Here is a 56396-nt window from a genome sequence, read left to right as displayed (position 1 = left end):
CCCTCGGGCGCGCCACCGCCTTCCGTCTCGGGACAATGCTGCAACAGGTAGCCGATGATGCGCTGGGTGCTGGAGCGCAGGGAGAAGGATTCCACGTCCATCAACAGGGAATGCATGCGCATGGATAAGCCGGCCAGCATGCGGCGGGCAAAGGAAGGGTCGGAGTCGAGCAGGGAAAAGACGATGTCCCGGGGCACGTGGAGCAGCAGGGTATCGGTCATGACCTCCGCCGACACCGGGTAGGGCCGGTCGAGGAACATCACCGCCTCGCCGAAACTTTGTTGGGGGCCGATCACTTCCACCACCTTTTCGTTGCCCTGGGCGGTGGACAGGAACAGCTTCACCTGGCCGTAGGCGACGATGTGGAAGCCCAGAACGGGATCCCCCTTGGCGAACACCTGGCGGCCTTTCTCAAGACGGACCTCCCGCACGGCGGCGGCGACCTTGGCCTGCTGTTCGGCGGACAGCTCGCGGAACAGGGGCAGGAAGGAAATGAATTGGGGAATGTTGGCGCGTTGAATGGCGAATCTCCGGTCGGGATGGGAATGTAACGGTTTTATTTGCGTCCTGGCCGGGGCTGGATGCTCATTCCCGCGTTGGGCCGAAAGTATTACCGATTTTCTTCACGGAGATCAATTTTTTGCTGCGGTGCCCGCGCCTATGATCCGCCCCATCGATAACCCTGGTCTGAAACATGGACATCGCCCGCCGCGGTTTTCTCCGCGGACAACGCCCTGGCAGCGCCCGACCCCAGCCCCGCCCCCCCTGGAGCGTGACGGAAGCGGATTTTCTGCGTCGCTGCAATCGCTGCGATGAATGTATCGCCCACTGCCCTCAGGGCATCCTGCTCAAGGGCGACGGCGGTTTTCCCACGGTGAACTTCGCCGCGGCCGGCTGCACCTTCTGTGGCGATTGCCTGCGGTCCTGCACCAGCGGCGCGCTGATCGACCAGGGCGCCGCCCCCTGGACCTGGCATGCGGTCATGGGCGAGGCATGTCTGGCCCGCCAGCAGGTGGTCTGCCGCAGTTGCGGCGAGGCCTGCGACGCCGGCGCCATCCATTTCCCGCCCCGCCTCGGCGGCGTTGCCCAGCCCGTGCTGGACATCGCCCTGTGCACCGGCTGCGGCGCCTGCGTCGCCCCTTGCCCGAGCCAGGCCATTTCCCTGATCCCTCCCGTTTCCGAGGCCCAGCCATGAGCATCGTCAGTCTCGTTCTGCGCATCCATCCCCACACCCGCGCCGCGGCGGAAGCCCACCTGTTGGCCTTCCCCGGCGTCGAATGCCACGGCATGTCCGCCGACGGCAAGCTGGTCGTGACCGTCGAGGACACGCCCCATGCCGCCATGTCCGACACCCTGATCGCCATCCACCGGGTTCCCGAGGTCCTGGCCGCCACCCTGGCCTACGAACACAGCAACACGGTGTACACGCCCCTTTCCGCAAGTGCTCTCAGCGAGGAGACTCAATCATGACCATGAACCGACGCGATTTCATCAAGACCCAGGCCATCGCCGCCGCCGCGGCGACCGCCGGCGTCTCCCTGCCTGGGCTGGCCGCCGAGGACAAGGCAGCCAAGGCCGGCGACAGCAACATCCGCTGGGACAAGGCCGCCTGCCGTTTCTGCGGCACCGGCTGCTCGGTGCTGGTGGGGGTGCAGAACGGCCGCGTGGTGGCTACCCAGGGTGATCCGGACGCACCGGTGAACCGGGGCCTCAATTGCATCAAGGGCTACTTCCTGTCCAAGATCATGTACGGTGCCGACCGCCTGACCAAGCCCATGCTGCGCATGAAGAACGGCAAGTACGACAAGGAAGGCGAGTTCACGCCCATCAGTTGGAACCAGGCCTTCGACATCATGGCCGAAAAATGGAAAACCGCCCTCAAGGCCGAAGGCCCAGGCGCCATCGGCATGTTCGGCTCCGGCCAATGGACCATCTGGGAAGGCTACGCCGCCAGCAAGCTGATGAAGGCCGGCTTCCGCTCCAACAACCTGGACCCCAACGCCCGCCACTGCATGGCCTCCGCCGTGACCGGCTTCATGCGCACCTTTGGCATCGACGAGCCCATGGGCTGCTACGACGATATCGAGCAGGCCGACGCCTTCGTGCTGTGGGGTTCCAACATGGCGGAAATGCACCCCATCCTGTGGACCCGCATCACCGACCGCCGCCTGACCAAGACCGACGTGCAGGTGCACGTGCTGTCCACCTTCGAGCATCGCAGCTTCGAACTGGCCGACAACGGCATGATCTTCACGCCGCAAACCGACCTGGCCATCCTCAACTACATCTGCAACTACATCATCCAGAACGGCAAGGTGAACGAGGCCTTCGTCAAGGCCCACGTGAACTTCAAGGCCGGCGAAACCGACATCGGCTACGGCCTGCGCCCCGGCCATGCCCTGGAAAAGGACGCCAAGTTCAACGGCTATCCCGGCGCCGACGGCAAGCCCAAGAACAACCCCAACGACGCCAAGCCCATCAGCTTCGACGAGTTCAAGAAATTCGTTTCCGAATACACCGTGGAAAAGGTCAGCAAGCTCTCCGGCGTACCCGCCGAGCGTCTGAAGAAGCTGGCCGAGCTGTATGCCGACCCGAAGAAAAAAGTGGTCAGCTTCTGGACCATGGGCTTCAACCAGCACACCCGGGGCACCTGGGTGAACAACATGATCTACAACGTCCATCTGCTGGTGGGCAAGATCTCCGAACCGGGCAGCGGCCCCTTCTCCCTCACCGGCCAGCCCTCCGCCTGCGGCACGGCACGGGAAGTGGGCACCTTCGCCCATCGCCTGCCGGCCGATATGGTGGTGACCAATCCCGACCACCGCAAGCACACCGAGGAAATCTGGCAACTGCCGGAGGGCACCATCAACGACAAGATCGGCTTCCACGCCGTGGCCCAGAGCCGCGCCCTGAAGGACGGCAAGCTCAAGTGCTACTGGACCAGCACCACCAACAACATGCAGGCCGGTCCCAACATCAACCAGGAAATCTATCCGGGCTGGCGCAACCCCGCCGCCTTCGTGGTGGTATCCGACGTCTATCCCACCGTCTCGGCCCTGGCCGCCGACCTGATCCTGCCCTCCGCCATGTGGACCGAGAAGGAAGGTGCCTTCGGCAACGCCGAGCGACGCACCCAGTTCTGGCGCCAGCAGGTGAAGGCGCCGGGCGAGGCTCGCTCCGATCTGTGGCAGTACATGGAATTCGCCAAGCGCTTCAAGGTGGAGGAAGTCTGGCCCGCCGAACTGATCGCCAAGAAACCCGAGTACAAGGGCAAGACCCTGTACGACGTGCTCTACGCCAACAAGGTGGTGAACAAGTTCACCAAGGGCGAGCTGGTCAAGGTGAACGACCACGCCATCAAGAACTACAGCAACGACGAATCCGAGCATTTCGGCTTCTACGTGCAGAAGGGCCTGTTCGAGGAATACGCCCTGTTCGGCCGCGGCCACGGCCACGACCTGGCCCTGTTCGACACCTATCACAAGGCCCGCGGCCTGCGCTGGCCGGTGGTGGACGGCAAGGAAACCCTGTGGCGCTTCCGCGAGGGTTACGACCCTTACGTCAAGGCCGGCGAGGGCATCAAGTTCTACGGCCACAAGGACGGCAAGGCCGTGATCTTCGCCCTGCCCTACCAGGACCCGCCCGAGAAGCCCGACGCCGAGTTCGACATGTGGTTGTGTACCGGCCGCGTGCTGGAACACTGGCACACCGGCTCCATGACCCGGCGCGTGCCCGAGCTGCACAAGGCCGTGCCCGAGGCCCAGGTCTTCATGCATCCGGACGACGCCAAGAAGCGCGGCCTGCAACGGGGCATGCTGGTCAAGGTGCAATCCCGCCGCGGCGAGATGCAGGCCCGGCTGGAAACCAAGGGCCGCAACAAGCCGCCGGTGGGGCTGATCTTCGTGCCCTTCTTCGACGAGTCGCGCCTGGTGAACAAGCTGACCCTGGACGCCACCTGCCCGATCTCGAAGGAAACGGACTTCAAGAAGTGCGCCGTCAAAGTGCTGCGTGCCTGATTCCGTCTAATGCCGCCTGAACGAGCCGCCACGCCATGAGCGATCCCGATCTCGCCCCCCAGGAAACGCCGCCGGTCCCCGGCCGCCGGCGCTTCCTCAACACCGTCGCTGCGGCGGCGGGGGGCGGCTGTTTGCTCGCCCTGGGCGCGGGGCTCTACGCCCGTCAGGCTTCGGCCCTGCCGGCCCAGGCCCTGCGTCCACCGGGCGCCCTGGCGGAAGCGGATTTCCTCGCCGCCTGCGTCCGCTGCGGCCTGTGCGTGCGCGACTGTCCCTACAAGACCCTCAAGCTGGCGGACCTGGGCGACCCCGTCGCCAGCGGCACGCCCTATTTCACCGCCCGCGACGTTCCCTGCGAGATGTGCGAGGACATCCCTTGCGTCAAGGCCTGTCCCAGCGGCGCCCTCGACCATGGCCTGACGGAGATCGGCAAGGCGCGCATGGGTTTGGCGGTGCTGGCGGACCATGAGTCCTGCCTCAACTTCCTCGGCCTGCGCTGCGACGTCTGCTACCGGGTCTGCCCGGTGATCGACAAGGCCATCACCCTGGAAACCCAGCACAACCCGCGCTCGGACCGGCACGCCATGCTGCTGCCCACGGTCCATGCCGACGCCTGCACCGGTTGCGGCAAGTGCGAGAAATCCTGCGTACTGCCCGTGGCGGCGATCAAGGTGATGCCGCGCAAGCTGGCCCAGGGTACCCTGCCCGCCCACTACCGCAAGGGCTGGGAGGAAAAGGCCCGTCACGGTGGTTCCCTGATCGGCGACCAGGTGGAACTGCCGGTGCGCGGACTCGATGCGCCCCTGACCAGCCGGGTACCGGTGGAAAGCGCCGCGCCGCAGGCCGCGGCGAATCCGGCTGCCGCCCCCATCACGCCCGTCACGCCGCCGACCGCGCCGGCGAAAACGACCGGCATCAACTCCCACTGGAAGCCATGAGCCCGACCGCCACCATCGCCGCGAGAAAAACCCGCGCCGTGCCGGGCGCGGAGGCCGTCGCCGTCAAGGGCTCCATCGTCGCCCGGCGCTGGCTGCTACTGCGCCGGACCAGCCAATTGGCCGTGATCGCGCTATTCCTGCTCGGCCCCCTGGCCGGGCTATGGATCGTCAAGGGCAACCTGTCCTCGTCCCTGACCCTGGGTCTGCTGCCCCTGACCGATCCCTATCTGCTGCTGCAAACCCTGGCCAGCGGCCATCTGCCCTACCAGACCGCCTGGCTCGGCGCCGCCATCGTCGTGGTCTTTTATCTGCTGGTGGGCGGACGGGTGTTCTGTTCCTGGGTCTGCCCGGTGAACCTGGTGACCGATGCCGCCGCCTGGCTGCGCCGCCGCCTGGGCATCAAGAGCGGCCGCGTGCCCGACGCCGCCACCCGCTACTGGTTGTTGGCGGGCACCTTCCTCGCCGCGGCGGCCACCGGCAGCCTGGCCTGGGAATGGGTCAATCCGGTGTCCATGGTCCAGCGCAGCCTGATCTTTGGCTTGAGCGGCGGCCTCTGGCTGGCGGCGGCGATTTTCGCCTACGACCTGCTGATCGCCCAACGCGGCTGGTGCGGCCACCTGTGTCCCATGGGCGCCTTTTACAGCCTGCTGGGGCGCTTCTCCCTGCTGCGGATATCGGCCCGGCAACGGGACGCCTGCAACGACTGCATGGATTGTTTCCAGGTCTGCCCCGAACCCCAGGTCATCCGCCCCGCCCTCAAGCAAGCGGGCCAGACCAGTCCCATCATCGCCGCCGCTGCCTGTACCAACTGCGGCCGTTGCATCGACGTGTGCAGCAAGAACGTTTTCAACATCACCCATCGGTTCGATCAAAGGAGTGTCCCATGAAGAATCCGACCCGTTTGTCCCGCTCGCGCCTGCTGGCCGCCCTCTTCGTCGTCGTCCTCGGCGCTCCTGCGACTCTGCCTGCTGTTGCCGCCAGCGAGACGGCACCGGCCAAGCTGCAAACCCTGCGCGGCACCGACATCCCCAACCTGGACCCCGAAGGGGAAGGCAGCCGCAACGACAAGGACCGGGCGCCCCTGCCCCGGGACTTCGTCCAGCAGCCACCGCTGATTCCCCACGGCATCAAGAACTACAACATCACCAAGAACTTCAACAAGTGCCTGGATTGCCACTCCTGGAGCCGCTACAAGGAAACCGGCGCGACCAAGGTGTCCATCACCCACTTCAAGGACCGCAGCGGCCAGGAGCTAGCCAATATTTCGCCTCGCCGCTATTTCTGCAACCAGTGCCACGTTCCCCAGAGCGATGCCAAGCCCCTAGTGAACAACACCTTCCGCCGCGCCGACGGCCTGGGCAAATAACAAAGGAGATTGCCGATCATGACCCAATTCTTCAACGACGGAAACGGGAAGCTCGCCCGTCTCAAGGACCGCATCCGGCGTGCCGGCGTCGGCCTGCTGGGCATGGCCTTCGTCACCGGCATCGTGCTCTGGGGCGGTTTCAACACGGTGCTGGAATGGACCAACCGGGAGGAGTTCTGCATTTCCTGCCACGAGATGAACGACAACGTGTTCCAGGAATACCGCAATACCATCCACTACTCCAATCGCTCCGGGGTGCGCGCCACCTGCCCCGACTGCCACGTGCCCAAGGACTGGACGCACAAGATGATCCGCAAGATCCAGGCGTCCAACGAGGTGCTGCACAAGATCCTCGGTTCCATCGACACGCCGGAGAAGTTCAACGCCAAGCGTCTGGAACTGGCCGAGCATGAGTGGGCGCGGATGAAGAAGACCGATTCCCGTGAATGCCGCAACTGCCACAACTTCGAATACTTCGATTATTCCGAGCAAGGCCGCCGTTCCGCCAAGATGCACCAGACCGGCCTCAACGAGGGCAAGACCTGCATCGACTGCCACAAGGGCATTGCCCACACCCTGCCGGCGGTGGAACAGGGCGTCGGCGCCGCCAAGAACGGTGCCTCCCAGGAAATCTTCCACCCGGACGCGAAGCCCGCCGAGGAGAACGCCAAGGCCGAGGAAAAATCCGGCAAATAAGCCGACAAGCAAGCATCACGGCAAGCCACTTTGTCGCCAGGCCGGTCATGGTTTTCATGGCCGGCCTTTTTCTTGGGGAATTACTTACCCTGCCCGGAGCCCCCTCGCCTCGGCCCTCTCTCACAAGGGGAGAGGGGGGAGTTCTTGCAACGATCTTCGTAGCAGCTTCCCTCGCCTCTTTGGGGACATATGCCCTCAGGGTAATAGGACAGGGTGAGGGGAGAGTTCCTGGCTATTAAGCAGGCAGCTCCCCTGCTATTGGACAAAAAACCGCACGAGCAGCAAAAAATCCTATTTTTTAAAGGGTAATGTTTTGCTTTTGTCTTAAAGAATGCCTAAGATTTTGCGTTGCACAAATCCATTCGTTCAGGGAGATTCCATGTTCAGTTTGAAGGGCAAAAAGGGACTGGTTGTCGGCGTTGCCAACGACCAAAGCATCGCCTACGGTTGCGCCAAGGCCTTCGTCAATTGCGGCGCCGAGGTGGCCATCACCTACCTGAACGCCAAGGCCGAGCCCTATGTGCGGCCCCTGGCGGAAAAGCTCCAGGCACCGATCATCATGCCCCTGGACGTGGAAAAAGCCGGTGAGCTGGAGGCGGTCTACGCCGCCATCACCGAACAGTGGGGCAAGCTCGACTTCCTGGTCCATTCCATCGCCTTCGCCCCGATCCAGGACCTGCACGGCCGGGTGGTGGATTCCAGCGCCGAGGGCTTTGCCCGGGCCATGAACATTTCCTGCCATTCCTTCATCCGCATGGCCAAGCTGGCGGAACCCCTGATGAAAAACGGTGGCTCCCTGCTCACCATGAGCTACCACGGCGCCGACGAGGTGATCCACAACTACGGCATCATGGGTCCGGTAAAGGCGGCGCTCCAGTCAGCATCCCGCTATCTGGCCTCCGAGCTGGGCCCCAAGGGCATCCGCGTCCATGCCATCTCCCCCGGCCCCTTGCTGACCCGGGCGGCGTCGGGTATTTCCGAATTCGACCATCTGATGGAAGAAGCCATGCTGCGGGCGCCCCTGCACCGGCTGGTATCCATCGACGACGTGGGCGCCCTGGCGGCCTATCTGGTCAGCGACGTCTCCAAATCCATCACCGGCGGCACCATCTATGTGGACGGCGGCTTCAACATCACCGGCGACTGAACGGAGCGGGCATGAACGACAGCGTTGAATACATCGAGAACCGCGTCTTCGATGAAATCCGCGTGGGGGAGTCCGCCTCCCTCACCCGCACCCTCAACAACGAGGACATCCAGGCCTTCGCCATCATGTCGGGCGACATCAGCCCCACCCACCTGGATCCGGAATACGCCAAGTCCTTCGCCTTCCGCGAGATCATCGCCCACGGCATGTGGCCCGGCGTGCTGATCACCACGGTGCTGGGCACCGAGCTGCCCGGACCGGGCACCATTTTCATCGACCAGAGCATTCACTTCAGCCGCCCGGTGCGTCTGGGCGACACGGTGACGGTCACCGTCACCGTCAAGCAGAAGTTCGATCACACCCACCACCTCCTGTTCGATTGCCGCTGCACCAACCAGGAAGGCGCGGAAGTCATCAGCGGCGTGGCCGAGGTGAAGGCCCCCACCGAAAAAGTGCGGCGGCCCAAGATGGTGTTGCCGGAAATCAAGCTGACCCAGACCAAGAAGGCCCGTTACGAGCACCTGCTGGAAATCACCCAGGGCCTGGCGCCCATTCCCATGGCCGTGGTCCATCCCTGCGACAAGGAATCCCTCGGCGGCGCCCTGATGGCGCGGGATACGGGGCTGATCGTGCCGACGTTAGTGGGGCCCGAAGCCAAGATCCGCGCCCTCGCCGAACAAAACGGACTGGACCTGAACGGCTGCGTACTGGTGGACGTGCCCCATAGCCACGCCGCCGCCGAGCTGGCCGTGGCCATGGCCCGGGACGGTCGGGTCGAAGCCTTGATGAAGGGCTCCCTGCACACCGACGAACTGATGGCCGAGGTGGTGTCCCGCAACGGCCTGCGCACCGAGCGTCGCATCAGCCATGTGTTCCTGATGGATGTGCCGACCTATCCGCGTCCGCTGATGATCACCGACGCGGCGGTCAACGTGGCCCCCACCCTGGAAGACAAGGCCGATATCTGCCAAAACGCCATCGACTTGGCCCTGATGCTGAAAATCGACCAACCCAAGGTGGCGATCCTGGCGGCAGTGGAAACCGTCAATCCCAAGATGCAGGCCACCCTGGACGCCGCCGCCCTGTGCAAGATGGCCGACCGGGGCCAGATCAAGGGCGGGCTGCTGGACGGCCCCCTGGCCTTCGACAACGCGGTCTCCCTGGTGGCGGCCAAGACCAAGGGCATCAAGTCGCCCGTGGCCGGCCAAGCCGACATCCTGCTGATGCCGGACATCGAGTCGGGCAATATGGTGGCCAAACAGTTGGAGTACTTGGCTGACGCGCTGGCTGCCGGCATCGTCCTCGGCGCCCGGGTGCCCATCGTACTCACCAGCCGTGCCGATACGGCCCGTACCCGCACCGCGTCCACCGCCGTGGCCATGGTCATGGCCCACGCCCGCCGCAAGGCCCTGGGAGCCGCCTGATGGCCGACGCGATCCTCACCCTCAACGCCGGCTCCTCGTCCATCAAGTTCGCCCTCTACGCCAAGACCCTGCCGATTTCCCAACAGGCCGAGATGACCGGCCAGATCGACGGCATCGGCACCCGGCCCCACATCAAGGCCAAGGACAAGTACGGCGTCAAGCTGGACGACGTGGACATCCCCCTCACCGGCGACGCGGAAACCCAACACCACGAAGCCCTGGAGTTTCTCGTGGACTGGCTGCACGGGCATGAAGCGGGTTGGACCATCGTCGGCGTCGGCCATCGCGTGGTGCACGGCGGCTCGATCTATGCCGAGCCGGTGCTGCTCACTGACCAATGCACGGCCAAGCTACGCCAGTTCGTGCCCCTGGCCCCGCTGCACCAACCCCACAACCTGGACGGCATCGACGCCCTCCATGCCTGCCTACCCGGCGTGCCGCAGGTGGCTTGCTTCGACACAGCCTTCCACCGCAGCCAGCCGGAAGTCGCGCAACGCTTTGCCCTGCCACGCAAGATCACTGACCAGGGCGTGCGTCGCTACGGCTTTCACGGTCTGTCCTATGAATACATCGCCGACACCCTGCCCAGCCTGCTGGGGGAAAAAGCCGAGGGACGGATCATCGTCGCCCACCTGGGCAACGGCGCTTCCCTCTGCGCCATGAAGGGCCGCAAGAGCGTGGCCTCCACCATGGGCTTCACCGCTGTGGAAGGTCTGATGATGGGCACCCGCACCGGCAGCATCGATCCCGGCGTGTTGCTCTACCTGATGGACTTCCAGGGCTACGACAGCCAGGCCCTGGCCAAGCTGCTCTACAAGGAATCGGGGCTGCTCGGCGTTTCCGGAATTTCCCAGGACATGCGCACCCTGCTGGCCTCGGACAAACTCGAAGCGGCGGAAGCGGTGGAACTTTTCTGCTACCGCTTGGTGCGCGAAATCGGCTCCCTCACCGCCGCCCTCGGCGGCCTGGACGCCCTGGTCTTCACCGGCGGCATCGGCGAACACGCCGCCCCCGTCCGCGCCGCCGCCTGCAAACAACTCGCCTGGCTGGGACTTACCCTGGACGAAGCCGCCAACACCACCAACGCCCAGCGCATCACCCGAGCCGACAGCCCCGTCAGCGCCTGGGTCGTGCCCACCAACGAAGAATGGATGCTGGCGCGCCATGCGCTGGAGATCATCGGCTAAACGCTTCTGACGTTGCCCCATGAAAAAGGCCCAAGGAAATCCTTGGGCCTTTTTCATGGGCGATGCGTTGCAGCCCCATCGTTAAGCAACCGCAATGTGCTCGACCAGCAATAAAAAACGGCCACCCGAAGGTGGCCGTCTTATTTCCAAAATCAGCCGAAGCCGAGATTAGAAGGAGTGGTTCACACCAGCCACGAAGCCGCGGGAATTGCCACCGGCCAGGGGAAGTGCGGACAGAGCGGTACCGCGAGTGGCAGCGGAGTCGTTCTTGACATACTGAACACCAGTGTACAGAGTCGTACGCTTGCTCAGGCTATGGGTATAGGCCACGGACCAGGACTTGCTGTCATCAGCTTGGTTGGCAACAGAACCGATGTCGCTCTTGGCATAGCCAACGATAACCTTGCCAGCGGCAGTCACAGGAACGATGCCGGAAATTTGCCAAGCCTTGTCGTCATCAGCACGACCATCCATCTTTTGGCGCTGGTAAGAAGCCTTCAGATTCACAACACCGAAGTCATAACCACCACCCACGGCCCATTCGCTGATGTGACCACCAGCATTGGTAGCGGCAGTGGTGACGATAGCGGAAGCGACAACGGGACCACCCTTGTAAGTAGCGGAGTACAGGTTGGCGTTAGCGTCGGTGGTACCGTTAGTGGTGATGGTTTGAGCAGTTTCACTCAGGCGAGCGTGGTTGTAGGCCAGGGTCACGCCACCGAAGCTGGGGGAGATGTAGGCAACAGCATTGCTGGCACGGGAGGACTGACCAATCAAGCTGCCATCCGTGGCGATTGCAGTCACAGCGCTACCAGCGAAGGCGGAAGTGATGCGTTGCAGGGGGTTGATCGCGACGCCATGGAAAGCGTTGGTGACGCCGGAGAAGTCGTAGCCAGCGGTTTGCAGGCGACCAGCAACGGCAGTACCGAAACCGCCGGTCAGGCCGACGAAGGACTGACGGGTATTGCCAGTACCAGTGGAGGTAGAGCCAACACCAGCATTGTCATCAACAGCCAAACCGTATTCCAGGGTGAACAGAGCCTTCAGGCCGTTGCCCAGGTCTTCAGTACCCTTGAAACCCAGACGGGAGCCGGACAGGCCGCCGCTGTTGATGTTGGTACGGGTAGCGGAGCCACCGGAGTGACCCACGCCGTAGTAAACGTCAGCAACGCCGTAGATAGTCACGTTGGACTGGGCGAAAGCGGCGGAAGAGGCCAGGCCGGCGACGGCCAGAGCGATCAGTTTCTTTTGCATGTATTTCTCCTAGAGAGTGTTTGACACATTGGCAATGACACCACGTGGTCGGTCACTGCAAGGTGTGCTCCTTTGATGAAGCGAGGCGAATTATGGCCGAGCCATCCGGTTTCCATGGTTTCGACGGTCAAGGTTGCCGCTTGGTTGTTGTTCGGACACAACAGCCACTTCGTGCTCCACTGAACCCATGTGACGCATAGGCTTCAACAGGACCACCCGTCGGCGTAAGTGGCTAGCGACAGCGCCGCCCTCTCGAACCCATGAGGGCAAGGAAAGTCTCCCAATGGTCGTTTCCAATAGCTGCTTCAGATGAGCAAATGGCTTGCAAGGGGGAAGACCGAGGACATCTATCGCCCCCGATCTGTACCCCATCGGTGCAACGAACCCTCCAAACCGGCAAAGAAAAAAGGGCTTAGCCGAAGCCAAGCCCTTTTTGCATTTGGTTGCGGGGGTAGGATTTGAACCTACGACCTTCGGGTTATGAGCCCGACGAGCTGCCAGACTGCTCCACCCCGCGTCAGAGAGGGCCGAATTATAAGGGCGCTTCTTTTTTTGTCAAGAAGAAACGCCTTTTTCTTGTCTCGGCGATAGGGATCAATAGCCGATGCTGAGGTATTTCAGCTCCGTGTATTCCTCAATACCATGGCGGGAGCCCTCCCGGCCGAGGCCGGAATGTTTGACGCCACCGAAGGGCGCCACCTCCGTCGAGATGAGGCCGGTATTGATGCCCACCATGCCGTACTCCAGGGCTTCGCTCACGCGCCAGACGCGGCCGATATCGCGACTATAGAAATAGGCGGCCAGCCCATATTCGGTGGCGTTGGCCAGGGCGATGGCCTCGGCTTCGGTTTCGAAGCGGAACAAGGGCGCCACGGGACCAAAGATTTCCTCCCGCGCCACGCGCATGCCAGCAGTCACGCCGGTCAACACCGTGGGTTCGTACCAGGTACGCCCCAGGGCGTGACGATGCCCACCGCACAGGGCCCGTGCACCGCCAGCGATGGCGTCCGCCATCAGGGCCTCGACCTTGGACAGGGCAGCCTCATCGATCAAGGGCCCCTGGCTGATGCCGGCCTCCAGGCCATTGCCCACTTTCAGCGCCGCCACTGCCGCCGCCAGTTTGGTCGCGAAAGCGTCGTACACCCCGGACTGGACCAAGAAGCGGTTGGTACACACACACGTCTGTCCGGCATTGCGGTATTTGGAGGCCACGGCTCCGGCCACGGCGGCGTCCACATCGGCGTCGTCAAAGACGATGAAGGGCGCGTTGCCGCCCAATTCCAAGGACAGTTTTTTCAAGGTCGGCGCGCACTGGGCCATCAACAAACGCCCCACTTCCGTTGAGCCCGTGAAACTGAGCTTGCGCACCAGCGGATTGGCCGTGAGTTCGCCGCCGATGGCAACGGCGTTGCCGGTGACCACGTTGAACACCCCGGGAGGAATACCGGCACGCTCAGCCAGGACGGCAAGCGCCAGGGCGGACAAGGGCGTCTGCTCGGCCGGCTTGAGCACCATGGTGCAGCCCGCGGCCAGCGCCGGGCCGGCCTTGCGGGTGATCATGGCGCAGGGGAAATTCCAGGGCGTGATGGCGGCACAGACGCCAACCGGCTCACGCTGAACGATCAACTTGCGATCAGCAAAGGGAGAAGGAATGGTCTCGCCATAAATGCGTTTGGCCTCTTCGGCAAACCATTCGAAATAGGCCGCGCCATAGAGCACCTCGCCCTTGGCCTCCGCCAGGGGCTTGCCCTGCTCCAGGGTCATGATCAGGGCCAGATCGTCCTGGTGCTCCAGCATCAACTCGTACCAACGACGCAGCACCCGGGCACGTTCCAGGGCCTTGAGCTTACGCCAGGAGGGCAAGGCAACAGCGGCGGCATCAATGGCTGCCCGCGCCTCGGCGGCGCCCAAATCGGGCACCATGGCGATGACCTCGCCGGTGGCAGGATTGGTGACGGGAAAGCTGCGACCAGCCGGTGCGGCAATCCATTGCCCATTCACATAACAGGCTTGGCGCAGCAGGGACTGATCCTTGAGTGGCATGATTGACACGGTGGCCTCCGACGAATACCCGTCCATGATCCCGAGACACACCCATGCCCGGAGACGGCAGCGGCGTGGACTTTAGCCATCCCGGCCATCGCGGTAAACCGGAAACCATTCCGGCAACACCCCTGGTGGGACACCTAGGCGAGCGGCAAAAGAAAAAGCCGCCCGAGGGCGGCTTGATCGACTTTCTTTTTACCAACCGAAAAGGTTGGTAGGCGCGATTGGACTCGAACCAACGACCCCCACCATGTCAAGGTGGTGCTCTAACCAGCTGAGCTACGCGCCTGCAAAAGAGCGGCGCATTCTACCGTAAATGCGCCGCGCGTCAAGGTTTGGAACAAGGAAAACCAGGACCCGTTACGCTGTCAGGGCATTCTTGATCTGTTCCAGCGTGGTGGGATCGTCAATGGTGGTCAGATCACCGGGGTCGCGACCTTCCGCCAGGGCCTGGATGGAACGACGCAGCATCTTGCCGGAACGGGTCTTGGGCAGCCCGCTCACAAAGTGCACATGCTTGGGCCGGGCGATGGCGCCGAGGATGCCGTCGACGGTCTTCTTCACCTCGGCCTCCAGGGCGGCACGCAGTTCCGGCGTGGCGACCTTGGCGGGGTCCTTCACCACGGCAAAGGCCACGGGCTCCTGGCCCTTGAGCTTGTCTTCCACGCCCACCACGGCGACTTCGGCGATGGCGCTGTGGGCTTGCACGGCCTCCTCGATCTCGCGGGTGCCAAGGCGATGACCAGCCACGTTGATCACGTCGTCGGTACGACCGAGGATGAAGAAATAACCCTCGTCGTCCTTGATGGCCCAGTCGTAGGAGGAATACACCAGCGGGTCCTTGAACAGGCTGAAGTAGGTGCTGACGAAACGCTCGTCCTGGCCCCAGACGGTGGTCAGGTTGCCCGGCGGCAGGGGCGGGATCACGGCGGCGATGCCCTTTTCGTTGGGGCCACACTCGGTACCGTCATCGCGGAAGATCTTGAGGTTGTAGCCGTAAACGGGGAAGGACGGCGAACCGTATTTGATCTTGGTCTTTTCCACGCCGGGAGCAGAAGCGATCATGGGCCAGCCGGTTTCGGTCTGCCAGTAGTTGTCGATGACGGGAATGCCCAGCTCGGTCTGGATCCACTCATGGGTGGGCTGATCCAGGGGCTCACCGGCCATGAACAAATGCTTCAGGCTGGAGATGTCGTACTTGTGCATGAAGGCGGGGTCTTGCTTCTTCAACACTCGGGCTGCCGTGGGGGCGGAGAACATCACATTCACCTTGTACTTCTCGACGATCTGCCACCAGATACCGGGATCGGGCCGCAGGGGCGTGCCTTCGTACATGACGGTCGCCATGCCGGCGATCAGGGGACCATAGATGATGTAGCTGTGACCCACCACCCAGCCGATGTCGGAGGTGGAGAAGAAGGTCTCGCCCACGCCACCGCAGTAGATGTGCTTCATGGTGGACGCCAGGGCCACCGCATACCCACCGGTATCCCGCTGCACGCCCTTGGGCTTGCCGGTGGTGCCAGAGGTGTAGAGGATGTAGGAAGGCTCGGAGGATTCCAGCCATTCGCAGGGCACATCGGCATCCAGGTGTTGTTCCCGCAGGGTGGCATAGTCCACGTCGCGACCGGCCACCTTGTTGAATTCCTTGTCCAGACCACGATCCACCATCAACACCTTGCCGGGCTTGTGTTCGGCCAGGTTGATGGCCTCGTCCAGCAAATGCTTGTAGGGAACAGCCTTGCCATTGCGCATACCGGCGTCGGAAGACACGATCAGCACGGGCTTGGCATCGTCGATACGGGTGGCCAGGGAACCGGAAGCGAAGCCGCCGAACACCACGGAATGGATGGCACCGATACGGGCACAGGCCAGGATGGCGAACAGGGCCGGCGCGATCATGGGCATGTAGATCAGCACCCGGTCGCCCTTCTTCACGCCCAGGCTCTTATAGATGGCGGCCATGCGCATCACTTCGGTCTTCAGCTCGGCGAAGGTGTAGACCTTCTCTTCGTCGGTTTCAGTGGAAACGAAGATCAGGGCGCGGTCGTTGGGACGCTTGGCCGCATGGCGGTCCACGGCGTTGTGGCACAGATTGGTCTTGCCGCCGACAAACCATTTGGAGAAGGGGGGGCGGGAGTAATCGCAAACCTGGGTGAAAGGGGTCTGCCAATCCACCAGTTGGGCCTGTTCGGTCCAGAAGGCGTCGGGCTGTTCAATGGAACGACGGTAAAAATCCTGGTAAGTCACCATGGTCTCCTCGCACTTGGGTGCGCTATTGGTTATGGACAAACAGCTTCCCCTTCAAGGGTGAAACTTTCTGTAATTATCAATTATGGCGCTGAACAGCTTAGAAATTACTTACATTTAAAAGGTTTTTTTGCGGTCTTGTCATTTTGCGACGCAAAAGGCAGCGGGAAGGCATGGGGAGGAACGCTGGACAGCGCCATGTGAAGCCCAGCGATAAGCTCATTCCCATTAAATGGAAGACGCTCCGGCCGCCGTCGATATACTGCCGCCTCGTTTTGAGGAGAAACCACAATGAAACTGGAAACCATCGCCGTCCATGGCGGCTATGCCCCGGATCCCACCACCAAGGCCGTGGCCGTGCCCATCTACCAGACCACGTCCTACGCCTTCGACAGCACCCAGCACGGTGCCGACCTGTTCGACCTCAAGGTGGCCGGTAACATCTACACCCGGATCATGAACCCGACCAGCGACGTGCTGGAAAAGCGCGTCGCCGAACTGGAAGGTGGCATCGCCGGTTTGGCCCTGGCATCCGGCCAGGCCGCCATCACCTACGCGATCCAGACCATTGCCGAGGCCGGCGACAACATCATCTCCGCCGCCACCCTCTACGGCGGCACCTACAACCTGTTCGCCCACACCTTCCCCCAATTCGGCCTCCAGGTCCGTTTCGCCGACCACCGCGATCCGGCTTCCTTTGAAAAGCTGATCGACGGCAAGACCAAGGCCATTTACGCCGAAACCATCGGCAACCCTCTGGGCAACATCACCGACATCGCCGCCCTAGCCGACATCGCCCACCGCCACGGCATTCCCCTGATCGTGGACAACACGGTGCCCTCCCCCTACCTGTGCCGCCCCTTCGAACACGGCGCCGACATCGTGGTGCACTCCCTGACCAAATACCTCGGCGGCCACGGCAACAGCATCGGCGGCATCATCGTCGATAGCGGCAAGTTCCCCTGGGCCGAGCACAAGGAACGCTTCAAGCGCCTCAACGAGCCCGACGTGTCCTACCACGGCGTGGTCTATACCGAAGCCCTGGGCCCTGCCGCCTTCATCGGCCGTGCCCGGGTGGTGCCCCTGCGCAACACCGGTGCCGCCATCAGCCCCTTCAATTCGTTCCTGATCCTGCAAGGCATCGAGACCCTCGCCCTGCGCATGGACCGCATCACCGAGAACACGCGCAAGATCGCCGAGTTCCTGCAAGGTCACAAGAAGGTGAAATGGGTGAATTACGCCGGCCTGCCCAGCCATCCCGACCACGCCCTGGCCAAGAAGTATCTGGGCGGCAAGCCCTCGGGCATCCTCACCTTCGGCGTCGAGGGCGGCTCCGCCGCCGGCGGCCGCTTGCAGGATGCGTTGCAACTGTTCACCCGCCTGGTGAACATCGGTGACGCCAAGTCCCTGGCCTGCCACCCGGCGTCCACCACCCACCGCCAGTTATCGCCGGAAGAACTGGCCAAGGCCGGCGTCACGGAAGACACGGTGCGTCTGTCCATCGGCATCGAGCACATCGACGACCTGATCGCCGACCTGGACCAAGCGCTGGCCGCTGCTTGAGCGTCACGGGGATCATGCCGCCGCGCGCGGCATGGCCAACAAAAAGCCGACCCTCGGGTCGGCTTTTTGTTGGCTCGCGGCTGCCCCTTATTTGAAGGGATGACGCAGGACGATAGTTTCCTCCCGGTCGGGACCAGTGGAAATCATGTCCACCGGCACACCGCACACCGCCTCGATGCGCTTGATGTAGGCCTGGGCGGCCTGGGGCAAGGCATCCAGGGCCTTGAGGCCGACGGTGCTGGTCTTCCAACCCGGCAGAGTTTCGTAGATGGGCTCACAACAGGCCAGATCGTCGGCACCCACGGGCAGGATGTCGGACAAAGCGCCGTTGATGCGGTAACCGGTACAAATCTTGAGTTCCTCCACGCCATCCAGCACGTCCAGCTTGGTCAGGCACAAGCCGGAAACGCCGTTGATCTGGATCGAACGCTTCAGGGCGGCGGCATCGAACCAGCCGCAGCGACGGGCGCGGCCGGTGACGCTGCCGAACTCGTGGCCCTTGTCCGCCAGGTGCTTGCCCACCGGGTCCTGTTTTTCTTCGGCATCGTAGAGCTCGGTGGGGAAAGGACCGCTACCGACCCGGGTGGCGTAGGCCTTGGTGATGCCCAACACGTAATGCAGCATACCGGGGCCGACACCGGCGCCAGCAGCGGCGGCGCCAGCCACGCAGTTGCTGGAGGTGACGAAGGGATAAGTGCCGTGGTCGATGTCGAGCAGGGTACCCTGGGCGCCTTCGAACAGCAGGTTGGCGCCCGCTTTATGGGCGTCGTAAAGGGCGCGCGGCACGTCGGCGATCATGGCCGTCAGGCGCGGCGCCAGGGCCAGGGTGTCGTCCAGGGTCTTCTGGAAGTCCACCGGCGCAGCGCCGTGGTACTTGGTCAGGACGAAGTTGTGGTACTCCAGCAATTCGGCCAGCTTTTCGGCGAAACGCTTGGGCTTGGTCAGGTCCTGCAAACGAATGGCGCGACGGGCCACCTTGTCCTCGTAGGCGGGGCCGATGCCACGGCCGGTGGTGCCGATCTTGTTGCTGCCACGGGCGGCTTCGCGGGCATGGTCGATGGCCTGGTGGTAGGGCAGGATCAGGGGACAGGCTTCGGAAATCTTGAGGCGGGCCTCGGCATCCACGCCGGCAGCCTTGAGTTCATCCAATTCCTTCAGCAGGGCGTCGGGGGACAGCACGACGCCATTGCCCACGTAGCAGATCACACCTTCGCGCAGGATGCCCGATGGCACCAGGCGCAGGATGGTCTTCTTGCCGCCGATGACCAGAGTGTGGCCGGCGTTGTGGCCGCCCTGGAAGCGCACCACGCCCTGGGCGTGGTCGGTCAGCCAGTCGACGATCTTGCCTTTGCCTTCGTCCCCCCATTGGGTACCGATGACCACGACGTTACGGGCATTTGCCATAGCTATTCCTTCAGTTTTCTTCAAGTTCTTCAATGATCCATTGGCCGTTGCACTGGGCCAGGCGACGATCGCATCCGGCTTCGCGCCAATGGCCTTCGTGGCCGGGCAGCGCTATGACCACGGTTTCGCCGCTGGCGCGCAGCTTGGCGATTTCCGTGCTCAACTGTCCATCCTCGTTCCAGGGTGCCAGGATGGCGCCCTTGGCCTTGTTCCGGGGAGCCAGCCGCGCCAGTTCGCGCAGGTCGATGGAAAACCCCGTCGCCGGCCGGCCACGACCCCAGGCCTGACCCACCTTGTCGTAACGTCCGCCCAAGGCCATGGCGGCGGCACTGCCGTCGCAATAGGCGGCGAAGACGATGCCGCTGTGATAGTGGTAGCCGCGCAGGTCCGCCAGGTCGAAACTCAGGGGCAAGCCGGCCAGGGCATCGGCCAGACGCTCCAGTTCGTCCAATTGGGGCGCCACCGTGGCGGGCAGGCATTGGCGGGCCTTGGCCAGCACTTCACGACCGCCGTACAGCGACGGCAAGGCCAACAGCGCGGAACGGGCCGGTTCCGGTGCCGCCGCCAGGCGGGCTTGCAGGGACGGCATGTCCTTGGCCTGCAACAGGGCGAACAACTCCTCCTCCACCTCGGCATCCAGGCCGGCGGCGGCGGTCAAGCTACGGAACAGGCCGACGTGGCCGACGTCGATGCGTACTTTTTTCAGTCCGCTCAGGGCCAGGGCATCCGCCAGCAAGCGAACGATTTCGATGTCCGCCTCGACGCCAGCGTGGCCGTAGAGCTCGGCGCCGATCTGCATCGGTTCGCGGCTGCCGTTGAAGCCGGCCGGCAGGGTATGCAGCACGCTGCCGCAGTAGCAGAGCCGGGTCACGCCCTTGCGCCCAAGCAGATGGGCGTCGATACGCGCCACCTGGGGCGTGATGTCGGCGCGAACGCCCATGGTGCGCCCCGACAACTGGTCCACCAGCTTGAAGGTGCGCAAGTCCAGGTCGCGGCCGCTGCCGGTGAGCAGTGACTCGACGTATTCGAGCAGGGGTGGCACGACGAATTCATAGCCGTGGGCAGCGAAGGCATCCAGCAGGCGGCGGCGCAAGGCCTCCTGCTGCCGGGCCTCGGGCGGCAGTATGTCTTCGATGGCCTCGGGCAATATCCAGCGCATCATCAGGAAATCCAGAGCAATAACAAACCGAGCACCATGGAGGTCAGCCCCATGAAACGGAGTTGGCCGTCCTTGAACTCGGTCACGCGGCGAAAGGTTTCGCGCCACACCTTGGGGGCCAGAAAGGGCAGCATGCCCTCAATGACCAACATCAGGCCCAAGGCCAGAAAAAAAGTGGTGACCATCGAGCGCCTTACTTGCCCTTGCCGGAGTTCTTCAGGTACTTGAAGAAGTCGGAATTGGGCTCGACGACGATGACGTCACTCTTGGTCTTGAAGCTGGCACGGTAGGCTTCCATGCTGCGCAGGAAGGCGTAGAACTCGGGGTTCTTGCCCATGGCCTGGCCGTAGATGGCGGCGGCCTTGGCATCCCCCGCGCCCTTGATCTTCTGGGCTTCGCGGTAGGCCTCGGCGACGATCACTTCCCGCTGCCGGTCGGCGTCGGCCTTGATCTTCTCGGCTTCGGCGGCGCCAGTGGAGCGCAGTTCGTTGGCGACCCGCTTACGCTCGGTCTCCATGCGGCGATAGACGGACTCGGACACTTCCTGGGGGAAGTCCACCCGCTTCAGTCGCACGTCCACGATCTGGACGCCCATGGTGCGGGCATCGGCGTCGGCTTTCTTCAGCACCTCGGACATGATTTTCTCACGCTCACCGGAAACCACGTCATGGACGGTGCGCTTGCCGAATTCCTCGCGCAGGCCGGAATTCACGGTCTGGGCAAGACGGGTGCGGGCCAGTTGCTCGTCGCCGCTGACGGACACGTAGTACTGCTTCACGTCATGAATGCGCCACTTGACGAAGGAATCCACCAGCACGGGTTTTTTCTCGGCGGTGAGGAAACGCTCCGGCTCCGGGGAGTCCATGGTCAGGATGCGCTTGTCGAAAAAGCGCACGTTCTGGATCAGGGGCCACTTGAAGGCCAAGCCCGGCTCGGAGATCACCGCGCGCACTTCACCCAATTGGAAAATGATGGCGAACTGGCGCTGATCAACGGTAAAAACGGTGGCAGCAAACACCACCAGCATGGCGAACAGGCCCGACAGGGCAAGGGAAAGGGGGCGATTCATCAGCGGTCTCCCCGATCGCGGGAACGTAGGTTATCCCGGGAACGATAGTCGCCACTGCGCTCCACCGAGGGGACTTTTTCCAGCTGGGGCGGTGTCTCGTTGGACATCGGGGTCGCCGCGCTGCTACGGCTCGGGGCAGCCGCATCCGGAGCCGCCGCGGCCGCCTGGGCACCGGCGGCTTGCATCAGCTTGTCCAGGGGCAGGTAAAGCAGATTGCCCTGGCCCTTGGCATCCACCATCACCTTGCTGGTATTGGCGTAAATCTGTTGCAGTGTTTCCAGGTAGAGCCGGCTGCGAGTCACCTCGGGGGCCTTGCTGTACTCGGTGAGCAACTGGCTGAAGCGGGAAGCATCCCCTTCCGCCGTGGCGATCAAGCGGCTCTTGTAGCCCTCGGCCTCCTCCATCAGTCGGGAGGCGGTGCCCTTGGCCTTGGGAATCACGTCGTTGGCGTAGGCCTGGCCCTCGTTCTTCTGCCGCTCGCGGTCCTGGCCGGCCTTGACCGCGTCGTCAAAAGCGGCCTGCACCTGCTCCGGCGGCTGGGTGCTCTGCATGGTCACGGAGCGCACTTGGACGCCGGTGTCGTAGCGATCCAGGATGTCCTGCATCAGCTTGTTGGTGTTGGCGGCGATCACGTCCCGCCCTTCGTAGAGCACGTAGTCCATCTTGCTCTTGCCCACCACCTCGCGAATGGCGGTTTCGGCGGCCTGGATCACCGCATCGTCGGGATTGCGGTTCTCGAACACATACTTGACCGGATCCTTGAGCAGGTACTGGACGGCGAACTGGACGCTGACGATGTTCTCGTCATCGGTCAGCATCAGGGCTTCCTTGAGCACCTTGTTCTTTTCCGAGCCGCGATAGCCCACTTCCACCGTGCGCACGCCGGAGAGGTTGACCACTTCATGGCTTTGGATCGGCCAGGGCATGCGCCAACGCAGGCCCGGCTCGGTGGTTTCCTTGTAGCGGCCGAACTGGAGGACGATGCCGCGCTGGCTGGCGTCCACGATGTAAAAACCGCTGGCCAACCAGATCACCAGTACCACGCCGACCAACAGCCCGATCCCACCACCGAACTGGCGGGGAGACAAGCTCGGCGGCACCGAAAAACCGCCGCCATTGCCACCGCTGCCGCCATTCTTTTTACCAAAGGCACCGGATAGGCGACGATTGAAGTCGCGCCAAAGCTCTTCGAGATCAGGGGGGCCCTGATTGCCGCCCTTGCCGTTGCCGGGCGGCGGATTACCCGGGCCGTCGCCCGAGTTGGGTTTATTGCCCCACCCGTGGTCATTCAGGGACATGAGTATTCCGGCGATCATTGGTTTTCCGGCTGGTAGGGTTGGGATGAGGTGTCGATCTCGACGGGAGGCTGCCGATGGGCCAGGGCGACTTCGGCCAGGGCGCCGCGCAGCAGGTCGAGACCAGCGCCAGTTCTAGCACTGATACGAATACGTTCTATTTTACCATGGCCCTCCACGGGCCCAGCCTCTGCTGAATGGCCCGGCGCTTGGCCCTCGAGCGGCCCAACATCATCTTCCCGGGACCGATCGATACCGGCTGTGACACCGGTGGCATCGATCTTGTTCCACACCATGATCTGCGGCACGCCGCCGGCGCCGATTTCTTCCAACACCGCCGTCACGGCGCGAATCTGCTGGTCGCGGTCGGCACTGGCCGAGTCCACAACGTGCAACAGCAGGTCGGCCTGGGCCGTTTCCTCCAGGGTGGCATGGAAAGCCGCCACCAGATCATGGGGCAGATCGCGGATGAAGCCCACGGTGTCGGACAGCACGACCTGCCCCGCCCCTTCGATGTACAAGCGGCGGGAGGTGGTATCCAGGGTGGCGAACAGCTGATCGGCGGCATAGCTGCCGGCCTTGGTCAGGGCGTTAAACAGGGTGGACTTGCCGGCGTTGGTGTATCCCACCAGGGAGACGGACAGCACGTCGCTGCGGCTGCGGGAACGGCGGCGTACCGCCCGTTGCCGTTCGTGTAGCTTGAGTTTTTCCTTGAGCATGGCCACCCGTTTGCCCAGCAGGCGGCGGTCGGTTTCCAACTGGGTTTCACCTGGACCACGCAAGCCGATACCGCCCTTTTGCCGCTCCAGGTGGGACCAACCCCGCACCAGGCGGGTGGCCAAGTGCTGTAGCTGCGCCAATTCCACTTGCAACTTGCCTTCGTGGCTGCGGGCGCGCAAGGCGAAAATGTCCAGGATCAGGCTGGTGCGGTCAACCACCCGCCGTTCCAGCTTTTTTTCCAGATTGCGCTGCTGGGCGGGGGAAAGTTCGTGGTTGAACAGGACGATGTCGGCATCGTGCAGACGCACGGCCTCGGCCACCTCATCCACCTTGCCCTTGCCGGCGTAATAGGCGGCATCGGGACTGCTGCGCTTGCCCCCGACCACGACCAGGGGCTCGGCGCCGGCGCTGGTCACCAGCAGCTTGAATTCGTCCAGACGCTCGGCATAGTCGCCGTCGCCAAAATCCAATTGCACAAGAATGGCTCCGGATATGCCACCGGAGCCACTGGCGGGACGGTCAAACAAACGCCGAACCCGACCCGCGGCGGAAAGAAGCCATCGTTACTCGGGGGCGCCTTCCTGGTTGAAGTTCACCGGACGGGCGGGCACCACGGTGGAAATAGCGTGCTTGTACACCATCTGGGTGACAGTATTCTTCAGCAGGACCACATACTGGTCGAAGGACTCCACTTGGCCCTGAAGCTTGATGCCGTTGACCAGGTAAATGGACACCGGAATGTGCTCGCGACGAAGCGTGTTCAGGAACGGGTCTTGTAGCATTTGCCCTTTATTGCTCATGGGGTTCCCCAAGTGTTGTTATAAGAAAGGGGCGACTTTAATGGATTTTTCCCGCCCTGACCACCGCCGCGCGCCGCGCGGGGTGTGATTATTTACCGCGCAGCCAGAGATCTAGGGCGAATTAGAGCAAGGCATCCCGCTGCACCCCCTCCTTCGCCAACTGGCGCCGCAGGGCCTTGAGGCCTTCCATCTGGATCTGGCGGACCCGCTCCCGGGTAACGCCCAGATCGGCGGCAATCACCTCCAGGGTTTCCACATCGTGGCCGTTCAAGCCGTAGCGACGCTCCAGCACCTGGCGCTGACGGGACGACAAATCGTTTACCCAGTTGTGCATGTGCTGCTCGATCTCCCGTCGGGCCAGGCACGCCTCCGGCTCGGCGGCGCTGTCGTCGGCAATGGCGTCGCCAATGGAAAGGTCGGGATCCACGTCCAGGGGCGCATCCAGGGAGGCGGTGCGCTCCGACAGGGCGAGGATGTGCTGGATTTCGTCCACGGGCCTGTCCAGCAGCCGGGCCACCTGTTCCATGCTGTGGTGGTGCCCGGCATCCTCGCCATGATCCACCAGCCGTAGCGTGCGTAGCACCAGGTTGAGTTCCTTCACCACATGGACCGGCAGGCGGATGGTGCGGGACTGGTTCATGATCGCCCGCTCGATATTCTGCCGAATCCACCAGGTGGCGTAGGTGGAAAAGCGGAAGCCCCGTTCGGGATCGAACTTTTCCAGGGCGTGGATCAGGCCCAGGTTGCCTTCCTCGATCAGATCGTCCAGCGGCACGCCCCGGTTCTGGTAATGGCGGGCGATGCTGACCACCAGGCGCAGATTGGACTCGATCATGCGCTGCCGGGCGGCGAAGTCCCCGGCCAGGGATGCCCGGGACAGGCTCTTTTCCTCCGCCGCCGTGAGCAACGGACTGGTCCCGATTTCATTCAGATAAAGCTGGGTGATGTCGTCGAGAAACTCCAGCTCCGGCTCCGGCAGAGGAGCGCTCGCCGCGGCAAACACCGCCTCCGCGTCCTCCGGCGGCAAGACCTCCTCGACCTGTTCTTCGGAGTGTTCGTCGAAGGGGTCGGGGGCCGTGGTCATGGCAGGTCAGCGCTTGGGCAGATAGGCCAGCGGATCCACCGGCTTGCCTTGTTTGCGAATCTCGAAATGCAATTTCGGCTGGTCGGCGTCGCTGTTGCCCACCTCGGCGATCTTCATCCCCTTGGTCACGCTTTGCCCCTCCTTGACCAGAATCTTGCTGTTGTGGGCATAGGCCGACAGATAGGTGGCGTCGTGCTTGATGATGACCAGGTTGCCGTAGCCACGCAGGCCGCTACCGGCATAAACCACCTTGCCGGCAGACGCCGCCTGGACCGGGTCGCCGCTCTTGCCGGCCAGATCGATCCCCTTGTTGCTGGCTTCGTTGAACGGCGCCAGCACTTTGCCATTGCTGGGCCAGGCCCAATCGCCTTCGGTAAGCGTCGGCAGCGGCTTATCCTGCGCCTCCGGCGCGGCTGCCGGCGCTTCGGCCACGGGTTTCTGTTCCACCGGCTTCGATTCCACTGGCTTGGTCTCGCCTTGCCGCAACCGCGCCAGGGTTTCGTCGCTGTAGGGTTGGCTCCCGCCCTTGGGTTCCTGTTTGACGCCATTGCCGAGCACGGCCACCGGCGCACGGCTGTCGATCCCGGGGGGCGGCGTCACCGGCTTGGCCACCGCAACACCCTCCGGCGGCACGACCCGGAGCTGCTGGCCGACGTTGATCTTGTTGGGATCTTCGAGATTGTTCCAGGCCGCCACGTCGCGATAATCCTGGCCGTTGTCCAGGGAAATCCGAATCAGGGTGTCGCCCTTCTTGACCAGGTAATACCCGGGGGCAACCTCGGCGGGCGTCATGGGGCGGTCGGGCACCGCGACGCTCTGGCCGCGATCCACCACGGGCACCGGCGCCTGATTGGCGCAACCGGAGATCAATCCGGTCAGGGCAGCGCTAACTCCGATAATCGTCTGGCGAAAATTCATTCCACTCCCGGCAGCAAGGGGACAAAACGCACCGCATCGTAACGGTTTTCGACAAAGCCGTCAGGTCCGCGTTCGATCAAGGCCAGAACCTGATCGCCCCCGTTGCTGTTGCCCAAGGGCAGGATCAGCCGGCCGCCAACGGCCAACTGGTCCAGCAACTTGGCCGGTACCTGGGCCGCCGCGGCAGCCAGGATGATGGTATCAAATGGGGCGGCCTCGGGCAGCCCCCAGTTGCCGTCGGCATGCTTGAGGCGAACCCCGCTCATGCGCAACTGTCGCAAGTTTTCCCGCGCCCGGGCCAGCAGAGGGCCGATCCGTTCCACGGCATAGACGTCCTTGGTCAAGGTTCCCAGCACTGCCGCTTGATAACCGCAGCCCGCACCCACCTCAAGGGTCTTGCCCAGGCCATCGCGACCGGCCAGCAGCAGCTCGCTCATGCGCGCCACCACATAGGGCTGGGAAATGGTCTGCCCCAGGATCAGGGGCAGCGCGGTGTCCTCGTAGGCACGATGGGCCAGGGCCGGCTCGACGAAGATGTGGCGCGGCACGCTGCCCAGGGCCGCCAACACTCGCTCGTCGCGGATGCCCTGTTCCCGCAGGCGTTCCACCATGCGGATACGGGTGCGCTGGGAGGTCATGCCGATGCCTTGCAAGCTCATGCCAGCCACTCCCGCACGGTCCCCAGCTGTCCGCTGTGGGTCAAATCAATCTGCAAGGGAGTGATGGACACATAGCCGTTCGCCACGGCGTGGAAATCCGTCCCCTCCCCCGCATCGGCGGCGGCACCAGCGGGGCCGACCCAATAGACGGTCTCGCCGCGGGGATTACGCTGTTTCACCACCGGCTCGGCCTTGTGCCGACGCCCCAGGCGGGTGATGCGCAGCCCCTGGATTTGCCCATAGGGCAAATCGGGCACATTGACGTTGAGCAGCACCGGACCGGGAAAAGGCTGGCGCTGGAAGCGTTGCACCAGATCGCAGGCAATCCGGGCGGCCGTGTCGTAGTGGCTGACCGCTGTGCCGTGCTTGCCGGCCAGGGAAATGGCAATGGCCGGCACGCCGAGCAGGTAACCCTCGGTCGCCGCGGCCACCGTGCCCGAATACAGCGTGTCGTCGCCCATATTGGCGCCGTTGTTGATGCCCGACAGCACCATGTCCGGCTGGTGGTCCAACATCCCCGTCACGGCCAGGTGGACGCAATCCGTCGGTGTGCCATTGACGAAGAAATAGCCGCCCGGCGCGGTGCGCAGACTCAAGGGACGATCAAGGGTGAGGGAATTGCTGGCGCCGCTGCGGTCTTGTTCAGGCGCGACAACCGTGGCCTGGGCAATCCCGGGAAGGGAAGAAATCGCTTGGGTGAGGACCGCGATACCGGGAGCCAGATAACCGTCGTCGTTGCTCAGGAGGATGCGCATGACGGCGAGTGGAAAGTCCGGTTGAAGGTCCTAAAAGATTCCTGGAGGGGAAGAAGAAAAATGGTCGGGGCGGCGGGATTCGAACTCGCGACCCCTTGCACCCCATGCAAGTGCGCTACCAGGCTGCGCTACGCCCCGACTGAGAAAAAAATTATAGCAGAACTTTTCGTTTCTGCCGCATCAAGGCTTCAGAATTTCGATGATCGCCGCCAATTCGTCGCGCACGGAAATCGCCGATGCGCCCGATGCTGGCTTGGCACCCTCCTTACCGGCCTTGCTTTCGTGGCGCTGGACCGATCCCTCTTCGAGCCGGTTGCGGGCACCACTGATGGTGAAGCCCTCCTCGTACAAGAGTTGGCGGATACGACGCACCAACAGCACCTCGTGATGCTGGTAATAACGCCGGTTGCCCCGTCGCTTGACCGGCTTGAGCTGGTTGAACTCCTGCTCCCAGTAGCGCAGTACGTGGGGCTTCACCAGGCACAAGTCGCTGACTTCACCGATGGTGAAGTAGCGCTTGGCCGGGATCGGCGGCAATTCGATTTTTTCAGTGGGCGTTGCCATTCTGAACGGCTTCGACATTCGCCTTGAGCTTCTGGCTGGCGTGGAAGGTGACGACGCGACGGGCGGTGATCGGGATTTCTTCCCCGGTCTTGGGGTTGCGCCCAGGCCGTTGCGGCTTGTCGCGCAACTGGAAGTTGCCGAAACCGGAAAGCTTGACGCTATCGCCGGCTTCCAGGGCGATGCGGACTTCCTCGAAAAACCCTTCCACCATGTCCTTGGCTTCGCGCTTGTTGAGGCCGACCTTGTCGAACAGCATGTCGGCCAATTCCGCCTTGGTCAGCGTCATATTGCTCCCTGATTTTCCTGGTTTGGTATTGTTTTCCACTGCCTGAATTCCTCTTATTGCCGCAACTCGGCTGCAAAGGAAGCCTGTGCCTCGGCCACCAGGGCGGCGATGGCGGACTCCACTTCTGCATCCTCAAGGGTTTTTTGAGTATCTTGCATAACTACCCGGAAGGCAAGGCTTTTTCTTCCTTCCGCGATACCCTTGCCCTGGTAAAGGTCGAACAACTCGATCTCCCTGACGATGGCCGGTGCGGCCTTTTTCAAGGCCAGACAAAGATCCTGCCAGGGGGTTTCGTGGGCCACGATCAAGGCCAAGTCCCGAACCACGGCAGGGAAGCGGGATACCTCCCGATAGACGGGGAAAGGCATCGCCAGCAAGTCCGCCAGGGTCAACTCAAACACCACCGGAGCGGTGCCGAGGTCGTATTTTTGCACCCAGCGCGGGTGCAGTTCCCCCACCAAGCCCACCGCTTGCCCCGCCACCAAGACCGTGGCGGCGCGGCCGGGATGCAGGGCCGGATGGTCGAGTTTTTCAAAGCTGAGGGCACGGCCCGCCAGCAGGGTTTCCACATCGGCCTTCACGTCGTAGAAATCCACCTTGCGGCTTTCGCCGCCCCACTGCTCGGGCAACACCGGTCCGGCCACCAGGCCGGCCAGACGCTGGGGTTGGTGGTAGCCAGCCACCGGCTGGGCGGCGGCATCGGCCAAGAAGGCACGGCCGATCTCGAAGATCTTGACCCGCTCCTGCTGGCGTTTGCGATTGACGGTCAGCACGTTGACCAGGCCACCGATGAGGCTGGTACGCATCACCCCCATCTGGCTGGCGATGGGATTGGCCAGGCGGATGGGCTGGGTATTGCCGCTGAAGTCGGCCTCCCAGGCGGCTTCGACGAAGCTGAAATTGATGGTTTCCTGATAACCCAGGCCTGCCATCTTACGGCGCAAGGCCATGGGCCCCACCCGATCCTCGGCCAGGGGCATCATCTGCATCAAGGCCTTGGGTGGGCGGGCCAGGATGTTGTCGTAACCGTACAGGCGCCCCACTTCCTCGATCAGATCCTCCTCGATCTCGATATCGAAGCGATGGGAAGGCGGTGTCACCAGGAAATCCTCACCCTCGGCCTGGCAAGCGAGCCCCAGGCCGCCCAGCAATTGGCCGATTTGCGTGGCGGACAGCGGAATGCCCAGCACCTTGCACACCCGCTGACTGCGCAGCTTGACGGGCTTGCGCTCGGGCAACTTGGTCGCATCGAGGGCCTCCACCACGGGACCGGCCTGACCACCGCAGATGTCGAGCACCAGACGAGTAGCGCGCTCCAGCGCCTTGCCTTGCAGGGCGAAATCCACGCCCCGCTCGAAGCGGTAGGAAGAGTCCGAGGAGAAACCCAGGGCCCGGGCCTTGCCGGCGATGGCATCGGGGGCGAAGAAGGCCGACTCAAGGAAAATATCGCGACTGCCGGTGGTGACGCCGGAGTCCTCGCCGCCCATGATACCGGCCAAGGCCAGGGCCTTCGCGTCATCGGCGATCAGGGTCACGTCGGCAGCCGGCGTGACGGTCTGGCCGTTGAGCAGCAGTACTTGCTCGCCGGCCTTGGGCTGGCGCACGTGGATGCCGCCGACCAGCTTGTCGTTGTCGAAGGCATGCATGGGCTGCCCCAACTCGAGCATGACGTAGTTGGTCACGTCCACCACGGCGGAAATCGAGCGAATGCCGCAGCGCTCCAGGCGCTGCTTCATCCAGTCCGGCGTCGGCGCGGCGGCGTTCACGCCCTTGACCACCCGGCCGCAGTAGCGCGGACATGCCACACCGGCCTCCAGGGCCACAGTCCGGGTATCCGTGATGGCGGGAGCCACCGGAGCCACCTCCGGCAGCGTCAGCGGCGCACCGGTGAGGGCCGCCACCTCGCGGGCGATGCCGGACAGCGACAAGCAATCCGCCCGATTCGGCGTGAGCTTGATAGTGATCAGCGTGTCGTCCAGATCCAGGTACTGGCGGATGCTCTGGCCCACGGGCGCATCTTCCGGCAACACCAGCAACCCGCTGGCCTCGTCGGCAATGCCCAGCTCCTTGGCGGAACAGAGCATGCCGAAGCTCTCGATGCCGCGCACCTTGGCCTTCTTGATCTGAAAGTCGCCGGGAAGTTGGGCGCCCACCAAGGCACAGGGCACCTTGAGACCGGCCGCCACATTGGGCGCGCCGCAGACGATCTGCAAAGTGCCGTGCTCGCCGGCATCGACTTGGCACAAGCTGAGGCGGTCGGCATCGGGATGCTTCTCCCGGGAAATGACTTGGGCCACCACCACCTTGTCGAAGGCGGGCGCTACCGGGGTCATTTCTTCCACCTCCAACCCAGCCATGGTCAGGGCGTGGGCCAGTTCCTCCGTGCCGAGGGAGGGATTCACAAGGCTGCGCAGCCAGGATACGGAAAATTGCATGGACGATTTCTCGCGGAAAATTCAGCGGGTCAGTTGAACTGCGACAGGAAGCGCAGGTCGCCTTCGAAGAACAGGCGCAGGTCGTTGATGCCGTAGCGGAGCATGGTGAGCCGGTCGGGCCCCATGCCGAAGGCAAAGCCGGTGTACTTTTCCGGATCAATGCCGCCAAAGCGCAGCACGTTGGGATGCACCATGCCGCAGCCGGCGATCTCCAGCCAGCGCCCCTTGAGATGGCCGCTCATGAAGGCCATGTCGATCTCAGCCGAAGGCTCGGTGAAGGGGAAGAAGGAGGGACGGAAACGCACCGTGAGGTCATCCGTCTCGAAGAAGTTCTTGAGGAAGTCGGCGATCACGCCCTTCAAGTCGGCAAAGCTGACGTCCTGACCGACCCACAGCCCCTCCACCTGATGGAACATGGGCGAGTGGGTGGCATCGGAGTCCACCCGGTACACCCGGCCCGGCGCGATGACGCGGATTTCGGGCATGGCGTCCAGATGACGGTATTTGTCCACGTGGGCCTGCATGTAACGCACCTGCACCGGACTGGTGTGGGTACGCAGCAGCACGTCCTCGCGCACCTTGCCGGCGTCGTCCAGCAGATAGAAGGTGTCGTGCATGGAGCGGGCCGGGTGGTTGTCCGGGGTATTGAGGGCGGTGAAGTTGTGCCAGTCCGTCTCGATTTCAGGACCGTCGGCCACCTCGAAACCGATGGAACGGAACAATTGCTCCACCCGTTCCAGACTGCGCATCACCGGATGCAGGCCACCGCTGGGCTGACCCCGTCCGGGCAGGGTCACATCCAGGGCCTCGGCCGCCAATTGGGCTTGTAGCGCCGCTTCCCGCAAGGCTTCACGACGACCGTTCAGGGCCGCTTCCACCTGCTCCTTGGCGGCATTGATGGCAGCACCGGCGCTCTTGCGCTCCTCCGGTGACAGCTTGCCCAGGCCCTTCAGCAGTTCCGTCAGGGAACCGCTCTTGCCCAGGTAGCGGGCCTTGGCCTCTTCCAGCTTGGCCGGCTCGGTCACCGACGCGAATTCGGCCGCGGCATCGGCGACCAGTTGTTCAAGATTGTTCATGGCTTGAATGCAAGCAACACAATGCAAAAGGGAGGCCCCGGTTACCCAAGACCTCCCCTCGTTTGACAGCAGGGACCTAACGCGGATTAGGCGCCGAGCTTGGCCTTGGCTTGGTTCGCCAGCGCCGCAAAAGCGGGCTTGTCGAACACGGCCAGGTCGGCCAGAACCTTGCGGTCCACTTCAATGGAAGCCTTCTTCAGGCCGTTCATGAAGGTGCTGTACTTCAGGCCCACTTCCCGGGCGGCCGCATTGATACGGGCGATCCACAGGGCGCGGAACTGACGCTTGCGTTGACGACGGTCACGGTAGGCGTATTGGCCGGCCTTCATCACCGCTTCTTTGGCGATGCGATAGACCGTGCTGCGACGACCGCGATAGCCCTTGGCGAGGGCGAGAACCTTCTTATGGCGCGCGCGCGCCGTTACACCACGTTTTACGCGAGGCATAGTAAATCTCCTTTACGCGTAGGGAAGCATGGCGCGAACCAGCTTCACATCGGATTCATGAACCTCGGCCATGCCACGCAGTTGACGCTTCACCTTGGTGGACTTCTTGGTCAGGATGTGGCGCTTGAACGCCTGGGAGCGCTTGATGCTGCCGCTGCCGCGCACTTTGAAGCGCTTCAGGGCACCGCTCTTGGTCTTCATCTTCGGCATCGAAGATTTCTCCTTATAAAACGGAGCAAGGTGGCCGTCTCCTTGACGACACTTGATAACCCGCACCGCTTGGTTTTCCCCATCGCGACCGGCGCGCCGGGGAAAATTCTTGCAAAACTACTTCACCTGCTTCTTGGAGGGGGACAGCACCATGATCAGTTGTCGACCTTCCATTTTTGGAAACTGCTCGACCAGGGCGACTTCCTCCAGATCGGTCTTGATGCGTTCCAGCACCCGCATACCGATTTCCTGGTGGGCCATTTCCCGTCCGCGGAAACGCAGCGTGATCTTGGCCTTGTCGCCTTCGCCCAGAAACTTGGTGACGTTGCGCAGCTTGATCTGGTAGTCGTTCTCGTCCGTACCGGGACGGAACTTCACTTCCTTGACCTGTACCTGCTTCTGCTTCAGCTTGGCTTCGTGGGCGCGCTTGGATTCCTGATACTTGAACTTGCCGAAATCCATGATCTTGCAGACCGGCGGCTTGGCCATGGGGGCAATTTCCACCAGGTCCAATTCCGCTTCGTCCGCCAAGGCCAAGGCCTGGCGCACGGACACGATACCCAACTGCTCACCGTCTTCTCCGACCAAACGGACCTCGGCGGCGGTTATTTCGTCATTGACGCGCTGCGTCTTCTCCTGGGCGATGGTTCAATACTCCAAAAAAATTCAAAAAAACAGGTCACTCAGCCCTGCTGCGCTTTTCCGCCAGCAGCCGCTCCAATAAAGCATCGGGGGACATTTGCCCGAGATCTTGATTGCCCCGGGCACGCACTGCGACCAACCCTTCGGCCTTTTCCTTGTCGCCAACCACCAACAAGTAAGGCCGCTTCAACAAACTATGTTCCCGAATTTTATAGGTTATTTTCTCATTCCGCAAATCGCAGTCAGCGCGAAGACCGGCAGCGCGCAGCTTTTCCGCGACAGCCTGGGCGTAATCGGCCTGATTTTCGGAAATGCTCATCACCACCACCTGTACCGGCGACAACCATAAAGGCAGGGCGCCAGCATGGTTTTCGATCAGGATGCCGATGAAACGCTCCAGGGAACCCAGGATGGCCCGGTGCAGCATGACCGGGGTATGGCGGGCGTTGTCCTCGCCAACGTATTCGGCACCGAGGCGGCCAGGCATGGAGAAATCCACCTGCACGGTACCGCACTGCCAGGAACGGCCAATGGCGTCCTTGATGTGGAATTCGATCTTGGGGCCATAAAAGGCACCCTCGCCGGGCAACTCTTCCCATTCCAGGCCGCTGGCCCGCAGGGCGGCGCGCAGGCCGCTTTCAGCCTTGTCCCAGACGGCATCGTCGCCCACCCGGCTGGCGGGGCGCAGGGCCAGCTTCACCGCCACCTCGTTGAAACCGAAATCGGCGTAAACCTTGCGCACCAGGGCGTTGAAGGCCGTCACCTCGGACTCGATCTGATCCTCGGTACAGAAAATATGGCCATCGTCCTGGGTGAAGCCCCGCACCCGCATCACCCCATGGAGAGCACCAGAGGGCTCATTACGGTGACAGGAGCCGAACTCGCCGTAACGCAGAGGCAGCTCCTTGTAGGAGCGCAGGCCGTCGTTGAAAATCTGGATATGGCCGGGACAGTTCATGGGCTTCACCGCGTAGTCCCGGTTTTCGGACTCGGTGGTGAACATATTGTCCTTGTAGTGCTCCCAGTGGCCCGACTTCTCCCACAGGCTGCGGTCGAGAATCTGGGGGCAACGCACTTCCTGGTAGCCGTTGTCGCGATACACGGCGCGCATGTACTGCTCGATTTCCTGCCACAGGGTCCAGCCGTGGGGGTGCCAGAACACCAGGCCGGGGGCTTCTTCCTGCAAATGGAACAGGTCCAGCTGCTTGCCCAGCTTGCGGTGGTCGCGCTTCTCGGCCTCTTCCAGCATGTGCAGGTAAGCGTCCAGCTCTTCCTTCTTGGCCCAGGCGGTGCCGTAGATACGTTGCAACTGCTCGTTCTTCGAGTCGCCGCGCCAGTAGGCACCGGCCACCTTCATCAACTTGAAGGCCTTGAGCTTGCCGGTGGAGGGCACGTGGGGGCCACGACAAAGGTCGATGAAATCGCCCTCGCGATAAAGACCGATGGGCTCCCCGGCCGGAATGGCAGCGATCAGCTCAGCCTTGTAGTGCTCACCCAGGCCCTTGAAGAATTCCACGGCCTCGTCCCGTTCCCACTCTTCGCGGGTGATGGGAAAGTCTTTTTTCGCCAGTTCAGCCATGCGCTTTTCGATGGCTTGCAGGTCTTCCGGCGTGAAGGGGCGCTTGTAGGCGAAGTCGTAGTAGAAGCCGTTCTCCACCACGGGACCGATGGTCACCTGGGCTTCGGGGAACAGTTCCTTGACGGCATAGGCCAGCAAGTGGGCAGTGGAGTGGCGAATGACTTCCAGGCCGTCGGCATCCTTGTCGGTGACAATCGCCAAGTCCACGTCGGTGTCGATCAAGGTGCTGGTATCCACCAGCTTGCCATTGATGCGACCTGCCAGGGCGGCCTTGGCCAGCCCGGCACCGATGGAGGCGGCCACCTGGGCCACCGTCAGCGCTTGGGGGTATTCCCGCTTGGAACCGTCGGGAAGGGTAATCACCGGCATGTTTACTCACTCCAGAAATAAGAACAGGGCGAACGCAATGTTCGCCCTGCTTGGAACAGCCATCTATTTTAGCGGAAACCGTCCCTCAGGACGGCCCGCCCGGCACGCTAAATCAAGAAGCGCCCTTGAGCACCCATTCGATCACGGCCTTCAGATCGCCATCGCTCAGCTTGTCCGGGCCAGTGGCCGGCATGGGGATGGTGCCCCACACGCCAGTTCCGCCATGGCGAACTTTGTCGAACAACTTGGTGGCGACATCCTTCTGGCCCTTGTACTTGTCGGCCACGTCCTTGTAAGCAGGACCAACCATCTTCTTGTCGATGGCATGACAGGCAACACAGCCGCCCTTTTGCGCCAATTGCAGGCTGGCGTGAGCAACGGGGCTTGCCAACAGCGCAGCAACGGTCAGCACGGGCAGGAATTTGCTGGACTTCATGTACGGACTCCTCCTTGAAAAAACTCGGCGATAGAAACCCCTACGGTTTCAACGGCCATTCTAGGCGGAAAGACGGTCTTGCGGATTCATTCCGACCGGGGCGGCGCATCCGTCGCCGCTTTTTTTTACCCGCCGCAGCCGAGCCCCACCCCCAATCCAATACCGCCACAAAACTGGCATCCCCATCAAGCCACTCGAACACCCGTGGAAATAGCATGGACGAATAGATGGACGTCAAGGCAGACAACCACGCAACCGTGGCGCCGAGGCAGAGGGAAAATGGTTTTGGCAGAACGCCATGTGCCGTTATCTCAAACCAACAAGACAAGGCGGTGATGGTCGGGGCGAGAGGATTCGAACCTCCGACTCCTGCGTCCCGAACGCAGTACTCTACCAGGCTGAGCTACGCCCCGATGCGAGAGTGGTGAAACGTGTTTTACAGCTAGCGGGAACTTCCGAAAAAGCGCTGACTGTCCGATGAATCAGTGACTGCGCGCGACGGAAAAGTCCGCCAATTCTAGCAGACTGTCGCGGTATTGCGAAGGCGGAAGGGCATCAATGGCCTGTTTCGCGGCGGCGATTTCCAGCTCGGCCTGGCGTCGCGTCTCCACCAGCGCACCGGTTTCCTCGATGGCGGCAAGGATGGCGGGCAACTCGTCCAGCCCGCCTTGCTCGATGGCCTGGCGAACCAAGGCCGCCTGCTGGGGCGTGCCGTTCTTCATGACGTGGATCAGGGGCAGCGTGGGCTTGCCCTCAGCCAGGTCGTCACCGACGTGTTTGCCGGTCTCGCCTTCGACACCGGAATAATCCAGCACGTCGTCGATCAACTGGAAGGCCGTGCCCAGGTGCATGCCGTAGCGGGCCAGGCCTTCCTCCAGTTCCACCGAGGCGCCGCCGAGGATGCCGCCCAGCCGGGCCGCCGCCTCGAACAACTTGGCCGTCTTGTAACGGATCACCCGCAGATAGGACTCCACATCCACATTGGCGTCGTTGCAGTTCATCAACTGCAACACTTCGCCCTCGGCGATGATGTTGGTGGCCTCGGCCAGGACTTCCATGACCCGCATGGAGCCGACGCCCACCATCATCTGGAAGGCGCGGGAATAGAGAAAATCCCCCACCAGCACGCTGGCGGCATTGCCGAACAGGGCATTGGCGGTCTCCCGCCCTCGGCGCAGGTCGGACTCGTCCACCACGTCGTCGTGGAGCAGGGTCGCGGTATGAATGAACTCCACCACCGCCGCCAGCTCATGATGGTGCTTGCCCTGGTAGCCCATGGCACCCGCCGTGAGCAGGACCAGGGCCGGACGCATGCGCTTGCCGCCAGCGCTGATGATGTATTCGGCCACCTGGCGCACCAGCACCACGTCGGAATAGAGGCGTTCGCGGATCACCACATCGACGGCTTTCATGTCGTCGGCGATCAGGGCATAGAGGGAATTGAGCTGCACGATGGGGAATTAAAGCGGGGGAAGCGGGCCTTCAGGAAAGGCGCGATGTTAGGGACGGCCACCCCCATCGTCAAGAACAACAGAATTCGCTTTGACTTTAATGGCTTGCCGCCCTATAATGCGCGGCTCTTTTTGTAGCACCCTTCCTTTTAAATATCGGAGTCCCACATGTCTTATGCGGTCATAAAAACTGGCGGCAAGCAGTATCGCGTTGTCGCTGGCGAAAAGATCAAAGTAGAACAGATACCGGCAGATGTGGGCGCTGAAATCACTCTCGACCAGGTTCTCATGGTCGGTGAGGGTGAGTCGGTCAAGATCGGCACCCCTCTGGTTTCTGGCGCCACTGTCACAGCCAAGGTCATCAGCCACGGTCGTCACGACAAGGTTCGCATCTTCAAGATGCGTCGTCGTAAGCACTACCAAAAGCGTCAAGGCCATCGCCAGAACTACACTGAACTGGAAATCAGCGGCATCGCCGGCTGAGTCCATTGCCACTAAGGAGCACATACCATGGCACACAAGAAAGCAGGCGGTAGTTCCCGCAACGGCCGCGACTCAGAAGCCAAACGACTGGGCGTCAAGAGCTACGGCGGCGAACTGATCCCCGCCGGCAGCATCATCGTCCGTCAGCGCGGCACCCAGTTCCACCCCGGCGACAACGTCGGCATCGGCAAGGACCACACCCTGTTCGCCAAGGTGGACGGTACCGTGCAATTCACCGTCAAGGGCCCCACCCAACGCAAGGTGGTGAACGTCGTTCCCTACACCGGCGAATAATCGGGCTTCGGCCTGTGGCAAAAGCCCTATCCCTGGGATAGGGCTTTTGCGTTTCTGGAGCAGCAGCAATGAAATTCTTTGACGAAGCCCGCATCGAGGTCATGGCCGGCGACGGCGGCAATGGCGTGGCTTCGTTCCGCCGCGAAAAATTCATCCCCTTCGGCGGACCCGACGGCGGCGACGGCGGCCGCGGCGGCAGCATCTACGCCATTGCCGACCGCAACCTCAACACCCTGATCGACTTTCGCTACACCCGCATGTTCCGCGCCGACCGGGGCGAGAACGGGCGCGGCGCCGACTGCTACGGCAAGGGCGGCGAGGACCTGGAACTGCGCATGCCTGTCGGCACCGTGATCTCCGACTTCGAGACCGGCGAATTGATCGCCGACCTGGACAAGGACGGCAAGCGCGCCCTGATCGCCAAGGGCGGCAAGGGCGGCCTGGGCAACCTGCACTTCAAGTCCAGCACCAACCGGGCACCCCGCCAGCACACCATGGGCGAGGAAGGCGAGCGGCGCATGCTCAAGCTGGAGCTCAAGGTGTTGGCCGACGTGGGCCTGCTGGGCCTGCCCAACGCGGGCAAGTCCACCTTCATCCGCGCCGTGTCCGCCGCCAAACCCAAGGTGGCCGACTACCCCTTCACCACCCTGCACCCCAATCTGGGCGTGGTCCGCGTGGACCACGACCGCAGCTTCGTCATTGCCGACGTACCGGGCCTGATCGAGGGCGCGGCGGAAGGCGCCGGCCTCGGCCACCGCTTCCTGCGCCACTTGCAGCGCACCCGGGTGCTGTTGCACCTGGTGGACATCGCCCCCTTCGACCCCGAGGCCAATCCCGTGCGGGACGCCCTGGCGATTACCGACGAACTGCGCAAGTACGACGAAAACCTCTACGCCAAGCCCCGTTGGCTGATCATCAACAAGATCGACCTGGTGCCCGAGGAAGAGCGCGAGGAGCGCATCGCCGCCCTGATCGCGGGCTACGGCGGCGTGGACAGGCACTTCGTCATTTCCGGCCTGACCGGCGACGGCTGCAAGGCCCTCACCTATGCCGTGATGGACCACATCGAACAGCACCGAGCCGAGTTCGGCGACGTGGTGGTGGAACACGACACCACGCCCCACCACGCCACCACCGTCAGCGACGATGAGGACGAGGATGAGAGCGACGATAGCGAAGAGTAAGCGCCTGATCGTCAAGGTCGGCAGCGCCCTGGTCACCGACAACGGCGCCGGCCTGTCCCAGGCCTTCATCGCCGAGTGCGCGCGCCAGATCGCGGTGCTCCACGGCCAGGGACGCGAGGTGGTGCTGGTTTCCTCCGGCGCCATCGCCGCCGGCATGCAGCGCCTGGGCTGGTCCCAACGGCCCAAGGGCATGCACGAACTCCAGGCCGCCGCCGCCGTGGGCCAGATGGGCCTGTGCCAGACCTACGAAACCTGTTTTTCCGGCCATGGCCTGAAGACCGCCCAGATCCTGCTCACCCATGACGATCTGGCGGACCGCACCCGTTACCTGAACGCCCGCTCAACCCTGACCACCCTGCTCTCCCTGGGCGTGGTGCCCATCATCAACGAGAACGACACGGTGGTCACCGACGAAATCAAGTTCGGCGACAACGACACCCTGGGCGCCCTCGTCGCCAACCTGGTGGAAGCCGAAACCCTGGTCATCCTCACCGACCAGCAGGGCCTCTACAGCGCCGACCCGCGCAAGGACCCGAACGCCACCCTGATCAGCGAAGGTGCAGCCGAAGACCGCAGCTTCGAAGCCATGGCCGGCGGTGCCGGCAGCGGCATCAGCAAGGGCGGCATGATCACCAAGATTCGCGCCGCCCAGCGGGCTGCCCGCAGCGGCGCCCACACCCTGATCGCCAGCGGTCGCGAAACGAACATCCTGCCCCGCCTCGCCGCCGGCGAGCAGTTGGGCACCCTGCTGGTTGCCAGTGCCACCCCCCTGGCCGCCCGCAAGCAATGGCTGGCGGATCACCTGCAACTGGCCGGCAGCCTGAGCCTGGACGCCGGTGCCGAAAAGGCCCTGAAGGAAGGCCGCAGCCTGCTGCCCATCGGCGTCACCGCCGTGGACGGCGAGTTCGAGCGGGGCGCCGCCGTGGCCTGCCGCGACGGCCTGGGCCGGGAGATCGCCCGGGGCCTGATCAACTACTCCAGCTCCGAAGCCCGCCGCATCGCCCGCCACGGCAGCGCGGAAATCGAGACCCTGCTGGGCTATGTGGACGAGGAAGAGCTGATCCACCGGGACAATCTGATCCTGCTCTGATCCTCCGCTTGCACCAAAAACAAAAGCCCGCGATCGCGGGCTTTTGTTTTGTGCATGGGCCAGAAGTCAGCGGGCGGAAGGCACGCCGTTGAACTTGGTCATGGCGGTGTCCAGCACTTCCTTGGCCGGCTTCTCGTTGCGCCAGAGGGCCTCGGCCTCCACGTTGAGGATGCTGCGCAGGCGCTCCAGAGGACCGCCGCTCTTGACGCGGCTCACCCGGGGCTCGGAGAGGCGGCGGGCAGCGGCGTCGAGCACGTCGGCGGGGCCGCCGGATTCCTTCAACGCCGTGATGGCGTCCGCCGTCATGGGCAGGTAGCCGGTGGCCCGCACCCAGTCGCGCTGGTGTTCGGGCTTCATCAGGAATTCGACGAACTGGGCCATCAGGGCGTAGTCAGCCTTCTTATAGCCGGCCAGGAACCACAGTCCCGCCCCGTCGGGCAGCACGTTGCGCGGCGTCACGCCGTACACGTCGTCGTAGTAGGGCATGGCGGCAATGCCCACGGGCAGATGGCGGGCCAGGGCTTCGGCGAACAGGCTGGACTCGCCGGTCAACATGCCGCACTCGCCGTTGAGGAAATGCTGGTCGCTTTCGCCCAGGGCGCCGTAGTAGCGGAAGTAGCGGCTCTTGTGCCAGCTCACCAGCATGGCCAGGTGCTTCACGTTCACCATGCTGTTGAGAGCGGCCCGGGCCGGCTTCTGCACCAGGGGCTCGTTGTGCTGGGCGGACAGGTTTTCCACCTGCATCCAGGCGAAGCGGGACGAGGTGTAGGGACAGCTGCTGCCGGCATCGAACAACTTGCCGGCCGCGGTCTGCACTTCCCACCAGGTCCGGGGCGGCCGTTCCGGGTCCAGCCCGGCGCGGCGGAAGGCTTCCTTGTTCCAGAACAACACCGGCAGGGACATGCCCAAGGGCAGGGCCTGCAAGCGCCCGGCGGAATCGTCCACTGCGTCGGCCATCAAGGGGTAGATGCGCTTGAGATCCAGCTTGACGCCGCCGTCGCCCAGCACCTGGTAAAGGGGACGGAAGCGGGGCAGGGTGTCGAAGAAATTCATTTCATCTTCGGGGTGGAACAAGGCCATGTGGGGCAATTGGCGCTTGTCCTCGTCCCGGGCGAGGCCGGAAACCCCTTGCAACACGATCCGGCCCTTGCCCTTGAGGCTGTCGTTGAATTTCACGGTCAGGGTGGCCAGGGTATCCAGCGCCCGGCCATCGAGACCATGACGCAGGGTGATTTCCACCGGCGCCACCGCCACGGCTTCGGGCTTAGCTTTGGCTTTGGCTGCGGGCTTGGCCTCCGCAGGCATTTGGATCAGCAGGGCCGCCAAGCTCAGGACTCCGCCGAGGAACAGCTTGTTCATAGACTTTTGCGCATTGCGAGAAAAAAGGAAACGTTAGTTTACCGGGTCCGCAAGGTGCCAATCGGCGGAAAACCCGGGAGAAGTCCTCCGCGCCGGGGCCCCACCCTCTCCACCTGCGCCGCGGCAACTTCCCGGCATGGTGCGCCAATACTGACGTTGGGGGCTTTCAGCGTCGTCCGTACCGGCCGTCGCCACGGGCCCTTCGAGACTCCGCTATTGCGTAAGTCACATTTTTTGCCGCAAAGCACAAACTAGCAGCCCCATGCGTCTATTGATGCCTTAAAATTCTCAAATCGCCCATTTGAGGGCAATTTCATTGATTTCATGCATATCGTCTGCCTGGGGGGAGGTCCCGCGGGCCTTTACTTCGCGGCATTGATCAAACGGGCGGACCCGAGCCATCGGGTCACCGTCGTCGAACGCGGTCCGGCGGACGATACCTACGGCTGGGGCGTGGTTTTTTCCGACCAGACCCTGGACGGTCTGGCCGCCGCCGACCCGGAAAGCCATGCCGCCATCCGCGACGCCCTGGTGGCCTGGGACACCATCGACATCCACTATCGCGGCCAGTGCCTCCGCTCCCGGGGGCACGGTTTTACCGGCATCGGCCGCGCCCGCCTGCTCCGCATCCTGCAAGACCGGGCCCGCGCCCTGGGCGTCGAACTCCGTTTCAACACCGAGGCCGAGCCACCTGAAAAATACGCCGACGCCGACCTGATCGTCGCCGCTGACGGCATCCACAGCGCCGTACGCGAACGCTACGCGGACGTGTTCCAGCCCGACATCGCCGTCGGCGACTGCCGCTACCTCTGGCTGGGCTGCGACCGGCCCCTGGACGCCTTCACTTTCGATTTCCGCGAAACCGAATGGGGTTGGTTCAGTCTCCACGCCTATCGCTACGACCGGGACCACGCCACCTTCATCGTCGAGGCGCCCCAGGCCGTGTGGCAGGCCGCAGGACTGGACCAGGCCGACAGCACCCGCTCCCTGGCCTTTTGTAGCGAGTTGTTCGCCGAACGGCTCCAGGGCGGCCAATTGCGCCTACTGCCCCACCACGCCCGGGGCGGCGCCTGGTTGCGCTTCAACCGGCTGGTCTGTCGTCGCTGGTATCACGGCAACATCGTCCTGCTCGGCGACGCCGCCCACACCGCCCACTTTTCCATCGGCTCCGGCACCAAGCTGGCGATGGAGGATGCCATCGCCCTGGCCGCCGCCCTCCAGGACGAAGCCGACGTTCCCGCCGCCCTGGCCCGCTATCAGGCCGAGCGGGAACCGGCCGTGCTGCGTCTGCAAAGCGCCGCCCGCAACCGCCAGGAATGGTTCGAGCACGTGGCCCGTTACACCGGTTTCGAGCCCCTGCCCTTCAGCTACACCCTGCTCACCGGCAGCCAGCGCCTGGGCCATGAGAACCTGCGCCAGCGCGACCCCGCCTACATCGCCGCGGTGGAAACCGACCTGGCCCGCCGCTGCGGCCTGGCCCAGGCCGTGCCGCCCATGTTCACGCCTTTCCACCTGGGGGCGCTGACCCTCACCAATCGGGTCGCGGTCTCTCCCTTGGCTACCTACGCCGCCACGGATGGCCTGCCCGGCGACTTTCACCTGACCCATCTGGGCGCCCGTGCCCTGGGTGGCGCCGGCCTCGTCATGAGCGAAATGACCGCCCCCAGCGCCGACGGCCGCATCACCCCCCGCTGCACCGGGCTCTGGAACGATGCCCAGCAGGCCGCCTGGCAGCGCATCGTCGATTTCGTCCATGGCCACAGCGGCGCCAAGATCGGCCTGCAACTGGGCCATGCCGGCGCCAAGGGCGCCACCTGCCCGCCCTGGGAAGGCGAGGATGTTCCCCTGCCCGCCGCTGAAAGCTGGCCCCTGGTGGCCGCCTCGGCCCTGCCCTGGCGACCCACCAGCGCCACCCCCGCCGCCCTGGATCGGTCCGGCATGGAACGCATCGTCGCCGACTTCGCCGCCGCCGCCCGTCGCGCCCTGGCCGCCGGCTTCGACCTACTGGAACTCCACTGCGCCCACGGCTACCTGCTGTCCGGCTTCCTCTCGCCCCTGTCCAACCGCCGCACGGACGCCTACGGCGGTCCCCTGGAAAACCGCCTGCGCTTCCCCCTCGAAGTCTTTGCCGCCCTCCGCGCCATCTGGCCCAAGCCCCTGGCAGTGCGCCTCTCCGCCCATGACTGGTTTCCCGGCGGCAACAGCGGCGACGACGCGGTGGCCATGGCCCGCGCCTTCCAGGCCGCCGGCGCCGACCTGATCGACGTTTCCAGCGGCCAGACCCATCCCGACGCCCAGCCGGTCTACGGCCGCATGTATCAAGTGCCCTTTGCCGACCGCATCCGCAACGAGGTGGGCATTCCGGTCATGGCCGTGGGCAACATCACCACGGCGGACCAGGTGAACACCATCATCGCCGCCGGCCGCGCCGACCTGTGCGCCCTCGGCCGGCCCCATTTGGCCGATCCCCACTGGACCCTGCGCGCGGCCGCCGAACAAGGCCACGACGCCCTCGCCTGGCCGCCGTCCTACCGGGCTGGCGGCGCCCAACTGCAACGCCTGTTGCATCCGGAGAATCCTCAATGAACGCCCCCCTGCAAGGCCGCCATGCGGTCGTCACTGGCGCGTCCCGCGGCATCGGCGCCGCCATCGCCGACGCCCTGGAACAAGCCGGTGCCACCGTCAGCCGCCTGGCCCGCACCGTATCAGCGGACATCATCCCCTGCGACGTCACCGACGCCGATGCCGTGAACCGCGCCATCGCCACCGCCCGGGAACGACACGGGCCCATCCACATCCTGGTGAACAACGCCGGCCAGGCCGCCAGCGCCCCCTTCGCCAAGAGCGACGCCGCCCTGTTGCAGCGCATGCTGGACGCCAACCTGATGGGCGCCTGGCACTGCACCCAGGCCGCCCTGCCCGACCTGCTGGCCGCCGGCCAGGCGGCGCCGGGCGGACGCATCATCAACGTCGCCTCCGTCGCCGGCCAGAAGGGCTATGCCTACGTCAGCGCCTACTGCGCCGCCAAGCACGCCCTGGTGGGCCTGACCCGTTCCCTGGCGGCCGAATTTGCCACCCAGGGCGTCACGGTCAACGCCCTCTGCCCCGGTTACACCGACACCGACATGGTGCGCCAGACCGTGGACAACATCGTCGCCCGCACCGGTCGCAGCCCCGACCAGGCCCGGGATGCCCTCGCCGCCACCAATCCCCAGGCGCGCGTGATCAGCCCGAGCGAAGTGGCGGCGGCAGCCCTCTGGCTGTGCCAAGCCGAATCCCGCGCCCTCACCGGCCAATCCGTTTCCTTATCTTGTGGAGAAATCATGTCATGAGCAAAAAGACCACCGTGGCGGCCACCGTCGCCGATACCGAGACCCGCGTCACCCGCGACGACCACCAGTCCCTGCGCCTGTGGCTGCGGCTGCTGGCCTGCACCAACCTGATCGAGGCCCAGGTGCGCAGCCGCCTGCGCGTCCAGTTCGACACCACCCTGCCCCGCTTCGACCTGATGGCCCAACTGGAGCGCGCCCCCGAAGGCCTGAAGATGGGCGAATTGTCCAAGCGCATGATGGTCACCGGCGGCAACGTCACCGGCATCACCGACCAACTGGTGGCCGAGGGCCTGGTGGTGCGGGAAGACAACCCCGCCGACCGCCGCGCCTACATCGTCAAGCTCACCGCCGAGGGCAAGAAGCAGTTCAAGAAGATGGCCGAGTCCCATGAAAAATGGATTCTGGAATTGTTCGCCGGCATCAAGGAAAGCGAAAAGCAGCAATTGCACAATCTGCTGGCCCTGCTCAAAACCCACCTGACCAGCCTGCAACGCTGAGTCGGGCCTTTTCAGGCCAGTTGATACGCCCATGATTCCAAGCGCCCACCGGGACACCTTTGCCCGGGACCACCTGCCGCCCCCAAAACTGTGGCCGGAACTCCTGTTCGATCTGCCGGAGTTGCATTACCCGGACCGACTCAATTGCGCCACGGAAATCCTCGACAAGGCCGTGGACGAAAAAGGCTGGGGCGACCGCATCGCCCTGCGCGGCCCCCTGGGCACCTTCACCTACCGGGAACTGCGCTCTCTGGCCAATCGCGTGGCCCGTGTGCTGACCGAGGACATGGGCCTGGTGCCGGGCAACCGGGTGCTGCTCCATTCGCCCAACGCGCCGTTGATGGTGGCGGGCTGGTTCGGCATCCAGAAAGCCGGCGGCGTCGCCGTGTCCACCATGCCCCTGCTGCGGGCCAAGGAACTGGGGGACATCGTCGGCAAGGCCCAGATCAGCCATTGCCTGTGCGACGTGAGCCTGCGCGGCGAACTGGAACTGGCCCGCAGCCAGCATCCGGTGCTGACCCAGACCCTGTTCTTCGACGGCCTGCTCACCGCGCCGGCCGCCACCGACGCCACCGACGCCACCGACCGGCTCGAACCCCGGCTGGCGGGCAAGGCGGACACCTTCGCCAACGTGGACACGGCCCTGGACGACGTGGCCCTGATCGCCTTCACCTCCGGCACCACGGGCAAGCCCAAGGGCACCATGCACTTCCACCGGGACGTGATGGCGATCTGCGACTGCTTCCCCCGCTCCACCCTGAAACCGGAAGCCGACGACATTTTCTGCGGCGCGGCGCCCCTGGCCTTCACTTTCGGCCTGGGCGGCCTGGTGCTGTTCCCCCTGCGCTACGGCGCCTCCTCGGTGATCGGCGTCAAGCCCGGCCCCGAGCCCCTGCTCCAGGCGGTGCAGCACTACCGCGTCACCATCAGCTTCTCCGTACCCACCGGCTACCGCATGGCCCTGCCCATGCTGCAACGCTTCGACATCTCGTCCCTGCGCAAGTGCGTCTCCGCCGGCGAGGCCCTGCCCGTGGCGACCCGCGAGGCCTGGCTGAAGGCCACCGGCATCCGCCTCATCGACGGCATCGGCTCCACCGAGATGCTGCACATCTTCATCTCCGCCGCCGGCGACGACGTGCGGCCCGGCGCCACCGGCAAGCCCATTCCCGGCTACCGCGCCACCATCCTCGACGAGGCCGGCAACCCCCTGCCCCCGGGCCAGGTGGGCCGGCTGGCGGTCAAGGGCCCCACCGGCTGCCGCTACCTGGACGATCCGCGCCAGTACGACTACGTGGTGAACGGCTGGAACGTCACCGGCGACGCCTTCCTCATGGACGCGGACGGCTACTTCTTCTACCAATCCCGCACGGATGACATGATCATCTCCGCCGGCAACAACATCGGCGGCCCCGAGGTGGAGGACGTGCTGCTCAAGCATCCGGCCGTGGCCGAATGCGCGGTGGTGGGCGTGCCGGACGAGAACCGGGGCCAGGTGGTGTTCGCCTTCGTCGTCCCCGCCCCCGGCCACGAAGGCTCGGACGCCCTGGCCAAGACCTTGCAGGAACACGTCAAGTCCCAGCTTGCCCCCTACAAATACCCACGCATCATCGACTTCCGCGCCGCCCTGCCGCGCACCGAAACCGGCAAGCTGCAACGCTACAAGCTGCGCGAGGAGGCACTGAAGACGCTGCCCGGCGCCCAGCCGGCCGCAACGGCCACGGCAACCACGGCGGATTCCGCCCCCGCCGTCGCCGGCCCCCACGAGATCATCCAGCCCGAACACTGGGCCCGGCCCCGGGGTTTTTCCAACGGCATCAAGGCCAAGGGCAGCTACGTCAGCGTCGCCGGCCAGGTGGGCTGGGATGCCCAGCGCCGCTTCGTCAGCAGCAACTTCACCGCCCAGGCCAAGCAGGCCCTGGAAAACGTGGTGGAAGTAGTGCGCTGCGCCGGCGGCAAGCCGGAACACATCATCCGCCTCACCTGGTACGTCACCGACAAACGGGAATACCTGGCCCAGGCCAAGGAACTGGGGCTGGCCTACCGGGAGGTGATGGGGCGCTTCTATCCCACCATGTCCGTGATCCAGATCGCCGAATTGGTGGAGGACGCCGCCAAGGTGGAAATCGAGGCCACCGCCGTGGTTCCCGATGAATAAGCGCCTATTTCAAGGGGGAACAAAGCCGCAGTCATGCCACGGACAAGTCCCCAGGGGCTAAAGAAGCGCGCCCGGCTGCCGTAAAATCCTGTTAACCCCTTACCGGACGCCGCCCTTGCCACCCGTTTTCCGCCTCTTCCTTGCCGGAATGATCGCCCTGCCCTTGCTGGCCGGCTGCGACCAATTGGGCATTGAAACCCCGGCGAAGACCCTGAGCCGTCAGGAGGCGGAAGGCAAGGCCATCGGCAGCGCCTGCCGCCACGCCGGCCGTGCCTTGGAGGACTGTTTCACCCGGGCCGCCAAGGACAAAAAGAACAAATACATCACCAAGGCTTCCATTTTCGACGGCTGGAAGGAAATGGACGCCTACATGCGGGAAAACAATCTGGCGGTGGTGCCGCCCGGCGCCGAACCGGAACCCCAGTCCATGCCGGCCGCCGTCGAAGGAGAAAACGGCGAGAATCCCGCCGCCAAGGAAGACGCGCCGCCCGCACCCGGCGAAAAACCGGGGACCAACGGCGCCAAGCCGGACCCCAAGAAACCGGAAACCAAGGTGGATACGCCGGTGGACATCAAGCCCAAGACCGGCGGCAAGATTTCGGCCCGCCTGCACCTGCCGACCTACGCCTAGTTCGCCTCGGCCGCAGCCGAGTTACCCCTAACCCCTGAGTACCCGCCAGCAAGCCAGGACGCTTGATCCGGTCGGCATGGCATCTCCCACCGATATTGCTGCCCCACCCGCCTGCCATGAGGAAGGTACTTCCATGGCGGGATCCCCCATGCCTGACGCCCCAGCCGCCCTCAGGGCGCCGGATTGGGATGAGCGAGGTGGATTTGTTCCACCGCCGCCAATACCTCCGGCGCCAGGGTGATGGCGGCGGCATCGATGTTTTCCTTGAGCTGGTCCGGGTTGGTGGCGCCGATGATGGTGCTGCCCACGCACCAGCGGCGATGGACGAAGGCCAGGGCCAGTTGGGTAGGGGTCAGGCCGTGGCGGCGGGCCAGGTCCACGTAGGCGGCCACCGCCGGAGTCACGTTGGGCTTGGCGTAGCGGCCGGCGAAACCCGGAAACAGGTTGGCCCGCCCCGGCGCGGCGGGATCCGCGAGGTACTTGCCGCTAAGCAGGCCGAAGCCCAGGGGCGAATAGGCCAGCAGGCTCACCTTTTCCCGGTAGCCGATCTCGGCCAGGCCGTTTTCCCAGGTGCGATTGAGCAGGTTGTAGGCGTTCTGCACCGTGACCGGTCGGGGCAGGCCCAGTTCGTCCGCCAGGCGCAGATAGGTCATCAGGCCCCACGGCGTCTCGTTGGAAGGCCCCCAGTGGCGCACCTTGCCGGCCTTGATGAAGCCGGCCAGGGTTTCCAGGGTCTCCCGCAGGGGCACGCTGTCCCGCTCCTGGGCGGGGTCGAAGTGATAGCCGCCGAACATGGGCACGTTGCGGTCCGGCCAATGCAATTGGTAGAGATCGACGTAATCGGTCTGCAATCGGGCCAGGGAGCCGTCGAGGGCCCGTTGCAGGTTGTCCCGGCTGAAATTCAGCTCGCCGCCGCGAATCCAGGGCTGGCTGCGGGCCGGGCCGGTAGCCTTGGTGGCGATCACCAGCTTGTCCCGCTGCTGACCCTTGAGCCAGGTGCCGACGTATTGCTCGGTGCGGCCGGTGGTCTCGGCCCGGCTGGGGACCGGATACATTTCCGCCGCATCGATGAAATTGATGCCCCGCGCCAAGGCATAGCTCAACTGGGCATGGGCCTCGGCCTCGCTGTTTTGCTGGCCGAAGGTCATGGTGCCGAGACAGAGGGAGGAGACCCGCAGGTCGCTATTGCCGAGGGTGACGATGTCCATGGTGTCCGGGGTGTTCGTGAAGAGCAAGGAAGGGGTGCATTCTAAGCCGCACAGTCATCCGGCCCCGCGGCCCATGCCGCCCTGCGACATCGGGGCATTCGGGTACAATGTCCCCATGTCGCGCCCTGCCGGTTGGCGCGTTCTCTTCGGCCCGGACCCCGTCCGATGCGCGCCGCTTTAACCCCCTTTGTGGTTTCCGCCTGAACCGGACCTTGCCCCCATGGCAAGCGGGCCGATTCAGGAGCTTTGATGTCTACACCCAGCGATACCCCCGACACCCTCGACAACCCAGGGTCCGCCCCCACGGCCCATGCAGCCCCCGCTGCGGCGGAACCGGCCAAGGCGCCACCCAAGTTCAGCGACCTCGGCCTCAGCGCCGAACTGCTCCGGGCCGTGGCCGACGCCGGCTACACCCATCCGACGCCGATCCAGGCCCAGGCCATTCCCATCGTCCTGCAAGGCCATGACGTCATGGGCGGCGCCCAGACCGGCACCGGCAAGACCGCCGGCTTCACCCTGCCCCTGCTGCAACGTCTGTCCCGCCACGCCACCAGTTCCCCCTCACCGGCCAAGCATCCGGTACGGGCCCTGATCCTGGCGCCCACCCGGGAACTGGCCATGCAGGTGTACGAGAACGTCAAGACCTACAGCAAGTACGTGCCCCTGCGCTCCGTCTGCATCTACGGCGGTGTGGACATGAAGCCCCAGACCGCCGAACTGCGCGAGGGCCGCGAGATCGTAGTGGCCACTCCCGGCCGCCTGCTGGACCACGTGGAGCAGAAGACCGTCAATTTCAGCCAGGTGGAAGTACTGGTGCTGGACGAAGCCGACCGCATGCTGGACATGGGCTTCATCCCCGACATCAAGCGCATCCTCTCCCTGCTGCCGGCCAACCGCCAAAGCCTGCTGTTCTCCGCCACCTTCTCCAACGAGATCAAGAAGCTGGCGGACTCCATGCTCAAGGCGCCCAAGCTGATCGAGGTGGCCCGCCGCAACCAGGTGAACGACACCATCACCCACCGGGTCCATCCGGTTTCCGCCGACAACAAGCGCCACCTGTTGCTGCATCTGCTGAAGGAACACGACCTCAAGCAGGTGCTGGTGTTCACCGGCACCAAGTTCGGCACCAGCCGTCTGGCCACCTGGCTCGACCGCCAGGGCATCAAGGCCGACGCCATCCACGGCGACAAGAGCCAGCAACAGCGCACCCAGGCCCTGGATGCCTTCAAGGCCGGCTCGGTGCAGGTGCTGGTGGCCACCGACGTGGCCGCCCGCGGCCTCGACATCGACGACCTGCCCCATGTGATCAACTACGAGCTGCCCCACACCGCCGAGGACTACGTGCACCGCATCGGCCGCACCGGCCGTGCCGGTAAGAAGGGCAACGCCATCTCCCTCGTGGCCCCTGAGGAAAAGGGCCGCCTCGACGATATCGAAAAGCTGATCAAGTTCAAGATCGCCCAGGAAGTGGTGCCCGGCTACGGCCCGGATGCCGCCCCCATCCGCGAGGATCGGGCACCCCGTCACGGTCACCTGCGCGAGCGCGAGGAGCGTCGTTCCCACGGCCCCCGGGAATCCACCCGCCTGCCTGCCGGCGCCGCCCACGTGCCCAAGCTGCCCAAGGTGGCGGCGGACGGTTTCGACTTCAGCAAACCCTACGAGCCCAAGCCCAGCGCCGACGGCCAGCCGGCCAATGAAAAAGGCGCACCGCCGCCGCGCCGCCCGCTGCGGCCGGTGGCAGCCCTGCTCGGAGGCCTGACCAAACCCAAAGCGAGTTAACGCACAAGGGCTGCCATGGCAGCCCTTGTCGTTTGGGTCCGCTCAAGCCGCCTTCATGGCGCACGGCGCAGGCTGGCAGCCCAACCGATCAGGGACAACAGCGCCAAGCCACCGCCGATCAGCAGAATGCCAGCGATTTCCAGCGCCTTGAAGTCCTCCGCCAGCAACAGGCGGGAGGACAGGATGGCCACCACCGGCGTGCCCAGCACCGACAGACTGGCCTCCCAGGCCGGCACCCGGTCGAGGATGTAGATCCACAGCCACCAACACAAGGCCGTGCTGATCACGGACATGAAGGTCAGAATGCCCAGGTAATGGATGCTCCATGCCGTCGCCCGCTCAGGAATGACGGCCGCCAACAGCACCAGGGGGGCCGCGCCGAAGATCATCTGCCAGGTGGTCAGCACCAGCAGGTCCACCGGCTGGCGGGAGCGCAGGCGTTTGACCAGGATGGTGCCAATGGCCCAGCACAGGGCCGCCATGACACCGAGGAATTTGCTGAACAGGCTGGCGTGCATGTCCCAGGGTTCGATGATCAACAACAGGCCGGTCAAGGTGCTGATGGCTGCCAGCCACTGGCTGCCGCGCACGCGCTCGCCGAGGATGGGCCAGGCCATGAGCAGGGTCCAGATCGGCATGGTGAAGATCAGCACCGCCGTCTTGCCCGGCCCGCCCTCCACCAGGGCCCAAGTCTGAAAGATCATGAAACCCGACACCTGGCTGAGGCCGATGGCCAGGGTCTGCCAGGGCGCCACCAGGCGCAGGGGACGGCCCAAGAGCTTGAGCACCACCAGCAAGGACAGCGCCCCGCCCACGCAGCGCTCGGCGGCAAAGGCGAAGGGGGGCGCATAGGCCAAGGCTTGCTTCGCCACGACCCAGGTATAGCCCCAGGTCAGGGACAGCACGGCCAAGGCCAGCAGGGGAAGATAACGACGCAGGGAAACGGGCATGGCGGACTCACAAAAACAAAAGCCAGGCTCCTGTGACGGAAGCCTGGCCTAGAAAGGCTTCAGGGGAAATCACTGGGCCTTGGCGATGGGCTCCAGCAGGGGCTGTAGTTCGCCGGCCTGGTACATCTCGGTGGCAATGTCGGCCCCGCCGATGAACTCGCCGTTGATGTAAAGCTGGGGGATGGTGGGCCAGTTGGAGAAGTCCTTGATGCCCTGACGGATGGTTTCGTCCGCCAGCACATCCACGGTGACAAACTTGTTCAGGCCACAGGCCTTGAGGATTTGCACCACGCGGCCGGAAAAACCGCACTGGGGAAACTGGGCGTTGCCCTTCATGAAGAGCACCACGGGGTTCTGGCTGACCAAATCCTGAATCTTTTGCTGTACGGCATCCATGACGAAATCCTTTTCAATACCCGACAAAAATAATCGGGCTTATTTTACGGAGCCGGGGGGAAATGGTCAATGCGCATCATGACGTCCCCGCTTGTGACTCAAATCACCCATCAAAAAACCGTACTGGCCGAGTGGAACGTATAATCAAAAGAGTCCAATTGGCCCGGAGAGCGTCGTGCACTGGTATCTGATCCATACCAAACCCAGACAGGAAAAAGTGGCGCTGCAAAACCTGAAGCAACAGGGCTATCCGTGCTATCTCCCTGTCCTGCCATCGGAAAAGCTGCGCCAGGGGGCGCTTGCCCTGAACGAGGAGCCGCTTTTCCCGCGTTATCTGTTCATCCAGTTGGGCATGGAAAGCGACGACAAAAGTTGGACACCGATCCGCTCCACGAAGGGCGTCAGCCGCTTGGTGAGTTTTGGCAGCAAGCCCGCCAAGGTGCCGGACAACCTCATTGCTTTTCTCCAAGCCCAGGAAGCCACCTTGCAGGGCAAGCCGGAGCGCCTGTTTGCCACGGGACAGCGGGTTTGCCTGACCCAAGGCGCCTTTGCCGGGGTCGAGGGCATTTATCAAATGGCCGACGGGGAACGCCGCGTCATGGTGCTCATCGAACTGATGAGCAAGCCGGTCATCATCAGCGTCGCGCCGACCGAATTACGCAAGGTCACGTAAGGCCAGCAAGGTCCGTCCAGGACTTCCTTACAGCCCGGGCCACTGCCCCAGGGTCACACGCACAATGCCGGCCAGATCGCGGTGCTGCTCAATCCCGCTGAAGCCACCCTGCTGCAATACCGCCACCATGGCCTCGGCCTGGTCATAACCGTGTTCGAACAACAGCCAGCCGCCGGGCGTGAGATGGGCTGGGGCGGCGGTGATGATGACGCGAATATCATCCAGGCCATCGGCGCCGCTTGCCAGGGCGCTGGGCGGCTCGAAACGCACGTCGCCCTGCGCCAGATGGGGATCGTCGGCCTTGATGTAGGGGGGGTTGGAGACGATCACATCGAACCGGCGCCCCGCCACGGGCGCAAACCAGCTCCCTAGAAGGAAATCCACCGTCGCCCCCAGGGCCTTGGCGTTCTGGCTGGCCACAGCCAGCGCCTCGGACGAGGCATCCACCGCCGTTACCGCCACATGGGGCATTTCCAGAGCCAGTGTGATGGCAATACAGCCGCTGCCGGTGCCCAGGTCGAGCAAGGCAGGGTTCCCCGACGCAGGCAGTTTGGCCAGGGCCAGTTCCACCAGTAATTCGGTTTCGTGACGAGGGATCAACACCGCAGGGCTGACGGCAAAGTCGCGGCCATAAAACTCCCGACAGCCCAGCAGATAGGCCACCGGCTCGCCCGCCTCCCGGCGCGCCACCCAGTGGGCAAAGCGTTCGGCCAGTGCATCTTGCAACTCGTCGTCCCGATGGGCCTCCAGCCAAGCCAGATTCTTTTCCAGCAGGGTGCCCAGCAGCAGCCGGGCTTCGCTCAGGGGAATGACCTGCCGCGCGGTTTGCAGGGCGGCGTGAATGCTGCCCACCGATTTACCCCTGGCCTTCCGCCGCCATGGCGGCCAGGAGTTCCGCCTGGTGCTCGGCGGTCAGGGCATTCACCAGTTCCGTCAGCTCGCCCTGCATGATGGCGTCCAGCTTGTACAGGGTCAGGTTGATGCGGTGGTCGGTCATGCGGCCCTGGGGAAAGTTGTAGGTGCGGATGCGCTCGCTGCGGTCGCCGCTGCCGATCAGGCTCTTGCGGGTGGAGGCGATCTTCTGGGCCTGCTCCCGCTGCTGGGCGTCGTTGATGCGGGCCGCCAGCACGCTCATGGCCTGGGCTTTGTTGCGGTGCTGGGAGCGGTCGTCCTGGCACTCCACCACAATGCCGGTGGGAATGTGGGTGATGCGCACGGCGGAATCAGTCTTGTTGATGTGCTGACCACCGGCGCCGGAAGCGCGGAAGGTGTCGATGCGTAGATCCGCCGGGTTGATCTGCACGTCCTCCAGCTCGTCCGCCTCGGGCATCACCGCCACGGTACAGGCCGAGGTGTGGATGCGGCCTTGAGATTCCGTGGCCGGGACGCGCTGCACCCGGTGGCCGCCGGACTCGAACTTGAGCTTGGAGTAGGCCCCCTGGCCGACGATGCGGCAGATGATTTCCCGATAGCCCCCCAGGTCCGACTCGTTGCGGGACACCACTTCCACCTTCCAGCCCTGGCCTTCGGCGTAGCGGGTGTACATGCGGAAGAGGTCGCCGGCAAACAAGGCGGATTCATCACCGCCGGTCCCGGCACGGATTTCCAGAAACAGATTCTTCTCGTCGTTGGGGTCCCGGGGCAACAGGGCGATTTGCAGCTCGTCTTCCAAGCGGGCGATGGTGGCCTTGGCCTGCTCGATTTCCTCCGCCGCCAGCTCCTTCATGTCCGGGTCGGACAACATTTCCTCGCCCCCGGCCAGATCGGCCTCCGCCTTGCGGTAGGCGGCGTAGAGGGCCACCACGGGTTCGATTTCCGCCGCTTCCTTATTGATGCGGCGATAGGCGTCCATGTCCTTGGTGGCCTCCTCGCTGGCCATCAGGGCTTCGATCTCTTCCTTGCGCTCCGTCAGGTGCTGGAGCTTGTCGCGGATGGTGTCTTTCATGGGCTGGCGGGGTGAATAGCGGACGTAATGGTTCACGCGCAAAAAGCGAGCGCCGCCCTCACGGGGCAGTACTCGCTTGATGCACTACTGGTGGGAATCGTTGGGCGTGTGGAGGTGGTAAATGTCCGCCAGCAGACCGGCCACCTTGGCGCGGTCTTCCCCTTCGGCCTGGTTCAGGGCCTGGGTGGGCGGATGCATCAGCTTGTTGGTGATGCCACGGGAGAGAGCTTCCAGCACCTTGGCCGGATCGTCGCCCCGGTGCAGGGTCTTGAGGGCGTGTTCCAGTTCGTGGTGGCGCACCTGCTCGGCTTTGTCGCGCAGGGCGCGGATCACCGGCACCACCTCGCGGGAATCCACCCAGTGCAGGAAGCTGTTCACCTGCTGGTCGATGATGGCCTCGGCCTCCACCACGGCTGCCTGGCGGCTTTCCAACCCGGCCTCGACGATCTGCCCCAGGTCGTCCATGGTGTAGAGGAACACGTCATCGAGACGTCCCACTTCGGCCTCGATGTCCCGGGGCACGGCCAGGTCCACCATCACCATGGGCCGGTGGCGGCGTTGCTTGAGCGCCCGTTCCACCATGCCCTTGCCCACCATGGGCAGGGGGCTGCCGGTACAGGACACCACGATGTCGTAGTCGGCCAGGCGGTCGGCCAACTCATCCAGCCGCATCACGTCGGCGCGAATGCGCCCGGCCAGGGCCTGGGCCCGTTCCGGCGTACGGTTGGCGATGGTCATGCGCTGGGGCTGCTCGGCGGCGAAATGGGCGGCACAGAGTTCGATCATCTCGCCGGCGCCGATGAACAACACCTTCTGCTTGGCAATGCTGTCGAAGATGCGACCCGACAAATGCACGGCAGCGGCGGCCATGGACACCGTGTTGGCGCCGATGGCGGTAGTGGAACGCACCTCCTTGGCCACCTCGAAGGTGCGCTGGAACAGCCGACCGAGGAAGGAACCGAGGCTACCCGCCTCTTCCGCCGTGCGGGCGGCCTGCTTCATCTGGCCCAGGATCTGGGGTTCCCCCAACACCATGGAGTCCAGACCGCTGGCCACGCGGAACATGTGGCGCACGGCATCCCGCTGGGGGTGGGCGTAGAGGTGGGGGTGGATGTGGTCGCCAGGCAGGGCGTGGTATTCCGCCAGCCAGTTTTTCACCGGCAGGATGGCGTCGGACCG

The 56396-nt window shown here is 63.9% G+C and carries 55 protein-coding genes and 4 tRNA genes (2 of these 59 only partly in view); 23 read left to right on the top strand and 36 right to left on the bottom strand.

Going from position 1 to position 56396, the window contains the following annotated elements; translation table 11 throughout:
* On the bottom strand, positions 1-431 hold the 5' portion of the coding sequence (locus tag ACYQ2U_RS03480; protein WP_459948934.1) for a Crp/Fnr family transcriptional regulator. It extends 175 nt beyond the left edge of the window; 431 of the gene's 606 nt are visible here — the first part of the coding sequence; its start codon is at positions 429-431; its stop codon lies beyond the left edge, outside the window.
* A 263-nt stretch (positions 432-694) separates the two neighbouring features.
* Here ACYQ2U_RS03480 and napF point away from each other — a divergent pair, with 263 nt between their 5' ends.
* The 10 genes from napF to ACYQ2U_RS03430 all read left to right on the top strand — a co-directional run bounded on the left by napF (position 695) and on the right by ACYQ2U_RS03430 (position 10771).
* Complete coding sequence (gene napF, locus ACYQ2U_RS03475) at positions 695-1195, top strand: ferredoxin-type protein NapF (RefSeq protein ID WP_459948933.1); 501 nt, start codon at positions 695-697, stop codon at positions 1193-1195.
* The gene (locus ACYQ2U_RS03470; RefSeq protein WP_459948932.1) at positions 1192-1470 is read left to right on the top strand and encodes a chaperone NapD; all 279 of its coding nucleotides are present in this window, start codon (positions 1192-1194) and stop codon (positions 1468-1470) included. Before napF ends, ACYQ2U_RS03470 begins: the two co-directional genes overlap by 4 nt.
* A complete protein-coding gene (gene napA, locus ACYQ2U_RS03465; RefSeq protein WP_459948931.1) occupies positions 1467-4016 on the top strand; it encodes a nitrate reductase catalytic subunit NapA in 2550 nt (849 codons plus the stop codon). Before ACYQ2U_RS03470 ends, napA begins: the two co-directional genes overlap by 4 nt.
* Before the next feature lie 35 nt (positions 4017-4051).
* Positions 4052-4951 (top strand): ferredoxin-type protein NapG, encoded by a 900-nt coding sequence (gene napG, locus ACYQ2U_RS03460; protein ID WP_459948930.1) that lies wholly within the window; start codon positions 4052-4054, stop codon positions 4949-4951.
* Positions 4948-5838 (top strand): quinol dehydrogenase ferredoxin subunit NapH, encoded by an 891-nt coding sequence (gene napH / locus ACYQ2U_RS03455; RefSeq protein ID WP_459948929.1) that lies wholly within the window; start codon positions 4948-4950, stop codon positions 5836-5838. Before napG ends, napH begins: the two co-directional genes overlap by 4 nt.
* On the top strand, positions 5835-6317 hold the full coding sequence (locus ACYQ2U_RS03450; RefSeq protein WP_459948928.1) for a nitrate reductase cytochrome c-type subunit: 483 nt from the start codon (positions 5835-5837) through the stop codon (positions 6315-6317). The genes napH and ACYQ2U_RS03450 overlap by 4 nt, the downstream gene beginning before the upstream one ends.
* Before the next feature lie 18 nt (positions 6318-6335).
* Positions 6336-7013, top strand: coding sequence for a NapC/NirT family cytochrome c (locus tag ACYQ2U_RS03445; protein ID WP_459948927.1), 678 nt, complete (start codon positions 6336-6338; stop codon positions 7011-7013).
* Between the two features lie 379 nt (positions 7014-7392).
* Positions 7393-8160 (top strand): enoyl-ACP reductase FabI, encoded by a 768-nt coding sequence (gene fabI / locus ACYQ2U_RS03440; RefSeq protein WP_459948926.1) that lies wholly within the window; start codon positions 7393-7395, stop codon positions 8158-8160.
* An 11-nt stretch (positions 8161-8171) separates the two neighbouring features.
* Positions 8172-9584 (top strand): bifunctional enoyl-CoA hydratase/phosphate acetyltransferase, encoded by a 1413-nt coding sequence (locus tag ACYQ2U_RS03435; protein WP_459948925.1) that lies wholly within the window; start codon positions 8172-8174, stop codon positions 9582-9584.
* Positions 9584-10771, top strand: a complete 1188-nt coding sequence (locus tag ACYQ2U_RS03430) for an acetate/propionate family kinase (protein ID WP_459948924.1) — start codon at positions 9584-9586, stop codon at positions 10769-10771. The genes ACYQ2U_RS03435 and ACYQ2U_RS03430 overlap by 1 nt, the downstream gene beginning before the upstream one ends.
* A 168-nt stretch (positions 10772-10939) precedes the next feature.
* Here the strand turns inward: ACYQ2U_RS03430 and ACYQ2U_RS03425 are convergent, their stop codons facing one another.
* The 3 genes from ACYQ2U_RS03425 to ACYQ2U_RS03415 all read right to left on the bottom strand — a co-directional run bounded on the left by ACYQ2U_RS03425 (position 10940) and on the right by ACYQ2U_RS03415 (position 14068).
* Positions 10940-12025: a porin gene (locus ACYQ2U_RS03425; protein WP_459948923.1), complete on the bottom strand. Its 1086-nt coding sequence runs from the start codon at positions 12023-12025 to the stop codon at positions 10940-10942.
* A 440-nt stretch (positions 12026-12465) separates the two neighbouring features.
* Positions 12466-12542, bottom strand: a tRNA-Met gene (locus ACYQ2U_RS03420).
* A gap of 77 nt (positions 12543-12619) precedes the next feature.
* Positions 12620-14068, bottom strand: a complete 1449-nt coding sequence (locus tag ACYQ2U_RS03415; protein ID WP_459949239.1) for a succinate-semialdehyde dehydrogenase — start codon at positions 14066-14068, stop codon at positions 12620-12622.
* 53 nt (positions 14069-14121) lie between these two features.
* Here ACYQ2U_RS03415 and ACYQ2U_RS03410 point away from each other — a divergent pair, with 53 nt between their 5' ends.
* The gene (locus ACYQ2U_RS03410; protein ID WP_459948922.1) at positions 14122-14289 is read left to right on the top strand and encodes a hypothetical protein; all 168 of its coding nucleotides are present in this window, start codon (positions 14122-14124) and stop codon (positions 14287-14289) included.
* Here ACYQ2U_RS03410 and ACYQ2U_RS03405 read toward each other — a convergent pair.
* A tRNA-Val gene (locus tag ACYQ2U_RS03405) sits at positions 14284-14360 on the bottom strand. The two genes, ACYQ2U_RS03410 and ACYQ2U_RS03405, sit on opposite strands and share 6 nt — an antisense overlap.
* A 71-nt stretch (positions 14361-14431) precedes the next feature.
* A complete protein-coding gene (locus ACYQ2U_RS03400; RefSeq protein WP_459948921.1) occupies positions 14432-16363 on the bottom strand; it encodes a propionate--CoA ligase in 1932 nt (643 codons plus the stop codon).
* A gap of 249 nt (positions 16364-16612) precedes the next feature.
* On the opposite strand from ACYQ2U_RS03400, the gene ACYQ2U_RS03395 reads away from it, so the two are divergent.
* Positions 16613-17884 (top strand): bifunctional O-acetylhomoserine aminocarboxypropyltransferase/cysteine synthase, encoded by a 1272-nt coding sequence (locus ACYQ2U_RS03395; protein WP_459948920.1) that lies wholly within the window; start codon positions 16613-16615, stop codon positions 17882-17884.
* Positions 17885-17971: 87 nt separating this feature from the next.
* Here ACYQ2U_RS03395 and ACYQ2U_RS03390 read toward each other — a convergent pair whose 3' ends face one another.
* The 23 genes from ACYQ2U_RS03390 to ispB form a co-directional block, all read right to left on the bottom strand.
* Positions 17972-19288 (bottom strand): adenylosuccinate synthase, encoded by a 1317-nt coding sequence (locus ACYQ2U_RS03390; RefSeq protein WP_459948919.1) that lies wholly within the window; start codon positions 19286-19288, stop codon positions 17972-17974.
* A 10-nt stretch (positions 19289-19298) separates the two neighbouring features.
* Positions 19299-20450 carry an ATP phosphoribosyltransferase regulatory subunit gene (locus ACYQ2U_RS03385; RefSeq protein WP_459948918.1) on the bottom strand — a complete coding sequence of 384 codons (1152 nt, stop codon included), beginning with the start codon at positions 20448-20450 and terminating at the stop codon, positions 19299-19301.
* Positions 20450-20632, bottom strand: coding sequence for a DUF2065 domain-containing protein (locus ACYQ2U_RS03380; RefSeq protein WP_459948917.1), 183 nt, complete (start codon positions 20630-20632; stop codon positions 20450-20452). The genes ACYQ2U_RS03385 and ACYQ2U_RS03380 overlap by 1 nt, the downstream gene beginning before the upstream one ends.
* Positions 20633-20640: 8 nt before the next feature.
* Entirely contained in the window at positions 20641-21516 is an 876-nt protein-coding gene (gene hflC / locus ACYQ2U_RS03375) for a protease modulator HflC (RefSeq protein WP_459948916.1), read from the bottom strand.
* Positions 21516-22814 (bottom strand): FtsH protease activity modulator HflK, encoded by a 1299-nt coding sequence (hflK, locus tag ACYQ2U_RS03370; protein ID WP_459948915.1) that lies wholly within the window; start codon positions 22812-22814, stop codon positions 21516-21518. Before hflK ends, hflC begins: the two co-directional genes overlap by 1 nt.
* Before the next feature lie 14 nt (positions 22815-22828).
* Positions 22829-24058, bottom strand: a complete 1230-nt coding sequence (gene hflX / locus ACYQ2U_RS03365; protein ID WP_459948914.1) for a GTPase HflX — start codon at positions 24056-24058, stop codon at positions 22829-22831.
* Positions 24059-24094: 36 nt separating this feature from the next.
* A complete protein-coding gene (hfq, locus tag ACYQ2U_RS03360) occupies positions 24095-24331 on the bottom strand; it encodes an RNA chaperone Hfq (RefSeq protein WP_459948913.1) in 237 nt (78 codons plus the stop codon).
* A gap of 121 nt (positions 24332-24452) precedes the next feature.
* Entirely contained in the window at positions 24453-25415 is a 963-nt protein-coding gene (gene rpoS / locus ACYQ2U_RS03355; RefSeq protein WP_459948912.1) for an RNA polymerase sigma factor RpoS, read from the bottom strand.
* A gap of 6 nt (positions 25416-25421) precedes the next feature.
* Positions 25422-26333 (bottom strand): peptidoglycan DD-metalloendopeptidase family protein, encoded by a 912-nt coding sequence (locus tag ACYQ2U_RS03350; protein ID WP_459948911.1) that lies wholly within the window; start codon positions 26331-26333, stop codon positions 25422-25424.
* A complete protein-coding gene (locus ACYQ2U_RS03345; protein WP_459948910.1) occupies positions 26330-26992 on the bottom strand; it encodes a protein-L-isoaspartate(D-aspartate) O-methyltransferase in 663 nt (220 codons plus the stop codon). The genes ACYQ2U_RS03350 and ACYQ2U_RS03345 overlap by 4 nt, the downstream gene beginning before the upstream one ends.
* Positions 26989-27747 (bottom strand): 5'/3'-nucleotidase SurE, encoded by a 759-nt coding sequence (gene surE, locus ACYQ2U_RS03340; RefSeq protein ID WP_459948909.1) that lies wholly within the window; start codon positions 27745-27747, stop codon positions 26989-26991. Before surE ends, ACYQ2U_RS03345 begins: the two co-directional genes overlap by 4 nt.
* A gap of 61 nt (positions 27748-27808) precedes the next feature.
* A tRNA-Pro gene (locus ACYQ2U_RS03335) sits at positions 27809-27885 on the bottom strand.
* A gap of 42 nt (positions 27886-27927) precedes the next feature.
* Positions 27928-28311, bottom strand: a complete 384-nt coding sequence (locus ACYQ2U_RS03330; RefSeq protein WP_459948908.1) for a MerR family transcriptional regulator — start codon at positions 28309-28311, stop codon at positions 27928-27930.
* A complete protein-coding gene (locus ACYQ2U_RS03325) occupies positions 28295-28597 on the bottom strand; it encodes an integration host factor subunit alpha (protein ID WP_459948907.1) in 303 nt (100 codons plus the stop codon). The genes ACYQ2U_RS03330 and ACYQ2U_RS03325 overlap by 17 nt, the downstream gene beginning before the upstream one ends.
* 53 nt (positions 28598-28650) lie before the next feature.
* Positions 28651-31032: a phenylalanine--tRNA ligase subunit beta gene (pheT, locus tag ACYQ2U_RS03320; RefSeq protein WP_459948906.1), complete on the bottom strand. Its 2382-nt coding sequence runs from the start codon at positions 31030-31032 to the stop codon at positions 28651-28653.
* A gap of 29 nt (positions 31033-31061) precedes the next feature.
* Positions 31062-32108 carry a phenylalanine--tRNA ligase subunit alpha gene (pheS, locus tag ACYQ2U_RS03315; RefSeq protein WP_459948905.1) on the bottom strand — a complete coding sequence of 349 codons (1047 nt, stop codon included), beginning with the start codon at positions 32106-32108 and terminating at the stop codon, positions 31062-31064.
* Positions 32109-32194: 86 nt separating this feature from the next.
* On the bottom strand, positions 32195-32554 hold the full coding sequence (gene rplT, locus ACYQ2U_RS03310; protein WP_459948904.1) for a 50S ribosomal protein L20: 360 nt from the start codon (positions 32552-32554) through the stop codon (positions 32195-32197).
* A gap of 12 nt (positions 32555-32566) precedes the next feature.
* Positions 32567-32764 (bottom strand): 50S ribosomal protein L35, encoded by a 198-nt coding sequence (gene rpmI, locus ACYQ2U_RS03305; RefSeq protein ID WP_459948903.1) that lies wholly within the window; start codon positions 32762-32764, stop codon positions 32567-32569.
* A gap of 117 nt (positions 32765-32881) precedes the next feature.
* Positions 32882-33409, bottom strand: coding sequence for a translation initiation factor IF-3 (gene infC / locus ACYQ2U_RS03300; RefSeq protein WP_459949238.1), 528 nt, complete (start codon positions 33407-33409; stop codon positions 32882-32884).
* 34 nt (positions 33410-33443) lie between these two features.
* Complete coding sequence (gene thrS / locus ACYQ2U_RS03295) at positions 33444-35354, bottom strand: threonine--tRNA ligase (protein ID WP_459948902.1); 1911 nt, start codon at positions 35352-35354, stop codon at positions 33444-33446.
* A gap of 112 nt (positions 35355-35466) precedes the next feature.
* Positions 35467-35790, bottom strand: coding sequence for a c-type cytochrome (locus tag ACYQ2U_RS03290; protein WP_459948901.1), 324 nt, complete (start codon positions 35788-35790; stop codon positions 35467-35469).
* Between the two features lie 336 nt (positions 35791-36126).
* Positions 36127-36203 (bottom strand) — tRNA-Pro (locus ACYQ2U_RS03285).
* Positions 36204-36272: 69 nt separating this feature from the next.
* Positions 36273-37202: an octaprenyl diphosphate synthase gene (gene ispB / locus ACYQ2U_RS03280; protein ID WP_459949237.1), complete on the bottom strand. Its 930-nt coding sequence runs from the start codon at positions 37200-37202 to the stop codon at positions 36273-36275.
* Between the two features lie 207 nt (positions 37203-37409).
* Here ispB and rplU point away from each other — a divergent pair, with 207 nt between their 5' ends.
* The 4 genes from rplU (at position 37410) to proB (ending at position 40292) form a co-directional block, all read left to right on the top strand.
* On the top strand, positions 37410-37724 hold the full coding sequence (gene rplU / locus ACYQ2U_RS03275; RefSeq protein WP_459948900.1) for a 50S ribosomal protein L21: 315 nt from the start codon (positions 37410-37412) through the stop codon (positions 37722-37724).
* 27 nt (positions 37725-37751) lie between these two features.
* Complete coding sequence (gene rpmA / locus ACYQ2U_RS03270; RefSeq protein WP_459948899.1) at positions 37752-38018, top strand: 50S ribosomal protein L27; 267 nt, start codon at positions 37752-37754, stop codon at positions 38016-38018.
* 68 nt (positions 38019-38086) lie between these two features.
* Complete coding sequence (gene cgtA / locus ACYQ2U_RS03265; RefSeq protein WP_459948898.1) at positions 38087-39202, top strand: Obg family GTPase CgtA; 1116 nt, start codon at positions 38087-38089, stop codon at positions 39200-39202.
* Positions 39177-40292 (top strand): glutamate 5-kinase, encoded by a 1116-nt coding sequence (proB, locus tag ACYQ2U_RS03260; protein ID WP_459948897.1) that lies wholly within the window; start codon positions 39177-39179, stop codon positions 40290-40292. Before cgtA ends, proB begins: the two co-directional genes overlap by 26 nt.
* 66 nt (positions 40293-40358) lie before the next feature.
* Here the strand turns inward: proB and ACYQ2U_RS03255 are convergent, their stop codons facing one another.
* Complete coding sequence (locus ACYQ2U_RS03255) at positions 40359-41651, bottom strand: extracellular solute-binding protein (protein ID WP_459948896.1); 1293 nt, start codon at positions 41649-41651, stop codon at positions 40359-40361.
* Positions 41652-41975: 324 nt separating this feature from the next.
* Between ACYQ2U_RS03255 and ACYQ2U_RS03250 the strand changes: the two genes are divergently transcribed.
* From ACYQ2U_RS03250 to ACYQ2U_RS03230, 5 genes are all read left to right on the top strand, one after another.
* Positions 41976-44237, top strand: coding sequence for a bifunctional salicylyl-CoA 5-hydroxylase/oxidoreductase (locus ACYQ2U_RS03250; protein WP_459948895.1), 2262 nt, complete (start codon positions 41976-41978; stop codon positions 44235-44237).
* Positions 44234-44983, top strand: a complete 750-nt coding sequence (locus ACYQ2U_RS03245; RefSeq protein WP_459948894.1) for an SDR family NAD(P)-dependent oxidoreductase — start codon at positions 44234-44236, stop codon at positions 44981-44983. The genes ACYQ2U_RS03250 and ACYQ2U_RS03245 overlap by 4 nt, the downstream gene beginning before the upstream one ends.
* Positions 44980-45480 carry a MarR family winged helix-turn-helix transcriptional regulator gene (locus ACYQ2U_RS03240; RefSeq protein ID WP_459948893.1) on the top strand — a complete coding sequence of 167 codons (501 nt, stop codon included), beginning with the start codon at positions 44980-44982 and terminating at the stop codon, positions 45478-45480. Before ACYQ2U_RS03245 ends, ACYQ2U_RS03240 begins: the two co-directional genes overlap by 4 nt.
* A 31-nt stretch (positions 45481-45511) precedes the next feature.
* Positions 45512-47635 carry an AMP-binding protein gene (locus tag ACYQ2U_RS03235; protein ID WP_459948892.1) on the top strand — a complete coding sequence of 708 codons (2124 nt, stop codon included), beginning with the start codon at positions 45512-45514 and terminating at the stop codon, positions 47633-47635.
* 115 nt (positions 47636-47750) lie between these two features.
* On the top strand, positions 47751-48266 hold the full coding sequence (locus ACYQ2U_RS03230) for a hypothetical protein (protein ID WP_459948891.1): 516 nt from the start codon (positions 47751-47753) through the stop codon (positions 48264-48266).
* Positions 48267-48436: 170 nt separating this feature from the next.
* On the opposite strand, the gene ACYQ2U_RS03225 is transcribed toward ACYQ2U_RS03230, so the two are convergent.
* Positions 48437-49474 carry an aldo/keto reductase gene (locus ACYQ2U_RS03225; RefSeq protein ID WP_459949236.1) on the bottom strand — a complete coding sequence of 346 codons (1038 nt, stop codon included), beginning with the start codon at positions 49472-49474 and terminating at the stop codon, positions 48437-48439.
* Between the two features lie 249 nt (positions 49475-49723).
* Here ACYQ2U_RS03225 and ACYQ2U_RS03220 point away from each other — a divergent pair, with 249 nt between their 5' ends.
* Positions 49724-51253 (top strand): DEAD/DEAH box helicase, encoded by a 1530-nt coding sequence (locus ACYQ2U_RS03220; protein WP_459948890.1) that lies wholly within the window; start codon positions 49724-49726, stop codon positions 51251-51253.
* Positions 51254-51306: 53 nt separating this feature from the next.
* Here ACYQ2U_RS03220 and ACYQ2U_RS03215 read toward each other — a convergent pair whose 3' ends face one another.
* The gene (locus ACYQ2U_RS03215; protein ID WP_459948889.1) at positions 51307-52203 is read right to left on the bottom strand and encodes a DMT family transporter; all 897 of its coding nucleotides are present in this window, start codon (positions 52201-52203) and stop codon (positions 51307-51309) included.
* A gap of 69 nt (positions 52204-52272) precedes the next feature.
* Entirely contained in the window at positions 52273-52599 is a 327-nt protein-coding gene (grxD, locus tag ACYQ2U_RS03210; RefSeq protein ID WP_459948888.1) for a Grx4 family monothiol glutaredoxin, read from the bottom strand.
* 175 nt (positions 52600-52774) lie between these two features.
* Here grxD and rfaH point away from each other — a divergent pair, with 175 nt between their 5' ends.
* The gene (gene rfaH / locus ACYQ2U_RS03205) at positions 52775-53272 is read left to right on the top strand and encodes a transcription/translation regulatory transformer protein RfaH (protein WP_459948887.1); all 498 of its coding nucleotides are present in this window, start codon (positions 52775-52777) and stop codon (positions 53270-53272) included.
* Positions 53273-53299: 27 nt separating this feature from the next.
* Here the strand turns inward: rfaH and prmC are convergent, their stop codons facing one another.
* The 3 genes from prmC to hemA all read right to left on the bottom strand — a co-directional run.
* Complete coding sequence (gene prmC, locus ACYQ2U_RS03200; protein WP_459948886.1) at positions 53300-54124, bottom strand: peptide chain release factor N(5)-glutamine methyltransferase; 825 nt, start codon at positions 54122-54124, stop codon at positions 53300-53302.
* Between the two features lie 4 nt (positions 54125-54128).
* Positions 54129-55217 carry a peptide chain release factor 1 gene (gene prfA, locus ACYQ2U_RS03195; RefSeq protein ID WP_459949235.1) on the bottom strand — a complete coding sequence of 363 codons (1089 nt, stop codon included), beginning with the start codon at positions 55215-55217 and terminating at the stop codon, positions 54129-54131.
* 84 nt (positions 55218-55301) lie between these two features.
* On the bottom strand, positions 55302-56396 hold the 3' portion of the coding sequence (gene hemA / locus ACYQ2U_RS03190) for a glutamyl-tRNA reductase (RefSeq protein WP_459948885.1). It continues 180 nt past the right edge of the window; only the last 1095 of its 1275 coding nucleotides appear in the window; its start codon lies off the right edge, out of view; it ends in the stop codon at positions 55302-55304.

This window comes from Denitratisoma sp. agr-D3, assembly GCF_054658675.1.
The sequence above is the reverse complement of the archived record's forward strand: the minus strand, read 5'-3'. Positions and strand labels throughout refer to the sequence as shown.

Coding starts and splice junctions, on each gene's coding strand:
- napF (WP_459948933.1), top strand. CDS start 695: ATGGACATCGCCCGCCGCGGTTTTCTCCGCGGACAACGCCCTGGCAGC.
- ACYQ2U_RS03470 (WP_459948932.1), top strand. CDS start 1,192: ATGAGCATCGTCAGTCTCGTTCTGCGCATCCATCCCCACACCCGCGCC.
- napA (WP_459948931.1), top strand. CDS start 1,467: ATGACCATGAACCGACGCGATTTCATCAAGACCCAGGCCATCGCCGCC.
- napG (WP_459948930.1), top strand. CDS start 4,052: ATGAGCGATCCCGATCTCGCCCCCCAGGAAACGCCGCCGGTCCCCGGC.
- napH (WP_459948929.1), top strand. CDS start 4,948: ATGAGCCCGACCGCCACCATCGCCGCGAGAAAAACCCGCGCCGTGCCG.
- ACYQ2U_RS03450 (WP_459948928.1), top strand. CDS start 5,835: ATGAAGAATCCGACCCGTTTGTCCCGCTCGCGCCTGCTGGCCGCCCTC.
- ACYQ2U_RS03445 (WP_459948927.1), top strand. CDS start 6,336: ATGACCCAATTCTTCAACGACGGAAACGGGAAGCTCGCCCGTCTCAAG.
- fabI (WP_459948926.1), top strand. CDS start 7,393: ATGTTCAGTTTGAAGGGCAAAAAGGGACTGGTTGTCGGCGTTGCCAAC.
- ACYQ2U_RS03435 (WP_459948925.1), top strand. CDS start 8,172: ATGAACGACAGCGTTGAATACATCGAGAACCGCGTCTTCGATGAAATC.
- ACYQ2U_RS03430 (WP_459948924.1), top strand. CDS start 9,584: ATGGCCGACGCGATCCTCACCCTCAACGCCGGCTCCTCGTCCATCAAG.
- ACYQ2U_RS03425 (WP_459948923.1), bottom strand. CDS start 12,025: ATGCAAAAGAAACTGATCGCTCTGGCCGTCGCCGGCCTGGCCTCTTCC.
- ACYQ2U_RS03415 (WP_459949239.1), bottom strand. CDS start 14,068: ATGCCACTCAAGGATCAGTCCCTGCTGCGCCAAGCCTGTTATGTGAAT.
- ACYQ2U_RS03410 (WP_459948922.1), top strand. CDS start 14,122: ATGCCCGGAGACGGCAGCGGCGTGGACTTTAGCCATCCCGGCCATCGC.
- ACYQ2U_RS03395 (WP_459948920.1), top strand. CDS start 16,613: ATGAAACTGGAAACCATCGCCGTCCATGGCGGCTATGCCCCGGATCCC.
- ACYQ2U_RS03390 (WP_459948919.1), bottom strand. CDS start 19,288: ATGGCAAATGCCCGTAACGTCGTGGTCATCGGTACCCAATGGGGGGAC.
- ACYQ2U_RS03385 (WP_459948918.1), bottom strand. CDS start 20,450: ATGATGCGCTGGATATTGCCCGAGGCCATCGAAGACATACTGCCGCCC.
- ACYQ2U_RS03380 (WP_459948917.1), bottom strand. CDS start 20,632: ATGGTCACCACTTTTTTTCTGGCCTTGGGCCTGATGTTGGTCATTGAG.
- hflC (WP_459948916.1), bottom strand. CDS start 21,516: ATGAATCGCCCCCTTTCCCTTGCCCTGTCGGGCCTGTTCGCCATGCTG.
- hflK (WP_459948915.1), bottom strand. CDS start 22,814: ATGTCCCTGAATGACCACGGGTGGGGCAATAAACCCAACTCGGGCGAC.
- hfq (WP_459948913.1), bottom strand. CDS start 24,331: ATGAGCAATAAAGGGCAAATGCTACAAGACCCGTTCCTGAACACGCTT.
- rpoS (WP_459948912.1), bottom strand. CDS start 25,415: ATGACCACGGCCCCCGACCCCTTCGACGAACACTCCGAAGAACAGGTC.
- ACYQ2U_RS03350 (WP_459948911.1), bottom strand. CDS start 26,333: ATGAATTTTCGCCAGACGATTATCGGAGTTAGCGCTGCCCTGACCGGA.
- ACYQ2U_RS03345 (WP_459948910.1), bottom strand. CDS start 26,992: ATGAGCTTGCAAGGCATCGGCATGACCTCCCAGCGCACCCGTATCCGC.
- surE (WP_459948909.1), bottom strand. CDS start 27,747: ATGCGCATCCTCCTGAGCAACGACGACGGTTATCTGGCTCCCGGTATC.
- ACYQ2U_RS03330 (WP_459948908.1), bottom strand. CDS start 28,311: ATGGCAACGCCCACTGAAAAAATCGAATTGCCGCCGATCCCGGCCAAG.
- ACYQ2U_RS03325 (WP_459948907.1), bottom strand. CDS start 28,597: ATGACGCTGACCAAGGCGGAATTGGCCGACATGCTGTTCGACAAGGTC.
- pheT (WP_459948906.1), bottom strand. CDS start 31,032: ATGCAATTTTCCGTATCCTGGCTGCGCAGCCTTGTGAATCCCTCCCTC.
- pheS (WP_459948905.1), bottom strand. CDS start 32,108: ATGAACAATCTTGAACAACTGGTCGCCGATGCCGCGGCCGAATTCGCG.
- rplT (WP_459948904.1), bottom strand. CDS start 32,554: ATGCCTCGCGTAAAACGTGGTGTAACGGCGCGCGCGCGCCATAAGAAG.
- rpmI (WP_459948903.1), bottom strand. CDS start 32,764: ATGCCGAAGATGAAGACCAAGAGCGGTGCCCTGAAGCGCTTCAAAGTG.
- thrS (WP_459948902.1), bottom strand. CDS start 35,354: ATGCCGGTGATTACCCTTCCCGACGGTTCCAAGCGGGAATACCCCCAA.
- ACYQ2U_RS03290 (WP_459948901.1), bottom strand. CDS start 35,790: ATGAAGTCCAGCAAATTCCTGCCCGTGCTGACCGTTGCTGCGCTGTTG.
- ispB (WP_459949237.1), bottom strand. CDS start 37,202: ATGAAAGCCGTCGATGTGGTGATCCGCGAACGCCTCTATTCCGACGTG.
- rplU (WP_459948900.1), top strand. CDS start 37,410: ATGTCTTATGCGGTCATAAAAACTGGCGGCAAGCAGTATCGCGTTGTC.
- rpmA (WP_459948899.1), top strand. CDS start 37,752: ATGGCACACAAGAAAGCAGGCGGTAGTTCCCGCAACGGCCGCGACTCA.
- cgtA (WP_459948898.1), top strand. CDS start 38,087: ATGAAATTCTTTGACGAAGCCCGCATCGAGGTCATGGCCGGCGACGGC.
- proB (WP_459948897.1), top strand. CDS start 39,177: ATGAGAGCGACGATAGCGAAGAGTAAGCGCCTGATCGTCAAGGTCGGC.
- ACYQ2U_RS03255 (WP_459948896.1), bottom strand. CDS start 41,651: ATGAACAAGCTGTTCCTCGGCGGAGTCCTGAGCTTGGCGGCCCTGCTG.
- ACYQ2U_RS03250 (WP_459948895.1), top strand. CDS start 41,976: ATGCATATCGTCTGCCTGGGGGGAGGTCCCGCGGGCCTTTACTTCGCG.
- ACYQ2U_RS03245 (WP_459948894.1), top strand. CDS start 44,234: ATGAACGCCCCCCTGCAAGGCCGCCATGCGGTCGTCACTGGCGCGTCC.
- ACYQ2U_RS03240 (WP_459948893.1), top strand. CDS start 44,980: ATGAGCAAAAAGACCACCGTGGCGGCCACCGTCGCCGATACCGAGACC.
- ACYQ2U_RS03235 (WP_459948892.1), top strand. CDS start 45,512: ATGATTCCAAGCGCCCACCGGGACACCTTTGCCCGGGACCACCTGCCG.
- ACYQ2U_RS03225 (WP_459949236.1), bottom strand. CDS start 49,474: ATGGACATCGTCACCCTCGGCAATAGCGACCTGCGGGTCTCCTCCCTC.
- ACYQ2U_RS03220 (WP_459948890.1), top strand. CDS start 49,724: ATGTCTACACCCAGCGATACCCCCGACACCCTCGACAACCCAGGGTCC.
- ACYQ2U_RS03215 (WP_459948889.1), bottom strand. CDS start 52,203: ATGCCCGTTTCCCTGCGTCGTTATCTTCCCCTGCTGGCCTTGGCCGTG.
- grxD (WP_459948888.1), bottom strand. CDS start 52,599: ATGGATGCCGTACAGCAAAAGATTCAGGATTTGGTCAGCCAGAACCCC.
- prfA (WP_459949235.1), bottom strand. CDS start 55,217: ATGAAAGACACCATCCGCGACAAGCTCCAGCACCTGACGGAGCGCAAG.